This window comes from Castellaniella sp. WN (assembly GCF_054457555.1).
This window is the reverse complement of sequence record NZ_JBTKZC010000002.1, coordinates 669221-724531: the sequence shown is the minus strand read 5'-3', so window position 1 is coordinate 724531 and position 55311 is coordinate 669221. Positions and strand designations below refer to the sequence as shown.

Here is a 55311-nt window from a genome sequence, read left to right as displayed (position 1 = left end):
TTCGGTTCGCCGGGCCTGGAGCGCCTGCGCTGGATGCACCCGGTGCGTCCGGGCGACCGGCTGCGTCTGGAGGCTACGGTGGATTCCAAGCGCGTGTCGTCCACGCGCGACGACTTGGGCATCGTTCGCTGGACGTGGCGCCTGTTCAACCAGGACGGCGCCCAGGTGCTGGATGTCGAGGCGACCAGCCTGTTCGAGCTGGAAGTTCCGTCTGGAAAGGCCTGAGCCGGGCCGGACGCGCAAGGTCGGGCGGACGCCTTCGGGGCGCCCGCCCGGCGTGATTCAGCGGAACACCACCGTGCGCCGGTCGTTCAGCAGGATGCGGTGCTCGACGTGCCAGCGCACGGCGCGCGACAGTACCACCGATTCGATGTCGCTGCCGATGCGCGTCAGATCGCCGGGGCCCATGGCGTGGTCCACGCGCTCGATGTCCTGCTCGATGATGGGACCTTCGTCCAGATCCTCTGTCACGTAGTGCGCTGTCGCGCCGATCAGTTTCACTCCGCGCGCATGCGCCTGGTAGTAGGGCCGCGCGCCCTTGAAGCCGGGCAGGAAGCTGTGGTGGATGTTGATGGCGCGGCCTTCCAGGGCGCGGCACAGTTCCGGCGACAGGATCTGCATGTAGCGCGCCAGCACCACCAAGTCGACCCGCTCGCGCTCGACCAGTTCCAGGATCCGCGCTTCCTGCGCGGCGCGGGTATCGGCCGTCACGGGCAGATGGTGGAAGGGCAGGCCGTGGGATTCGGCCAGCGCGCGGAAATCCGCGTGGTTCGACACCACGCCGGCCACCTCGGCGGGCATCTGCCCGCCGCTCACCCGGAACAGCAGGTCGTTCAGGCAATGGCCCTGGCGGCTGACCAGCACCAGCAGCCGGGCCTTGCGGGCCGCGTCGTGGAATTGGCATTGCATTCCGAAGCGTTCGGCGATGGCGGTGAAGTCGTCCGCCAGGGACTCGACCGGTTCGGCGGCGGGCAGGGCGAAGTGGACGCGCAGGAAGAAGCGCGACGAGTCGGGGTCGCCGAACTGCTGGGCGTGGACGATGTTGCCGTGGTGCTTCAGAAGCCAGCCGCTGACGGTATGGACAATGCCCATGCGGTCGGGGCAGGAAAGGGTCAGGATGTAGTCGTGCATGGCGTGTGTCGAAGGCGGCGCGGGGCCGTCCCGCCGGAAAGAGGGTGGCGTGTCGTCCGGCTAGTTGCGGGAAAGGGGCTCGCTGCCGGGGGTCAGCTCGAAGTCGCCCGCATGATAGATCAGCGGCGACAGCAGCTGGCGGTGGCAGTGCTCCACCTGGCCGACGAAGATCGTGTGATCGCCGGCTTCGTGGCGCTGGGTGTTGTGGCATTCGAACCAGGCGGCGCAGCGGGTGTCGGCCAGCATCAGGGTGCCGTTGGGCGCGCGTTCCAGTTCCAGACTGGCGAAGCGCGCGGCCTGCGGGCCTTTGGCGAAGCGCCGGGCCAGGTCGACCTGGCCCGCCGACAGCACGTGGATGACGTAGCGGTCCAGCGCCTTGAAGGCCGCCAGCGAGGCGGCCGTGTGCGTCAGCGTCCACAGCACCATCGGCGGTTCCAGCGAGACCGAACTGAAGGAGCTGATCGTCAGCCCCAGCGGGGCGCCGGTGTCGGGGTGTTCCGCCGTGATCACGGTGACGCCGGTGGGGAACCGGCCCAGGGCCGAGCGGAAGAACAGGGCTGGGAAATCGGCGGGGGTGGGCTGAGGTCGCATGGAGGAGTCAGGGCGCGATGCGGACGAGCGCCCAGTCGCCTTCGGCGTCGCGCGCGTAGACCAGCCGGTCATGCAGTCGGGAAGGCCGGCCCTGCCAGAATTCGACGCGGGTCGCTTCCAGCCGGTAGCCGCCCCAGTGGGGCGGGCGGGCCGGATCGTCGCCCAGTTCCCGAGTCAGTTCGGCTACGCGCTCTGCCAGGGCTTCGTGGGTGATGGGCCGGCTCTGGGGCGAAGCCCAGGCGCCGATGCGTGACCCCAGGGGGCGGCTGGCGTAGTAGATGTCCGATTCTGCCGCCGACACGGGGCTGACGGGGCCTTCGATGCGCACCTGCCGTTCCAGTTCAGGCCAGAAGAACAGCAGCGCGGCCTGGGGGTTGGCGGCCAGTTCCAGGCCTTTGCGTGACTGGTAATTGGTATAGAACACGAAGCCCCTGGCGTCGAAGTCCTTGAGCAGCACGATGCGCGCCGAGGGGCGGCCGGCCGTGTCCGTCGTCGCCAGGGTCATGGCGGTCGGCTCGTGGACCTCGCTGTGCAGGGCCTGCTGGAACCACTGGTCGAACTGGGCGTAGGGGTCGGCGGCCGCGGCGGATTCGAGCAGTTCGAATTTCTGGTAGGTCTGGCGGATATCGGCGATGGACATGGTGTCTGGGTCGGAAGAGGGGGTCAGGGAGCGCGCCGCAGAGCCCGCGCGATGGTGCGCAGGCGGCGGTCGGTGATGCCGGCGGCCTCCAGGGCGTCGGCGGTTTGCAGCACATAGTCCGTACAGGGGCCGTAGCGTCCGTGCCCCTGGCGCACGATGGTAACGATCCGTTCGAGGGACAGGCCCGCCACGTAGCCCGCGTCACGGCGGTCCATGGTGAAGACCAGGCCTGGGATCGGGCCGGATTCCGTGTGGCAGTTCAACCAGCGCGGGATGTAGGATGCGCTGGGCATTTCCCGTTGCCACAGCGGTCTCAGGACGTCCAGCGCCCGGGAACCGGCGATGCGGTAGGCGGTGCCTTCGCAGGAGCCGCCCAGGTCCAGGCCGAACACCAGGCCGGGCCGTTCCGGCGTGCCGCGATTGATGCGCGACCACAGGCACAGGGCGCGGTGGTAGCCGTGGATGCGGGCTCGGCGGGCTTCCAGGTGATCGAATTCCGGCCGCCAGACGAGGGAGCCGTAGCCGAACACCCACAGGTCGGAACGGCCGTCCCAGTGCCGCAGGGTCTGTTCGATGGACGCCTGATGCCAGGCCGCGTCGCGCAGGTGGAAAGCTTCCGGCGGGGGCGGAAGCTGGCTGGCGCGGGCGGCGGGCGTATTCACGGGGTGCGGGCGGTGGTGGAGTGGGAACAGCCCGTATTGTAGAGGACTTGCGCGGCGGGGCGGCGTGGAGACTCGTTCGGGGGTTCCCTGGCTAAAATGAAAGATTCCCCCCTTTCCTTCACCGTCGCGATGCCCGATCCCCTGCCCGCCGATTCTTTCAGTGCCGATGCGGACGCCGCACGCCGTTTCGGCGGCCTGGACCGTTTGTACGGCGATGGTGCCAGGCGGGCGCTGGCGGGGTTGCGCGTCGTGGTGGCCGGGATCGGCGGCGTGGGCGCCTGGTGCGCGGAGGCCCTGGCCCGCTCGGGCGTGGGGGCGCTGACGCTGGTGGATCTGGACCACGTGGCCGAATCCAACATCAACCGCCAGGTCCACGCCCTGGGCAGCACGCTGGGGAGGGCCAAGGTCGCCGCCATGGCCGACCGCGTCCGCGACATCAACCCCGGCTGCCGTGTCGAGTGCGTGGACGACTTCATCGGCCCGGACAATGTGGGGACGATCCTGTCGGGGCCGCCCGGCGTGCTGTTGGACTGCACCGATCAGGTGGCGGCCAAGATCGCCATGATCCTGCGCGCCCGCGCCGTGGGCTGGCCGGTGCTGGTGTGCGGCGGGGCGGGTGGCAAGACCGACCCGCTGGTCCTGCGGGCCGGGGATCTGTCGATCGTCACGCACGATGCCCTGCTGGGCCGGGTACGCCAGGTGTTGCGTCAGCACCACGGTTATCCCAAGGGCGGGGCGGCGGGCGGCAAACCGCGTCGCCGGGTGCCGCGGATGGGGGTGCATTGCCTGTGGTTCGACCAGCCGGTCGTGCTGCCCGCGGCCTGGAAGCGGGCGGCAGCCGGACCGGCAGGCGCCGAGGGCGCCGATGCGCCGGCTGACGAACCGGAGATCGCATCCGCTTCCGCGCCGGTCGCGGCGCCGCAGGGCCTGTCCTGCGCGGGCTACGGTTCCGCCGTGGCGATCACGGCCACCATGGGCATGGCGGCGGCCGACTGGGCCGTGCGCCGGGGCCTGGCGGACGCGGGGCTTTAGCGTACTGTCTGGCTAATTGCGGCATCTCTCCACCTTGCGCCTTGCAAGGCGCCCGGATTCGTCAGGCACCGATCAATCCGCGGGGACTGATCGGGGGCCGGACTCGTCCAGCCGGGCGTCCAGCCAGCCGCGCAGGGCGTTCGACACCCGCAGCGCCGGGGCCTGGCGCAGGTCGGCGAGGCTCAGCCGGGCTTCGCGCGCGCGGCCTTCGTCCAGCAGGGACTGGCGGCGCACGCCGGGCAGCAGGCCGCTGGCCAGGGGCGGAGTCAGCCATCGTCCGTCCGTGTCCCGGACGTAGATGTTGGAGCGGCTGCCTTCGCACAGATCACCGGCCGCGTTGCCGAAAATCAGGTCGAAATGATCGGGGTGGGCCTGCAGCCAGCGTTGTGCTGCGGCGAACCAGGGGCGGTGGGTGGTCTTGTGCCGCAGCCAGGGATCGCTTGCGTCCAGTGTCGTGTCCGGCCCCAGGGCGTCCGCCGCCAGGGCGATGCGTACCGGTTCGGGCGTCGGCGGCAGCGGCGCGGATTCCAGTGACGGCCGGCCGTCGGCCGCCAGCAGCAGGCGCAGGCGCCGCGGCGTGTGGTCCGCGAGTTCCCGGACCCGTTCCGCCAGCCAGCCGTCCAGCGCCGCCGCGTCCAGCGGGTAGCCCAGGCTGCGGGCGGAGGCCAGCAGCCGCGCCCTGTGGCCGGGCCAGAGCGCGATGCGGCCCTGTTCCAGGCGCAGGGTCTCGATCAGATCGGGAGCGATCCGCCGGATCCCGGCGGCGGGAGGAGTCGGCAGATCCGGGCCGGACCGGCTCAGTCCGGATTCAGGATGCGGGCTTTCCACAGGCATTCCTCCCATTCGTCGGCAGCCCGGGAATCGTACACGATGCCGCCGCCCACGCCGAACTGAGCCTCGTCCTGGCGCAGTTCGATGGTGCGGATGGCGACGTTGAGGGAAAAATCCCCGTCCGGCGACAGCCAGCCCACGCTGCCGCAATAGATGCCGCGCCGGCGCGCTTCCAGCGAGCGGATGGCCCGCATGGCGGCGATCTTCGGCGCCCCGGTCACGGAGCCGCAGGGGAACAGGGCGCGCAGCACCTCGGCCAGCGGCACGTCCGGCGCATCGGCTTCCACGGTGGAGGTCAGCGTCCAGACCGAGGGATAGGCCTCCAGGCTGAACAGGGCCGGCACGCGCACGCTGCCGGGCACGGCGATGCGGCCCAGGTCATTGCGCAGCAGGTCCACGATCATCAGGTTCTCCGCGCGGTTCTTGGCGCTGCGCTGCAGGGCTTCTGCGGCCTGCCGGTCCCAAGCCGGGTCGGCGTGGCGCGGGGCGGTGCCCTTCATCGGCCGCACGCGCAGGCGCATGCCCTCGCGGGCCGCGAACAGTTCGGGCGACAGCGACAGCACCCAGCGGTCGCCGTCGCGCACACAGGCGGCGTGGGCCACGGGATGCCGCTTGGCCAGATAGGCGTAGGCCCGCGCGGGGTCCAGGCCCCGCGGCCAGTCCAGCCATAGCGGCAGGGTGTAGTTGATCTGGTAGTAGTCGCCTCGGGCGATGCCGGCGCGGATCGACTCGATGGCCTGCGCGTAGCGTTCGCGGGACACGCCCGGCCGCGGATCCGGCCGCCAGGGCGGGCCGTGGGCATCGGTCAGGCCGTCCGGCACCGGCGTGCCGGTGCCGGCGCCGTCGGGATGGCGCGGTCCGTCCGTGGCGTCCGCCGTGTCCGGCATGGCGCGGGTCTCCCATGCGGCGCGGGCGTGGACCAGCGCCGTCAGGCGGGGCCGGGCGTCGTGCGCGTCCTCGTCCGCCGCGTCGGCGGCTTCCGGTACCAGCCAGGCGCCCAGTTCGTAGTCCAGCAGCAGGGCGACCCAATGGCCCGCCCGTCTGGCCGCCTCGATGGCGGCCCAGGCGGCGGGCAACTCGGCGCGGCGGTGGACGGCGATGCGCGCCACCGGGTCGAGCAGCCGCAGCGACCGGCCAGCCAACCGGTCCTCGAACAGGCAGGTCACTGGATCCTCCGGGCGCCGCGCGCTTCCCCGGACGCCAGGAATTCCGCGAGAATCCGTCCGGTGTGGGTGTCGCCCGCGCAAAGCCGCTCGGGGCTGCCCTGGGCGACCACGCGGCCACCCTGGTCGCCGCCCTCGGGGCCCAGATCCACGATCCAGTCGGCCTCGGCGATGACGTCCAGGTTGTGCTCGATGACCACCACGGTGTGGCCGGCGTCCACCAGCCGGTGCAGCACGCGGATCAGCTTTTCCACGTCCGCCGTGGACAGGCCCACGGTGGGCTCGTCCAGCACGTACAGGGTGTGCGGGACGCGCGAGGCGCGGCCGGTGCGCAGCACGCCTTCGTCTAGGTGCGCCTTGGTGAGTTCAGTGACCAGCTTGATGCGCTGGGCCTCGCCGCCGGAGAGCGTGGGCGAGGGCTGGCCCAGCGTCAGGTAGCCCAGGCCCACGTCCTGCATCAGTTGCAGCGCGCGGGCGATGCGGCGGTGGGCGGAGAAGTGGCCGATGGCGTCGTCCACTTCCATGCGCAGCACGTCCCCCGCGCTGCGGCCGTTCCATTGCACGCCCAGGGTCTCCTGGTTGAAACGCGCGCCGTGGCAGGCGTCGCACGGCACCTTCACGTCCGGCAGGAAGCTCATCTCGATGGTGCGCATGCCCTGGCCTTCGCATTCCGGGCAGCGGCCGTCGCCGGTGTTGAAGGAAAAGCGCGAGCCCGTCCAGCCGCGCAGCCGCGATTCGCGCGTGCCGGCGTAGAGCTTGCGGATGTCGTCCCAGAAGCCCACATAGGTGGCCGGGCAGGACCGGGGCGTCTTGCCGATGGGAGTCTGGTCGACCTCCAGCACCCGGTCGATGGCTTCCCAGCCGCGGATCGTCCGGCAGCCCTGCCAGGGACCGGTCAGGCGCTGGCCGACCCGGCGCGCCAGGTTGTCCAGCAGCACGTCGCGCGCCAGGGTGGACTTGCCCGAGCCCGACACACCGGTGACGACGCTCAGGCGCCCCAGCGGAATGCGGGCGTTTGCCTGGCGCAGATTGTGCAGCGTGGCGTCCTCGATGTCCAGGCTGGGCGTGGCGGCGTCGACGGCGCGTCGGCCGTTCATGGGGTGGACCAGGGGCTCGCGCAGGTAGCGCCCGGTGATCGAAGCCGGGTTGCGGATGATTTCCTCGACCGTGCCCTGGGCGACCACCATGCCGCCGCGCACGCCGGCGCCCGGGCCGATGTCGATCACGTGGCCGGCGCGGCGGATGGTGTCCTCGTCGTGCTCGACCACCACCAGGGTATTGCCGTTGCCTTCCAGGCGGGTCAGCGCGTCCAGCAGGATGCGGTTGTCGCGCGGGTGCAGGCCGATGGTGGGCTCGTCCAGCACGTAGCACACGCCCTGCAGGTTCGAGCCCAGCTGCGCGGCCAGGCGGATGCGCTGGGCCTCGCCGCCCGACAGGGTGGGAGCGGCGCGGTCCAGGGCCAGGTAGCCCAGGCCCACGTCCATCATGAAGTCCAGGCGGCCGCGGATCTCGGTGAGGATGTCGCGGGCGATCTCGGCTTCGCGGCCCCGGGCGCCCAGGCCCAGGAAGAAGCGCTGGGCGTCGCTGACGGGCATAGAGGCCAGTTCGGCGATCGAGCGGTCGCGCCAGCGGAAGGCCCGCGCCACGCGGTTCAGCCGCTGACCCTGGCATTGGGCGCAGGGCTGCGGCAGGCCGGTGGCCTCGTCGAGCCAGACGGATTCCTCGCCGGTCTGGTCTTCGGTGAAGCCGGTCAGCTGCAGGCCGGTGCCGTAGCAGCCCGGGCACCAGCCGTGGCGCGAGTTGTAGGAAAACAGGCGCGGGTCGGGTTCCGGGAAGCTGGTGCCGCAGTTCGGGCAGGCGCGCTTGATGGAGAAGGTCAGCAGGCGCGGGTCGGGCGCCAGGCCGGCGGCGCGGCGGGCCTCGATCGTGGCCGGTCCGGGCGCGGTCAGGCCGGCCAGCGCGCGGAAGCTGCCGTGGCCCAGCGCCAGGGCGGCGCGCACGGCCTCGCGCAGGCCGGCCTCGTCGCGCACGTCCACGATCAGGTCGCTCACCGGCAGTTCGATAGTGTGCTCCTGGTAGCGGTCCAGGCGCGGCCAGGGGCTGACCGGGATGAATCGGCCGTCCACGCGCAAGTGGGTGTGGCCGTGCGAGGCCGCCCATTTCGCCAGATCGGTGTAGTACCCCTTTCGAGCCACCACCAGTGGCGCCAGCAGGCCGATGTGCTCGCCCGTGTGGTCGCGCAGCAGCTGCGCGACGATCTGCTCCGGCGTCTGCGGTGCCACGGGGACGTCGCAGTCCGGGCACATCTGGGTGCCCAGGTGCACGTACAGCAGGCGCAGGAAGTGGTGGATCTCCGTCATGGTGGCGACGGTGGACTTGCGCCCGCCCCGGCTGGTGCGCTGCTCGATGGCGACGGTGGGCGGGATGCCGTAGATGGCGTCCACGTCCGGTTTGCCGGCCGGCTGCACGATGGCGCGCGCGTAGGCGTTCAGGGATTCCAGGTAGCGCCGCTGGCCCTCGTTGAAGAGGATGTCGAAGGCCAGGGTGGACTTGCCCGAGCCCGACACGCCGGTGATGACCGTGAAGGCGTCGCGCGGGATGTGCACGTCGATGCCCTTCAGATTGTGCTCGCGGGCGTTCAGGATGTGGATGTCGGGGCTGGCCGACGCCGCCGCTTGCAGGCGCGGGGCCGGCTCGTTCAGGACCAGCGCGGGGTTGTCGATTTGTCTTGCGTAATCGGCCAGCGCCCGGCCGGTATGGGAATCCGGGTGGCGCATCAGCTCGTCCGGCGTGCCTTCGGCCACGATGCGGCCGCCCTGGTCGCCGCCTTCCGGCCCCAGGTCCACGATCCAGTCGGCGGCACGGACCACGTCCAGGTTGTGCTCGATGATCAGCAGCGAATGGCCGGCGGCCAGCAGCTTGCGGAAGGCCCGCATCAGGCGGGCGATGTCGTCGAAGTGCAGGCCGGTGGTGGGCTCGTCGAACAGCAGCAGGCTGCCCTTGAGCGCCCCCCGGGGCGCCCGCGAGCGCGCGGCCTCGGCCAGGTGGCCTGCCAGCTTCAGGCGCTGGGCCTCGCCGCCGGAGAGCGTGGGCACCGGCTGGCCCAGGCGCACATACTCCAGGCCCACGTCGGCCAGGGGCGCCAGGCCCCACTGCACGTCGCGCAGGCCCTTGAAGAAGTCCAGCGCCTCGCTGACGGTCATGTCCAGGACCTCGTCGATCGAGGCGCTGCGGCCCAGGTGCTCGATGCGCACCTCCAGCACCTGGGGGCGGAAGCGGTGGCCGTCGCAATCCGGGCAGCGCAGGTATACGTCCGACAGGAACTGCATTTCCACGTGCTCGAAGCCGGTGCCGCCGCAGCCGGGGCAGCGGCCGTCGCCAGTGTTGAAGCTGAAGGTGCCGGCCGTGTAGCCGCGTTCCTGAGACAGGGGAGCGGCGGCGAACAGCTTGCGGATGGCGTCGAAGGCGCCGACGTAGCTGGCGGGGTTGGAGCGCGCCGTCTTGCCGATGGGCGTCTGGTCCACCATCACCACGTCGGCGATGCGCTCCGCGCCCAGCAGGGCGGCGTATTCGCCGGGCGCCTCGGTGGCGCGGCCCAGGCGCTTCAGCAGGGCGGGGTAGAGCACGTCCTGCACCAGGGTGGACTTGCCCGACCCGGATACGCCGGTCAGGCACACCAGCCGGCCCAGCGGCAGGGAGAAATCGACGCCTTGCAGGTTGTTGGCGCGGGCGCCCTGCAGCAGCAGGCGCGGGGTGTCGTCCCGCACCGGCAGGGGGCGCGGCGATTCGATGCGCATCCGGCCGCCGAAGTAGCGGCCCGTCAGCGTGTCGGCCGCGGCCAGCTCGGCCGGCGTGCCGTCGAAGACGATGTGCCCGCCGCGCTCGCCCGGTCCCGGGCCGATGTCGAGGACGCGGTCTGCGGCGATCATGACCTGCGGATCGTGCTCCACCACGACCAGGGTGTTGCCGTGGTCGCGCAGGCGGTGCATGACCTGGACAATGCGGTGGATGTCGCGCGGGTGCAGGCCGATGGACGGCTCGTCCAGCACGAACAGCGTGTTCACCAGGGACGTGCCCAGCGCGGTGGTCAGGTTGATGCGCTGGACCTCGCCGCCCGACAGGGTGCGGCTCTGCCGGTCCAGCGACAGGTAGCCCAGGCCGACGTCGCACAGGAAACGCAGGCGGGCGCGGACTTCGTCCAGCAGCTCGGTCAGGGCGTCGTCCAGCGAACGGCCCAGCTCGACGCGGTCGAACCAGTCGCGCACCCGCTCGATGGGCAGGCGCATCAGGTCGTGCAGGCCCAGGCCTGGCAGGGCTGCCAGCTGTTCGGGCGTCCAGCGCGCGTGCGCCGGCAGGAAGCGGCACGCACCGGGGATCGGGTCATGGTCCCGTCCCAGGCGCCACAGCGTGGCGTCGGGCTTGAGCCGCGCGCCTTTGCAATGCGGGCAGGGCGTGTAGCTGCGATATTTGGACAACAGCACCCGCACGTGCATCTTGTAGGCGCGGGATTCCAGCCAGTCGAAGAAGCGCTGCGCGCCGTACCACTGGTGCTTCCAGGCGGATGGTCCGCCCTTCCAGTCGGGCGCGCCGCCAATCACCCAGCCGCGCTCCTCGTCCGTCAGGTCGCGCCAGGGCACGTCCAGGCGCACGCCCGCCTTGGGGGCGTAGCGTTCCATCTCGACCTGACATTCCTTGTAGCTGGCGGTCTGCCAGGGTTTGATCGCCCCGTCGCGCAGGCTGCGGGTTTCGTCCGGCACGACCAGGCCGTAATCAATGCCCATCACCCGGCCGAAACCCCGGCAGTGCTCGCAGGCGCCCAGCGGGGAGTTGAAGGAGAAGGTGCTGGGCAGCGGCGTGCCGTAGTCGATGTCGCACTGCGCACAGTGCAGGCCGGCGCTGAAGCGCCATTCCTCCTCTCCCTCGTCGAACAGGGCGTGGACGCTGAGCCGGCCGTTGCCCTGGCGCAGGGCCGTTTCCAGGGCCTCGTCCACGCGCGCCGATTCCGCGTTGCCCAGGCGGAAGCGATCCTGTACGACGTGCAGCACGCGGCGGCCGGCGTCGCCCGCCTTGCGCCGCGCGCCGGCCGGCTTGCCGCCGGCCCCGGGTGTCGGAGCCGGTTCGTCCTGGCGGTGGATGCGCGTGTAGCCCTGCTGCTCCAGGAAGCCGCGCACCTCGTCCTCGGTGAAGTTGGCGGGCACCGAGACCGGGAAGGTGATCACCAGACGGGGATCGTGGGCGGCGCACAGGCCGTCCATCTGGCGCCGGATGCCGGCGGGGTCGTCGCTCGTCACCTGCCGGGCGCAGTCGCGGCAATGCAGATGGCCGGCGCGCGCGTAGAGCAGCTTCAGGTGGTCGTTCAGTTCCGTCATGGTGCCCACGGTGCTGCGTGAATTGCGCACCGGGTTGACCTGGTCGATGGCGATGGCCGGCAGGATGCCTTCGATGCGGTCGACCTGAGGCTTGTCCATGCGGTCCAGGAACTGGCGCGCATAGGGCGAGAAAGTCTCGACGTAGCGGCGCTGGCCTTCGGCGTACAGGGTGTCGAAGGCCAGTGAGCTCTTGCCGGATCCGGATACGCCGGTCACCACCAGGAGTTCCCCGGTGCGGATCGTCAGATCCAGGTTCTTCAGGTTGTTCTGGCGGGCGCCGAAGATGCGGATGGGTGCGTTCATCCCGCCATCATAATCCGGCGCGAAGCGCCGTTGCGATGCGCGCGGCGGGGTCATGTTTCCGGGGCTGCGCCATGACAGGTGGAAGCCGCACGGCTTGATCCGCGTCAGAGATCGGGGCGGCGGGGAGGCCCGCCGGCGCTGACTCGTCCTTACAATCGACTGAATGCGGCCGGGCTCGTCCCGGCTTTTCTGGAAAACCGGAGAATCGCCATGAAACGCCTGCTTGCTCTGTCCCTGCTGTGCGCCGCCCCCGCTCTGGTCCAGGCGGCTGATTACAAGACCGACGCGGACCACACCTTCGTTTATTTCGAAGTCCTGCACAATGGCACGTCCACGGTGCGCGGACGTTTCGACGCGGTCGAGGGCGACGTCGCCTTCGACCGCGAGGCCAGGACGGGCCAGGCGAAGATCCGCATCGACATGAAGTCGATCAGCACGGGTTCCAAAGGCTTCGACGAGCACCTGCTGGGCGGCGACTTTTTCCAGGCAGGGCAGCACCCCGAGGCCCGTTTCGAGTCCACCGCCTTCCGCTTCGAGGGCGACCTGGTGCGTGCCGTCGAGGGCAACCTGACTCTGCTGGGACGGACGCATCCGGTCAAGCTGAACGCCGTCCGCTTCAACTGCTACCAGAACAAGCGCCTGGGTCGCGAGGTCTGCGGTGGAGATTTTCGGACCGAAATTCAGCGCAGCCAGTGGGGCATGGGTTTCGGCCTGCCGGGCATTCCCGACACGGTGCGCCTGCAGATCGAGATCGAAGGCGTGCGCCAATGATCTCGTGGCAGCCGGCGCGTGCGCCGGCTGCTGGTGAAACTTTGCTAGAATAGCGTGTTTTGCTTTCAAGCCCGCCTTACACCAGGAGATCCACATGGCAGAAATCAAACGCACGCGGCGCAACACGCTGGAGCGCCGTTGCCTTGGCAAGGCCTTCAAGCGCCTGTTCGTGCGCGCGCCCAAGGGTGTCTTCAAGATGCTCGAAAAGGTCAAGCGCGTCTGATCATCCGGCGCCGGCCTGCCGTATTGTTTATATACAATTCGGCATCAGGGAAACCACGGACCCGGCGGTCCGTGGTTTTTTTTGCGGCTATCATGAGTTGATCGGAACAAGGAGGAGCCTTCCGGCATGGCTTGCTGGCGTCATCTGTTTTCCGTCGTCACACCCACTTACAATCGCGCCCACACGCTGGAACGCGTGTACCGTTCGCTGCGGGAGCAGTCCTTCCAGGACTTCGAATGGGTCGTCGTGGACGATGGGTCGACGGATGCCACCCGGACCCTGGTCCAGGGCTGGCAGCAGGAAGCCAGTTTTCCGATCCGTTACGTCTGGCAACCTAATCAACATAAGAAAACAGCTTTCAACAACGGGGTGCGCCACGCTCAGGGCGAATGGCTGGTGGCCATCGACAGCGACGACGAACTCGATCCCAACGCCCTGTACCACATGGCCGGCGTCTGGGAGCAGATTCCGCCCGCCCAGCGCGGGCGCACCGTGGCGATCACCGGCCTGTGCGCGCGGCCCGACGGCCGCGTGGTGGGCGACATGTATCCCCGGGACGTGATGGACGTGTCCTCGCTGGACATGACCTTCCGCTACCATGTCCGCGGCGAAAAGTTCGGCTGCCTGCGCACGGACGTGCTGCGCCAGTTCCCCTTCCCCGAAGACATCCCCGGTTTCGTGCCGGAAAGCCTGGTCTGGCGCGCGATCGCCCGGGCCGGCTACCTGACCCGCTTCGTCAACCAGGTGTTTCGCGTGTATCACGACGACGCGGGCGGCCTGTCGCACGAGGGGCGTTCGGCCGACAGCGGCCGCCATGCGCTGGGCCTGTGGCTGCTGGCGCACGATACGGTGGAGCATTGCCTGGGCTGGTTCCGCTACCAGCCGGCCTCGTTCTTCGGCGCGGCGATCCGCTATACCCGCTTCGGCCTGCACCTGCGCGCGCAGCATGTGGCCCGTCCGGCCGGGCGCTGTCTGAGCCGCTGGGCGTCGCGCCTGCTGGTGGCCGCCATGTGGCCGGCCGGGGCGGTGCTGTACGTGCGCGATCGCCTGCGCGCCGCGGCGGCGCGCTCCAAGCACCCGGTGACGACCTAGGGTCCTGTTTGGTTAGTTCGTGTATTCGGATTCGGATGCATGGGGCTTGTCAGGCAAGGCGCAAGCCGCGGCGAGGTGGACAAGCAACGCGGCGGGGCGAGTCCGGGCGCCGAAGATGCGTATTTGAATTGGCCAAACAGGACACTGGCTCCAATCCACGGCACCAGGGCCTATTCGTCGTCTTCGTCCGAGGGGGCTTCGGTTTCTTGCAGGTCGAAGGGCAGCAGATCCGTCAGCGTGTCGGTCCAGGCGACTTCCTCGCCCTCGGCGTCCACCTTGATGTAGCGCACGCCTTCCAGGTCGGATAATTGGACGGCCCAGAGGAATTCGCAATCCACCGCCTGGCCGTCGCTCAGGTCCAGGCCGCCGCAATTGCCCAGGAAGCGCGCCCCCGGTCCGCCCGCCTGGACGCGGGGCCGATCCCCGTCCTCGTCCTTGGGGCCCAGCGGCAGGGCGAACAGCGCCCATTCATAGTCTTCGTCGGGCTCGGACACGATTTCGGCGAGCACGGGTTTGCCCAGATAGGCGCACAGCGCGTCGGCCGTGCGGCCCAGCAGGTCGGCTTCGGCCGGGGTGAATGCGAGGGGATGGGTCATGATGGTGTGAGGGCTTACAGGGCGAGTTTGGCGCTGATCAGGCGATTCATGCTGATGCCTTCCTCAGCCGCCTCCAGGGCGAGTCTTCGGTGGATCATGGGCGGGACGCGGACGGCGAAGCGGCCGCTGAAGCGGCGTTCGGCAAACGGTTCGGGGACCGGTTCGCCGTTGTTTCGCATATCGGCCACGGTTTCCGCGACGGCATCCATGATACCGCGCAGCGCCTGGGTCGGGTCCGCATCCAGCCAGGACAGGCTGGGAAATTCGGCGCACAGGCCGACGTGTTCCCGGTCGTCTTCAGACCAGGTCACGCGGTAGGTGTAGTGCTGGGGGTTCATGGTGGGCCTGCTATGCAACGATTTTATTTAATCTGAATGATATCAATAGTAGTGCTAAATCACTATGGCTTAAAACTAACACAATCTCGGCGTGCACACTGCAAGACGCACGCGTCAGCCGGGACAGATACCCCCGCCTCTGCCGGAGGGCCGGGCGGCCCTTCGGGCTCTCCGGGTCTGCCTCGTCCGAGCGGGCGGCGGACGAACTCGTCGCGCGACGCGCTCCTCAGACACGTCCGCCGAAGGCTCCCGCTCTCCCTTCGTCAGCACCCGGCGCCTGACAACACCGGCAGAGGCGGGGGTATCTGTCCCGGCCATAGATGAAGCAGAACAGCATGCAGCGTATCGTTCCGATACGGCGTTGACTGAGACGATCATCCCCCGCCCACCGCCCTCCCGTCCGGCCTACAATCGAAACTTTGCGCGGCCGAATCCTTCGGCCCGCCTTTTCACGGTTGCGACATGGCACAGTACGTCTATTCCATGAACCGGGTCGGCAAGATCGTGCCGCCCAAACGTCAGATCCTGCGGGACATCTCCCTGTTCTTCTTTCCCGGCGCCAAGATCGGGGTCCTGGGCCTGAACGGCTCGGGCAAGTCCACCCTCCTGAAGATCATGGCCGGGGTGGACAAGGACATCGAGGGCGAAGCCGTCCCCATGGCGGGGCTGCGCATCGGCTATCTGCCGCAGGAGCCGCAGCTCGACTCCGACCACACCGTCCGCCAGGCCGTCGAGGCCGGCCTGGGCGAGGTCTTCGAGGCCCGCAAGCGCCTGGACGAGGTCTATGCCGCCTACGCCGAGCCCGACGCCGATTTCGACGCCCTGGCCGCCGAGCAGGCCGAGCTGGAGGCCGTCATCGCGGCGGCCGCCACCAGCGGCAGCGACGACATCGAGACCCAGATGGAAATCGCCGCCGACGCCCTGCGCCTGCCTCCCTGGGACGCCGTGGTCGGCCGGCTGTCGGGCGGCGAAAAACGCCGCGTGGCCTTGTGCCGCCTGCTGCTGTCCAAGCCCGACATGCTGCTGCTGGACGAACCCACCAACCACCTGGACGCCGAGTCGGTCGAATGGCTGGAAGTCTTCCTGCGCCAGTTCCCCGGCACCGTCGTGGCCGTCACCCACGACCGCTACTTCCTGGACAACGCGGCCGAATGGATCCTGGAGCTGGACCGGGGCCATGGCATTCCGTGGAAGGGTAACTACAGTTCCTGGCTGGAGCAGAAGGAAGACCGCCTCAAGCAGGAAGAGGCCGCCGAATCCGCCCGCCAGCGCACCATCAAGAAAGAGTTGGAATGGGTGCGGCAGAACCCCAAGGGCCGCCAGGCCAAGGCCAAGGCCCGCCTGGCGCGCTTCGAGGAACTGTCCTCGCACGAATACCAGAAGCGCAACGAGACCCAGGAAATCTTCATCCCCGTGGCCGAGCGCCTGGGCAACGAGGTCATCGAGTTCCGCAACGTGTCCAAGTCCTTCGGCGACCGGCTGCTGATCGACGATCTCAGCTTCAAGATTCCCGCCGGGGCCATCGTCGGCATCATCGGTCCCAACGGCGCCGGCAAATCGACGCTGTTCCGCATGATCGCGGGCCAGGAAACCCCGGATTCCGGTGAGGTTGCGCTGGGCCAGACGGTCAAGCTGGCCTACGTGGACCAGTCGCGCGATTCCCTGCCCGACGGCAAGACTGTATTCGACGCCATCTCCGACGGCGCCGACCTGCTGACCGTGGGCCGTTTCGAGATGCCGGCGCGCGCCTATCTGGGACGCTTCAATTTCAAGGGAGCGGATCAGGGCAAGCAGGTCGGCAAGCTGTCGGGCGGCGAGCGCGGGCGGCTGCATCTGGCCAAGACCCTGATCGCGGGCGGCAACGTGCTGCTGCTGGACGAGCCATCCAACGACCTGGACGTGGAAACCCTGCGCGCCCTGGAGGACGCCCTGCTGGAATTCGCCGGCTCCGTGCTGGTGATCAGCCACGACCGCTGGTTCCTGGACCGGATCGCCACGCACATCCTGGCCTTCGAAGGCGATTCCCGGGTGGTGTTCTTCGACGGCAACTACCAGGAATACGAGGCCGACAAGAAGGTCCGGCTGGGCGAGGAGGCCGCCCGTCCGCATCGCCTGCGCTACAAGGCCCTGAAATAGGAGACCCGCCATGGTCATCAAGGCATCCCCCGTGCTGGCCGCCCACAACAGCCTGCTGCTGGTGGTGGACATGCAGGAAAAGCTGCTGCCCGTCATCCGCGATACCGATGCCCTGCGCGGCCGGGTCGCGCGCCTGGTCCAGGCCGCGCGGCTGCTGTCGGTGCCGGTCTGGGCGACCGAGCACTGGCCCGGCAAGATCGGCGCCACCCATCCCGATCTGCTGGCGCACGTCGACCGGGTGGTGGCCAAGACCCATTTCGACGCTTGCCGCGAGGCCGATTTCCTGGCGGACTGGCCGGCGGGCCGCACGCGGGTGTTGTTGACGGGCACCGAAGCCCACATCTGCGTGTTACAAACCGGCCTGGGCCTGGCCCGGGCCGGTTTCCAGCCCATGCTGGTGGCCGATGGCATCGGCTCCCGGCGCGAGTCCGACTGGTCGGCCGCCCGCGAACGCTGGCGTGACCATGGGCTGGAAACCGTCACGTCCGAAATGGCGATCTATGAATGGCTCGAAACGCCGGCGCATCCCGCCTTCCGGGACGTGCTGGCCCTGGTGAAATGAGGCGCGGCCCGTCCGCGGCCGCCGCTGTTACAAGTTACAAGGTTCGACATCTTGGCTCACAGCTTTTTCGGGGTTCGGCGCTTATAAAGAAGCCAGGATGCCCGACCGGGCACGGATCATCACGCGGTACGCGAGAAGGAGAATCACTATGACGATCAGGACATTCGGAAAAATCGGCGCGGCCCTGATGCTGGCGACGGCCATGGCCGGCTGCTCGTCCTGGGACAACATGAGCCACCGCCAGAAATCGGCCGTCACGGGCGCGGGCCTGGGCGGCGTGGCGGGCGCCGTCGTCACGGGCGGCGGGATCCTGGGCACGGTCGGCGGCGCGGCCATCGGCGGCGTCATTGGCGACCAGATCGGCAAGAACCGCTAGTGTCCTGTCTGGTGAGTTTGGTCACTTGAATTCGGATGCATGGCCAGCCCAGGCGCCGAAGGTAAGGATCGGAATTAGCCAGACAGGAAACCAGGGAGCCTCTGAACGAGTCGAGCGGCAAGCGGGCACGGACAGCCCGCGGGGACCGCATGCCCGGGCCTGGACGCGCGATGCGCCGCGCCGGCTGTCGCCGCGATTCGCGCCTGGGGCCTGTCAGTGCGACGTGCCTTCGGCGAACTCGATCTTGTTGCCGACGTTGTACTTCCCGGAGGGTTTGTTCATCGGGATTCTCTTGATTTCTTCGAGCGTCTTGCTGTCATAGACGATCAGGGCCCCCTCGGTATCCCAGACGCTCAGGAGCAGATGTCGCCCATCATGGGTGAATTCCACATGGGCGGCGTTTTTTCCGGGCATGGGACGCAGGGTGCGGGCGATTTCCAGGCTTTTCTTGTCGATCACGTGCACGGCGTCGTTGTTCGGCCCGAAAAAGACATCCGTCCAGGCGTAGGGCGAATTGGCATGGCTGCGCATGAAGAAACCCGGGCCCAGCGTTTTGATTTCGCGAATGGGCTCCCAGGTTTGCGCATCCAGGACGGATATCAGTCCGGTGCTGATATTGGGCGTGGCAAAGATCAGGCGGCCATCGCGTTTCCAGAAGATCCCGGACCCCAGGTGCGGCATGCCCGGCAGGGGAATGCGCTTGATCAGCCTGCCCGAATCCAGGTCGATGACTTCCATTCCTTTGGCCTGGCGCGAGGAGGCGATCAACTGGCGATAGTCCGGAGAGAAAGAAAAGTCGTCCAGCAGATTTTCCGCGGCCAGGCGGCGCGCCTCGAAGCCGGGCCGGTCGCCATCGTAGGGGATTTCCCAGATCTCGGGGACGTCCTTGAGGGCCACGATGAAACTCTTGCGGGGCGGGGCTGTGTAGACGGCGCTCACGCGGGAAGGTTCGGGGTGGGCTTCGGTGGCGGTGTCGATGCGCCGGATCAGGGACAGGTCGCGGGCGTCGAGCATCACCAGCCCGGCGGGCAGGGTGTTGCCCACCAGCACCCAGCGGCCATCGTTGCTGACCGCGATGTTGCGGGTGTTCAGGCCGGCCCGGACCTCGCTGATCATGACCAGGTTGTGCAGGTCGTATTTGCTGACCCAGCCGTCACGCGAGGCGAAGTAGACGTAGCGGCCGTCGGGCGAGAACTTTGGGCCTCCATGCAGCGCGAAATGCGAGGGAAAGTGCGCCAGGATCTTGTAGCGGTCGCCGTCCAGGATGTCCACGGTATGGTTGCCGGCTTCGACCACGACGAAGAGGTTGTCGGGGTCGGCGCCATGGCGAGGCGTATCGGACAGGGTGGCGGAGGTGGTGATCTGGTGCCGGCTGGCGCGGATGTCCTCTTCGGTCCAGCGGGGCGGGATGGCGGACGGAGCATACAGATATTTCACCAGGGCATCGATCTCCTGTTCCGTCAGGATCGATGCAAAGCCCGTCATCTGGCTGGCGGGGCGGCCGTGCAGGATCACGTCGCGCGCTTCGGCGGTCCGGAGGCGGGACAGGCTCTCGGGCAGCAGGGCCGGCCCTGTCCCGCCCAGGCGCTGTTCGCCGTGGCAGATCACGCAGTGGCTCTGGTACAGCCGCCCGGCGGCCTCCACGCCGGGGCCGGCGTCCGTGGCGAACGCCGCGCAGGCGGCCAGGGCGAGGGGCAGGGCCGACAGAATCGAATGCTTCAGGCGCATGAGGCTTCCAGATGGGCTTGCGGGAAACAGGCGGGATGATGAGGTTCGCGATCGGCGAACAGCGCGACCACCGCGCCGATCACGATCAGGGTCGGCGGCGCGAACATGCCATCCTGCGCCGAGGCCGGCAGCGCGGCCAGCGTGGTGCGGCAAACGCGCTGCCGGGGCGTGCTGCCCTGATGGATCAGGGCGACCGGGGTTTCGCGATCCATGCCGGCGGCCATCAGGTGGCGGCTGATTTCCGGCGCCGCCCCCAGTCCCATGTAGAACACCAGGGTCTGCCCGGGCGCGGTCAGCGAGTCCCAGGGCAGATCCAGCCGGCCGTCGTTTTGCAGATGGCCGGTGATGAAGTGGCAGGATTGCGCCACGCCCCGGTGAGTCAGGGGAATGCCGGCGTAGGTGGTGCATGCCGATGCGGCCGTGATGCCCGGTACGATGCGACAGGCGATGCCCTGGCGCAGCAGGGCGTCCAGTTCTTCGCCTCCCCGGCCGAAGATCAGCGGATCGCCGCCCTTCAGGCGCACGACCCGCAGGCCCTGTCGCGCCAGATCGCCCAGCAGGGTATTGATGGAGGATTGCGGCATGCTGTGGCTGCCGGGGGTCTTCCCCGTGTCGTACCGGCGGGCCCGGGCGGGCAATAGCGCCATCAGTTCGCGGCTGACCAGCCGGTCATGGACGATGGCGTCCGCCTGCTGGATGCAGCGCCAGGCGTGCAGGGTCAGCAGGCCGGGATCGCCCGGTCCGGCGCCGACCAGGGCGACTTCTCCGGGCAGCAGGCGGGCATGCGGCATGTCGGGAAGGGATGTGTCGGAGAGCGGGATGGCGTTCATGCGAGGCTCCTTTCGGCGAGGGCGCCGGTTTCCTGATCCGTCAGCGGGCAGCCGGGGTCTTCTCCCCACAGGTCGCCCTGGGCCCAGGCGCGGGTCCGGGTGTTGCCATTGCAGATTTCGAGCCAGCGGCATCCGCCGCAACGGCCCCCGATCCGGCGGGGGTGCTCCCGGAGCCGCAGCAGGAGCGGGTCGGGATGCTCGATCCAGATGTCGCGGAACGACCGCTCGCGGACATTGCCGACCGTGTGGTGCCACCAGTAGGTGTCCGGATGGACGTTGCCGAGATTGTCGATGTTGGCGATGCCCGCGCCCGAGGCGTTGCCGCCCCAGGCGCGCAGCATGGCTTCCAGGGAATCCGCCGATTGCGGGATGTGCTCCCGCGCCCATTGCAGCAGCAGGACGGCATCGGCGTCGTTGTTGCCGCTGACGAATTCAGTGTCGCGGCCGGCCTGGACGTCTTCCCATGCGCGGCTGAAGATCAGGCGCATGGCATGGCGCGCCATGGCGTGGTCGGCGTCCGCGCCCCGGGTGCTGCGCGCCCGGCCACGGCCGCTGTAGTTCATGTGCGACAGATAGTATTTCTGGATGTCGTGGGCGCGCATCAGTTCGAGCAAGGCCGGCAGCTGATGGTGGTTGTGCTGGGTCAGGGTGGTGCGCAGGCCGACGCGGATGTCGTGCTCCCGGCACAGCCGGGCGGCCGCGATCGAGCGGTCGAAGGCGCCTTGCATGCGCCGGAACGTGTCGTGCAGGTCGGCCAGCCCGTCGATGCTGATGCCGACATAGTCGAAGCCGATCGCGGCAATGGCTTCGATGTTGCCCCGATCGATCAGGGTGCCATTGGTGGACAGGGCGACGTAGAAGCCCAGGTCCCGGGCATGCCGGGCCAGTCTGAAAAGATCCGGGCGCATCAGCGGCTCGCCGCCGCTGAGCACGAGCACGCGCACGCCGGCCGCCCGCAGGTCGTCGAGCACGCGCAGGGCTTCCGTGGTGTCGAGTTCCCCCTTGAAGTCGGTATCTGCCGAGGTGGCGTAGCAGTGCCGGCAGGTCAGGTTGCAGCGCCGCAGCACGTTCCAGATCACCACCGGAGGGCGGGTCGAGCCGGGCGGGGCGCCGCGGGGCGCGGGCGCCTGCCCGGCGAGCACGCGCAGGTACTGGCTGATTCTCAGCATCGGGGTTCTCCTGAATGGGGAAGCCGCAGTCCGGTCTTTTTCAGGATGCGGCTGCTGACCAGCATGTCTTCGGCCAGCCGGGCGGTTCCCAGCAGCGCGCGGATCCGGGCGCGTTGCGGTTCCAGTTCGTCGGCGGAACGGGCATGGATCATGGCAAAGAGGTTATAAGGCCAGCCTTCCTGGCGGGGTCGGCGGTAGCAGTGGCTGACGAAGGGCAGCGCGCCGACCCGCGGGCCGAGGCGCGCGAGGGCTTCGTCCTCGATGTCCCAGACGGTCATGCCGTTGTGCCGGTAGCCCAGGCGGTAATGATCGGGGACGGCGGCGATGCGGCGGATGATGCCGGCCTCCTGGAGCCGGCGCAGCAATGCCAGGGCCTCTTCGGCGCCGCAGCCCAGGGATGATCCGACCCAGGCCCAGGGGTCTTCGACCAGGGGCAGGCCGGCCTGGCACAGTTCGATCAGGCGGCGGGCGAGCCGGGCGTCAGAGGGGGAGATGCAGGCCGACATGGTAGGTCTCCTCCTTGGGCAGATTCAGGACCGCCAGCCCGGTGACCGATTCAATGGCGGTCAGCGTGCGGTCCAGATGGCCGGGGCTTTCGCAGGCCAGCACGAACCACATGTTCCAGAAGTGTTCGCGGCGGTAGTTGTGCGCGACCTCGGGCATTGCCCGGAGCTGACCGGCCACGGCGTCGAAGCGGTCTTCGGGGGCGGACAGGGCCGCCAGGGTGAAGGCGCCGCCCAGGGGCTCGATGTCGAACATCGGCCCGAACCGGGTCAGGGTTCCGTCGGCCAGCCAGTCTTCGAGGCGGGCGCGGATACGGTCGGGATCCAGGCCGAGTTCGGCCCCCAGCGCCTCCCAGGGGTGCCGCACCAGTGGCAGGCCCCGCTGCAGGCGATTGAGGATGAGGCGGTCCATCGTATCCAGCGATGTCTCCTGTTCAGGTGCGCCGGGCGGGAATTCCGGGGGAACTTCCCGGTCCGGCATGCCGGTCTCCTTGTCCGGGCCCGGAGGGGCATAGCGCCCGCCGCGCTGCTTGAAGGCGCGCAGGCTGAACAGGCAGGCATGGGGCCGGTCCGCCAGGCCATGGCGCTGGAGGATGGCGTCGGCCTGGGCCTGCACCGCGGTCCGCGACGTGCCGTGAATCATGCAAAACAGGTTATAGGGCCACTGCGGCAGGCTGCGCCGGCGCCGATAGCACAAGGTGATGGCGGGCTCCCGCGTCAGCGCCAATCCGGCGGCGTCGACCTGCGAGTCCGGAATATCGAGCACCAGCATCAAGTTGGCGTTGATTCCCAGCGCCCGGTGGTGGACGATCAGGCCGAAGCGCCGGAACAGCCCCTCGGCCTTCCAGGCGCGGACCTGGGCCAGCACCAGATCCTCTCTGGTTCCCAGCGCTTCGGCCAGGGTGGCATAGGGCCGTGCGCATCGCGGCAGTCCGCGTTCGAGCCGCCGGGCCAGCCGATTGCGCAGTTCGGGGGAAAGCGGGCTGCTCATGAGGACTCCGGCAAGAAGGGAGTCAGACTGAAACCCAGGTCGATGTGATAGCCGCGCAGCATGGGGAGGGAGATGGGTTCCATCCCGGTGGCGGCGGCGATCTCGTCGAGTGCGCGATCCAGAGATTCCCGGGTGTCGGCCGTGAGCACGAACCACAGATTCCAGGCGTGGTCGCGCTGATAGTTGTGATTGACGGCCGGATGGGCGCTGACGCGTGCGGCGATGGCTTCCAGCCGGCCCGGCGGCACGGACAGGGCCGCCAGGGTGCTGGCGCCGGCGCGTCCGTGCTCGAATACGGGACCGATCCGGGACAGGATGCCGCGCCGCTCCAGGGCGTCCAGGCGGTCGAGTACTTCTTGTTCGGAACAGCCCAGGGTCCGGGCCATGGCGGCATAGGGCCGTGCGCAGACCGGCAGGTCGTGCTGGAAGCCTTCGAGCAATGCCAGGTCGATCGGGTCCAGATCCTTCATAGGCCCATCCTGGTGGCGCGGCTGCTCATGAAGATGCCGCTGGGGGCTCGCGATGGCAGCGTGTCGAGGCGCTCCAGGGCGTAGGGATCCCAGACCTGAACCTGGTCTCGGTCCCGCACGGAAATCCAGAGTTGTTCGCCGCGCGGCGTGAATTCCATGTGCAGCACGCCCGGGCCGATGTCCAGGGTGCGGATGACCCGCATCGATTCCGTATCGATGACCTGGACCTTGCCATTGTCGGGAAAGGCGAAATTCACCCAGGCCTGGCGATTGTCCGGGCGCATCACGATGAAGACCGGCTGGCCCAGCACCTGGATGCGGTCCGTCAGCCGCCAGCGGGCATTGTCCAGCACGTGAACGACGTGTTCTCCCACGCCCGGGATGAACGTCCGGCCGCTCGTGGCGCTCCAGCCTTCCAGGTGCGGCATCTTGTAGACGGGGAGCGGCTTTCCATGGCGACCGTAGTCCGGCAGGATGCGTCGCACGCCGAGTTCCGGGTGCCACAGGTCGAGGAGCGCCAGCCCGTCTTCGCCGAACAGGCCGGCGATGTAGTGGCGGCCATCCCCGGTGATCATGCCATCGTAGGGTTCCTTGCCGATGCCCGCATGTTTGTCCAGGACGGGATGGCGGGGATCCCGCGCGTCGACCCGCCAGATCTCGCCGGTGTCGAACAGGCTGAAGACGAATTGCCGGTCCGGAGCGTCCACCACGCCGACGGCGCGCGCATTCCGGCCGCCTCCGGTCATGGGAGTGGCCGGAATGTCTGCCAGCCGCTCCAGTGTGTCCGCGTCGAACAGCCGGACGCCGCCGGGCTCGTAGTTGCCTACGGCGATGACCTGGCCGTCCTGGCTGATGGCGCCGCCGATGCTGTTGCCGCCCTGGATCACGCGGGCGGCGATCCGGTGAGTCAGCATGTCCACTTTCGTCAGGCCGCCGTCGCGGCCGAAGACATAGGCGTAGCGTTGGTCGCGTGAGAAGACGGCCGCGGCGTGCGACAGGTCGCCGAGCCCTTCGACCCGGGCCACGACGGCCGGTTGCGGGCCGTTGCGGATGATCTGGACGCTGCCGGTGGCGCGTTCGATGACCAGGCCCAGGTCCCCGCCGCCTTGCGGCGTGTGGGCGCAGGCGCTCAACAGGAGGCAGAGCAGGGCGGCAAGGAAACCTCGCATCATGGCAGATGTCCTTCAGTGAGACGATCGATGATCCAGCCGGCTTCGGCCGGACTGAGGAAAGGGTTCCAGGGCGGCATGGGCGTTCCGGGCCGGCCCTGAAGAATGGTGGCGATGAGGGCATCGCGGGGTTTGCCCCGCAGGGCTTCCGGGGTCAGGGCGGGGCCCAGCCCCCCGGTCATGCGCAGGCCGTGGCAGGAGCCGCAGTCCTGTACCAGCAGGTGCGAGACGCGCTGCGCCTGCTCGGCGGATAGACTGGATGCGGCGGGGCCGGCCGCCAGCGCAGCCGGCCCCGCCGCGCAGGCCAAGGCGGCCGCCAGGCCCACCGCCCCGGTCCGCCCCCAGGCAAAAAGCGCCTCCTTGGCGGACGATGAGCCGAAGGCGCGGCGCGACGGCCTCTCCCTGCCGTCAATAGATGTCGTGCTGGGTGTTGTTGACATTGAACTTGCCCGTGGGGGTGATCAGGCGCGGGTCCTTGATGACCTTTTTGAGCTTCAGCGTGCGGTCATCCACGATCACGATGGCGGATTCCTTGTCCTTCATGTTCCAGACCGAGAACCAGACTTCGGTGCCGGCGGCATTGAATTCCGGCTGGACGATCCGCAGCGAGCCGTCCTTGATGCCGGCCCATTCGATGATCGGCAGCACGGTGTAGCCCTTGTCCAGGTTCTTGATGTCGAAGGCCGCGACGGTCGAACTGATCTTCGGGTCCGGGTTGAAGGTCGTGTCCGCGTACAGGTGCTGGGACTTCGGGTGGGTCTTCACGAACAGCGAGCCGCCGCCCTGGCCTTTGAGAGTCTGGACGACTTTCCAGGCGTTTTTCGGGTGCTGCTGCGGATCCGTGCCGATCAGGGCGATGGTTTCGTCGCCCAGGTGGCTGGTGGCCCAGACCGGACCGTATTTCGGATGGACGAAGTTCGCGCCCCGGCCCGGGTGCGGGGTCTTGCCGACCTCGATCAGGGCCTCGAGCTTGCGGTTCTTGGAATCGATCACGGCGATCTTGTTGGAGTTGTTCGCCGCCGTGATGAAGTATCGGTGCGAACGATCCCAGCCGCCGTCGTGCAGGAAGGGAGCGGCGCCGATCGAAGTAATCGTCGGGTTCTTGATGTCCTTGTAGTTGAACAGCTGGACCCAGCCCGTCTCCTTCACGTTGATGATGAACTCGGGGTGCTGGTGCGAGGCGATGATGGCGGCCACGCGCGGCTCGGGGTGGTATTCCTGGGTATCGACCGTCATGCCTCGGGTGGAGATGATTTCCCGCGGTTCCAGGGTCTCGCCGTCCATGATGGTGTATTGGGGCGGCCAGTACGAACCGGCGATGACGTATTTGTCCTCGTAGCCCTTGTATTTCGAGGTTTCCACCGAGCGGGCCTCGATGCCGACCTTCAGTTCCGCGACCGTGGTGGGCTCCTTCATCCACAGGTCGATCATGTCGATCTTGGCATCGCGCCCGATCACCAGCAGATAGCGGCCCGAGGCCGACATGCGCGAGATGTGGACGGCGTAGCCGGTCGGAATGATCTTGACGATTTCCTTGGTGTCGCCGTCGATCAGGGCGATCTTGCCGTCATCGCGCAGCGTGACGGAGAACAGGTTCCCCAGGTTCAGGTTGTTCATCTGCTTCCTGGGCCGGTCCTCGGGCTTGACCAGGACCTTCCATGAATTCTTCATCTCGGCCATGCCCCATTCCGGCGGGACCGGTGGAGTGTGCTGGATGTACTTCACCATCAGGTCGATGTCCTCGGGAGAGAGTTCCCCCGACGTTCCCCAGTTCGGCATGCCGAGGGGAGAGCCGTAGGTGATGAAGGTTTTCAGGTATTCGGGGCCGCGCTTCTGGGTGATGTCGGGCGTCAGGGGTTTGCCTGTCGCCCCCTTGCGCAGGACGCCATGGCAGCCGGCGCAGCGCTGGAAGTAGATTTCCTTGCCCCGGGTGAACTCGGCGTCGCTCAGGTCGGGGGCGCCCGCCGTGCGGTGCACGGCGGCGCTGGCCGGGTCCACGGTCGAGGCCGCGCCCTGGTATTCGGCAGCGGGATCCGGTTTTGCCTGGGCCAGGCCCAGCGTACTCATTGCCGCCAGGGCGGCGAGCACCAAACGTCCGGTCTTTCTTGTATCCATCAGGCTTCTCCTGTGACTACTGTGGTGTGAAATTTTGAGCGTCCGGGGTGGCGCGATGCGAAGGGTTCCGCCGGAGGGGCTTTGCGGCCGGCCGGTTCCCTGGATACGCCGGGGATGATGAAATATTCGATGCCGTGGCTGGAGAAGAAGGCGGCCTGGTCCCCGTAATCCGGGGATGTCGCCGCGGGCAGCAGGACGACGAGCGTCTGGCCTAGCCGGGCGGCCTCCAGCATGGCCCGCAGCGTGTCATGATCGGGAGTCCGCGACGGACCCTGGCCGTGAAAGGGAATCCGGGCGGCGTCGCGGCGGGCGAGTTCGAGGACCCCTGGCTGACAGCATGCTTCGTAGTACAGGACATCGGCCAGGTTCAGTGCGCGCAGACCGTTGAGGGTCAGATCCCCCGGATCGTCGTCCGGTGCGGCCACGAGATAGACCTGGCCGCGTGGCGACCGTTTGCCGCGGGCCACCGTGTCCAGGAAAGCCTGTTCGGCGTCGGCGTTCCGGCCTTGCCGCAGCAGCGTCTGTACCGGGCCGCGCAGCAGATCCTCGTACAGGGCCCGCCGTTTTGCCAGATCGGGAAACTGGCGCGCAATGCGCGGCCGGTGGCGCTGGGCCATGTGTGTCAGGGGGCCGAGGGCCGGATCGGCCATCGTCTCGATCCGTTCGCGCACGGCGCGGGCGAACATCGGGGCACAGCCGGCCGAGGAGATGGCGATCATCAAGGGGGATCGATCGACAATGGCGGGTATATGGGCGGTGGACAGCCGGGCGTCGTCCACCACGTTGACGTACAGGTGGCGGTCCGCGCAGGCATCGGCGACGAGCCGGTTGGCCTGAGGATCGTTGGTGGCCGCGATGACCAGCCAGGCACCGTCCAGCAGCGCAGGTTCGAACCGCCCGTGCAGCAGCGCGATGCTTCCTTCGTCGCCGAGCTGCGCCAGCGTGGGCGTGAAGGTTTCCGCAATGGCCGTGATCCGGGCTCCGGATCGCATGAGCAGGCGGATCTTGCGTTCCGCGATGTCACCGCCGCCGATGACCAGTATGCCTCGGCCTTCGAGGCGGATGAACAAGGGGAAGACGTAGTCGGACATATCCCGCTTCGTTGACCGCGAACCACCTTAGGTTAGATAGGGTCTGACCTTATATACTTGATGGGTATTAGGATTGGCGGAAGGAATTCCGGATAATGGCCGGAATTTTTCCCGGGATTGATCTCGCGCAAAGTGCCGGGGGCGGCCGGCCGGACGAAAGAGGAGGCAACCCGCCCGAAAGTTGACCGTCGGCTTGACTTCAAACAGGCTTTCCTCTTAAATTCAAACGATCGTTTGAATTTCGATTCGACGGCTCGAAGATCCCGAAGAGCCGGCCGGCGTCCGGACCGGCTCCCGTTCGGGGCCGCCGCGATCGCCCTCGACAATCCACCCTGGAGACCGGAGATGCCCGACTACAAAGCCCCCCTGCGCGACATCCGTTTCGTGCGCGACGAGGTCCTGAACTACCCCGCCCACTACCAGTCCCTGCCGGGCTGCGAGGAGGCCACCGCCGACATGGTCGGCGCCATCCTGGAAGAGGGTGCGAAATTCTGCGAGCAGGTCATCGCGCCGCTGAACGCCGTGGGGGATCGCGAGGGTTGCGCCTGGTCGCCCGAAGGCGTCAAGACTCCGGCGGGCTTCAAGGAAGCCTACGCCCAGTACGTCGAAGGCGGCTGGCCGGCGCTGTCGCACGACGCCGCCCACGGCGGCCAGGGCCTGCCCGAATCCCTGGGCATGGCCATCAGTGAATTGATGGGCGAGGCCAATTGGGCCTGGGGCATGTATCCCGGCCTGTCGCACGGCGCCATGAACACCCTGCAGGCGCACGGCACGCCGGAACAGCAGAAGACCTACCTGGAGCCGCTGGTCTCGGGCAAATGGACGGGCACCATGTGCCTGACCGAGCCTCACTGCGGCACCGACCTGGGCATGTTGCGCACCAAGGCCGAACCGCAGGCCGACGGCAGCCACAAGGTCACCGGCACCAAGATCTTCATTTCCGCCGGCGAGCACGACATGGCGGAGAACATCGTCCATATCGTCCTGGCCCGCCTGCCGGACGCGCCCGCCGGCACCAAGGGAATTTCCCTCTTCATCGTGCCCAAGTTCCTGCCCGACGGCCAGGGCGGCCCGGGCGCGCGCAATGGCGTGTCCTGCGGCTCGATCGAGCACAAGATGGGCATCCACGGCAACGCCACCTGCGTGATGAACTTCGACGGCGCCACCGGCTTCCTGATCGGACCGGCCAACAAGGGCCTGAACTGCATGTTCACCTTCATGAACACGGCCCGCCTGGGCACCGCCATCCAGGGCCTGGCGCACGCCGAGGTCGCCCTCCAGGGCGCTTCGGCCTACGCCCGTGAGCGTCTGCAGATGCGCGCCCTGAGCGGCCCGAAATTCCCCGACCAGCCGGCCGACCCCATCATCGTGCACCCCGATGTGCGCCGCATGCTGCTGACGATCAAATCCTATGCCGAAGGCAACCGCGCGCTGCTGTACTACGCCGCGCAGCAGGTGGACATCATGCAGCACAGCCAGGACGCGGACGCTCGCGAGCAGGCCGACAAGCTGCTGGGCTTCCTGACTCCGATCGCCAAGGCCTTCATGACCGAGACCGGTTTCGAGGCGGCCAACCTGGGCGTTCAGGTCTTCGGCGGCCACGGCTACATTTCCGAGCACGGCATGGAGCAGAACGTGCGCGACAGCCGTATCTCGATGCTGTACGAAGGCACGACCGGCGTCCAGGCGCTGGACCTGCTGGGCCGCAAAGTGCTGATGACCCAGGGCGAGCCGCTGCGCATCTTCACCAAGATCGTGCACAAGTTCTGCAAGGCCAACGGCGGCAACCGCGCGATCTCCGAACTGGTGAAGCCCCTGGCCGAGTTGAACAAGGAATGGGGCGACCTGACCCTGAAGATCGGCATGAAGGCCATGACCAACCGCGAGGCGGTGGGCGCCGCGTCCGTGGATTACCTGATGTATTCGGGCTATGTGACGCTGGCCTATTTCTGGGCCGACATGGCGCGCGTCGCGGCCGATAAGCTGGCGGCGGGCGAGGGCGACAAGGCCTTCTACCAGGCCAAGCTGCACACCGCGCGCTTCTACTTCGCCCGCATCCTGCCGCGCACCCGCGCGCATGTGGAGGCCATCAAGGCCGGCCCGGACGTGCTGATGGACCTGCCGGCCGAGGATTTCGCGCTGGGATACTGAGCGGGCGCGGCCTTCCGGGGATGCGCGCGGCGCGCTCCAGAGGGGACGGATCGGTGAACGGGGCGGGCCCTTCGCGCGGAGGGCCCGCCCCGTTCGCTTGAGTGCGGCGCTGTACACTCTGGGCAGCCCGCCGCCAATTCCGCCGGTCCATCCCTTCGCCTTTCCCCATGCTGCCCACCCTGCTGAACATCGTCCTGCCCGTCTTCGCCGTGGCGGCCCTGGGTTTCGCTTTCGGCCGTCGCCAGGCGCGTGCGCCGGACATGGCGTTCATCAATCATGCCAACGTGATGGTGTTCTGTCCGGCGCTGGTGTTCTCCGCGCTGCTGGACAATCCGGTCGACCTGGTGCGCGGCTGGCCGCTGGTGGCGGCCGGGGTGCTGATCATCATTGTGCCGGGGCTGCTGCTGGCCCTGGTGCGCCGCCCGGGCGTGTCCCGCCCGGCTTTCCTGGTGCCGGGGATGTTCCGCAACACGGGCAATATCGGCATTCCTCTGATGATGCTGGCCTACGGCAAGGATTTGCTGGGCGACATCGTGGTGCTGTTCGTGCTGTCGAACCTGCTGCATTTCTCCCTGGGCCTGTGCCTGCTGTCGCGCGGCGGCAGCCGCTGGATGTGGCTGCGCAATCCGAACATCTGGGCTGCCCTGTTGGGCGTGGCTCTGGCGCCGCACCGGGAATGGATCCCGCCCTTCGTGACGACCACGCTGGACCTGACCGGGCAGATCGCCATTCCGCTGATGCTGTTCGGGCTGGGCGTGCGTCTGTCCCTGGATCGGGTCGAGCAGCCGGGCCTGGCGCTGCGCATCAATGCGCTGTACTTGCTGGCTGGCCTGCTGACGTTGCCCGTCGTGCTGTGGCTGCTGCCCCTGACGCCGGAATGGTCGCGCATGGTCGTGCTGTCGGTGATGCTGCCGCCGGCGGTGTTGAACTACTTGCTGTGCGAGCAGTATCGCGTGGAGCCCGAGGTCGTGGCCGGCGTGGTGCTGCTGGGCAACGTCCTGTCCCTGGCGATCATCCCGCTGGTGGTGTGGGCGACGCTGGCCTGGATTTGACAGGGCATGGGGACAGTCCACTGCGACTGCCCCATGCCCGGCAAATCGGGGCGCCTTGCAAGGCGCGAGGTGGAGGGATGCTTCAGTTGCGCGCTTCGGCCTGCGGCATCTCGATCTTGACCTCGAGCACTTCCAGAGAATCCTGGCGATCCAGGTTGACCTTGATGTCCTCCGGGTTGATCTGGACGTATTTCGAGATCACCGCGATCAGTTCCTTCTGCATCTGCGGCAGGAAATCGGGCGCGTTGCGGCCGCTGCCGCGTTCGTTGATCAGAATGAGCTGCAGGCGGTCCTTGGCGATGCTGGCCGAGGTCTTCTTCTGTCCGCGCAGGAAATCCAGGAACGACATGCTTATTTACCCCCGAACAGGCGCTTGAACAGGCCGGGTTTCTCGTAGTCCACGAAGCGCAGGGGCTTTTCCTCGCCCAGGTAGCGGGCCACCACGTCCAGGTAGGCCTGGGAGACGTCGGAATCGCGGATGTGGATGGCGGGGATCCCCTGGTTGGACGCCTGCAGCACGGTTTCCGATTCAGGGATCACGCCGATCAGGCGGATGCGCAGGATGTCCTCGATGTCGCCCAGGGACAGCATTTCGCCGTCGGCCACGCGCTTGGGGTTGTAGCGGGTCAGCAGCAGGTGCTCCTTGATCGGCTCTTCGCCCTTTTCGGCGCGGCGGGACTTGGCCGACAGGATGCCCAGGATGCGGTCGGAGTCGCGCACCGAGGAGACTTCCGGATTGGTGACCACCAGCGCGTCGTCGGCGAAGTAGGACGCCATCACCGCGCCGGTCTCGATCCCGGCGGGAGAGTCGCAGACGATGTATTCGAAGTCCATGGCGGCCAGGTCGGTCAGGACCTTTTCCACGCCTTCGCGCGTCAGGGCATCCTTGTCGCGCGTCTGGGAGGCCGGCAGGATGTACAGGTTTTCCAGCTGCTTGTCGCGGATCAGCGCCTGGTTCAGGGTGGCCTCGCCCTGGATGACGTTGACGAAATCGTAGACTACGCGGCGTTCGCAACCCATGATCAGGTCCAGGTTGCGCAGGCCGACGTCGAAGTCGATCACGACCGTCTTGTGGCCGTGCATGGCCAGGCCGGCCGAGAAGCTCGCGCTGGTGGTGGTCTTGCCCACTCCTCCCTTGCCGGAGGTGACTACAACGATGCGCGCCATGGTGACTGTGTTCCCCTGTTCGAAAAATTCATGACATCGTAAAGCAAAAAGCCCTGGACAGGCCGATGCGCCGGCCAGGGAGCGTGTCCGGATGTGACCGCGCGCCCGGGCACGGGCTCCGTGCCTGCGGGACGAGGGCCGTCGAGGCGGCCGTCCATCGGGCGCCGCCCGTTCAATGGCCGCCCTGCAACGCCCGGATGCGCAACGTGTCGCCGTCCAGTTCGACCTGGGCGGCGTGATTGTGCAGCGAATCGGGCAGGCGGGTTTCGATCACCCGGTAGACCCCCGCGATGGCCAGCAGTTCCGGGTCGAGCTGGGTGGTCAGGATCATGGCGCGCGGGTTGCCGCGCGCCCCGGCCATGGCCTTGCCACGCAGCGGGCCGTAGACGTGGATGTGGCCGTCGGCGATGACTTCGGCGCCCTGGCTGACCATGCCCATGACGATCAGGTCGCCGCCGCGCGCGTAGATGCGCTGGCCCGAGCGCAGCGGGTGGCGGATCACCAGGGTCTCGGCGGCGGACGTTTCGGCGTCGGCGGGCGGGGAGGGCTCGTCGGCGCCGGAGGCCGTGCCGGCCGGCGCCGCGGGCGCGTCCGGCGCGGGCGGCGTCCGGGTGGCCTTGGACGGTGCGACGGCGCGGCTTTCCGCTTGCCGGCCCGTGGAGATGTCCAGGGGCGCCAGACCGGCCTGGTCGGCCGAGGCCAGCAGGGCCTTGGGCGCCCGCACGCCGATCGGATGCAGCCGGTGGCGGCGCAGGGCGTCGGCCAGCGCCCGCCAGTCGGGCGCCTGGTCCAGTCCCTGGGCGTCGAGCACCACGGGTTCGTTTTCGTAGAAGGCGCCGGCCTCTTGCATGCGCTGGTCCAGCGCCCGGGTCAGCTCGGCGGTGTCGGCCGTATGCAGCACGGCCCGCAGGACGTGCAGGGACGCACTCTTGAAATCCAGGGCGGCGGCGGTTTTGGGCATGATGGGTTCAGACCCGGGTGTCGCGCAGGGTGACGGCGCGGTTGATCACCGGACGTCCGGGCGTGGAGTCCTCCCGGTCGGCGACGAAATAGCCCAGGCGTTCGAACTGCCAGGTCGCACCGGGCTCGGCGCGTGTGCCCGGCTCCAGCCAGGCGCTGACGACCCGGCAGGAGTCGGGATTGATCGCCCGCAGGAAATCGCGGTCGCCGCCGTCGGGGTGCGGTTCGGTGAACAGCCGGTCGTACAGGCGGATCTCGGCGGGCACGGCGTGGGCCGCGCTGACCCAGGTGACGGTGCCCTTGACCTTGACGGCGTCCGCGCCCGGTGTGCCGCTGCGCGTGTCGGGGAGGTATTCGGCGTGGACCTCGACGACCTCGCCCCGGGCGTCCTTGACGCAGCCGGTGCAGCGCACGACGTAGCCGTATTTCAGGCGCACCAGGTTGCCCGGGAACAGGCGGAAGTATTTCTTCGGCGGTTCTTCGCGGAAGTCGTCGCGCTCGATCCAGAGTTCGCGCGTGAAGGGAAAGGCGCGCCGGGCGCCGTCCGGTTCGTGGGGATTGAGCGGGGCGGAGCAGGGTTCGGCGTGGTTTTCCGGGAAATTGGTGATGACGAGCCTGAGCGGGTCGAGTACGGCGACGGCGCGGGCCGCCACGGGGTCCAGGTCGTCGCGCAGGGCCTGTTCCAGGATGCCGTAGTCGATGCGCGAATCGGCCTTGGACACCCCCAGCCGTTCGCAGAACAGGCGGATGGAGCCGGGCGTGTAGCCCCGGCGGCGCAGGCCGGCCAGGGTCGGCAGGCGGGGATCGTCCCAGCCGGAGACGTGGTTTTCCAGGACCAGCTGACGCAGCTTGCGCTTGCTGGTGACGACGTAGCTGAGGTTCAGGCGCGCGAATTCGTACTGGCGCGGCAGCGGCCCCGCCAGTTCGCCCTGTTCGGCCAGGCGCTCCAGGATCCAGTCGTAGAAGGGACGCTGGTCCTCGAACTCGAGCGTGCAGATGCTGTGCGTGATGCCTTCCAGAGCGTCCTCGACCGGGTGCGCCCAGGCGTACATGGGATAGATGCACCAGGCGTCGCCGGTGCGGTGATGGGTCGCGTGGCGGATGCGGTAGAGGACCGGGTCGCGCAGGTTGATGTTGGGCGAGGCCATGTCGATGCGCGCGCGCAGGGCCATGCGGCCGTCCGGGAACTTGCCGGCGCGCATGTCGCGCAGCAGCGCCAGGGATTCCGCGGCGGGGCGGTCACGCCAGGGCGAGGCCGTGCCCGGTTCGGTCAGCGTGCCGCGGGTGGCGCGCATCTCGTCGGCCGACTGCTCGTCCACGTAGGCGTGGCCAGCCCGCACCAGGGCCTCGGCGAAGCGGTACAGGGTCTCGAAATAGTCGCTGGCATAGTAGCAGTGCTCCGTGCCGCCCTGCGTCCAGTCGAAGCCCAGCCAGTGCACCATGTCGATGATGGCGTGGACGTACTCGTCCTCTTCTTTTTCAGGGTTGGTGTCGTCGAAGCGCAGGTGGCAGATGCCTTGGTAGTCGCGCGCCAGGCCGAAGTTCAGGCAGATGCTCTTGGCGTGGCCGATGTGCAGGTAGCCGTTGGGTTCGGGCGGGAAGCGGGTGCGGATGCGGGCGGTGTCGGGCGCGCCGGCGCGGCGGACTTCGGCCGGGCTGGGCGGGGGCGCCCATTGCCTGTCCTGGTAGCGACCGGATTTCAGGTCGTTGTCGATGATGGTGCGCAGGAAATTCGAGGCAGGCGCTGAATCGGTGGTCATGGTGCGGGGATGGACTGGCCTCTGGGGCGGAAAGGGGCGGAAGGATGAAACATGAAACGAGCATTTTGCCATGTTCGCGGGGGGGGGCGGCCGGCGAGGGGCGCGAAAGGCGTACAGGCTCGAAGGGGGTTCATATAAACTAGCGCACATTATGACGCAAACCGCATGGGTTCTGTCGCTGTCCCAGTTTTATCTGAGCCTCGGGTTCGTGCTGTTCTTCCTGGCGCTGGAACTGGGCCTGGCCTGGGTCTTGTTCGGCTTCCGGCTGCGCGCCCGGCGCAGTCAGGCGGCGCTGCTCGCCTATCGTTTCTGGGCGCGCGTGTTCGCCCTGTCCCTGATCCTCGGCTTCGCCGCCAGCCTGCCGCTGCTGCTGCAGCTGGGCACGCTGTGGCCGGGCTTCATGGACCGGGCCGGCGAGGTCGCGGGTCCGCTGGTGGGCATGGCGGTGCTGACGTCCTTCATCTTCAAGTCCTGCTTCCTGGGGGCCATGCTGTACGGACAGCGGTCCCTGTCCGACCGGGCTCATACGCTGGTGGTGGGCATGGTGGCGGTGGGCACGTCCCTGACAGCCTGGTGGATCGCCGTGCTGCTGGCCTGGCTGCAATGGCCGGCGGGCGCGGTCCTGTCCGAGGGCCGCTATCAGGTGGCGGACTGGCCGGAATTGCTGGGCGGGATCGCGCCCGTGCTGTTCGGCGTGCTGCTGGCTGGCGGCCTGCTGCTGGCCGCCGCCCTGATGCTGGCCGTGACCGCCTGGCGCACGGAGGTTCGTCCCAGCGATGGGGGGGATCGCAGCGTCTACGTCTGGGGCCTGTGGCTGGTGCTGCTGGCGCTGGCGCTGCAGGCGCTGCTGGCGGCGGCCCTGGGGCGCGAACTGCTGCCGCTGCAGCCGGCCCGCGTGGCGGCCGTGGTGCCGCAATGGACCAGCGGTCCGCCGGAACGCCTGTCCCTGGCCGCCTGGCCCGATGAATCCTTGGGGGGCGATGCCTGGCGCCTGTCGGGTCCCGCCGACTGGCCCTCCTGGGCGCGGCTGCCGGCCGATGGGCCACTGCGGGGGTTGAACGATCTGGCCGGCATCCGGCCGCCCCTGGCGGCTACTTACCTGTCGGCGCGGCTGGCCGTGCTGTTGACCGGTGCGCTGGCCGTGCTGGCGGCGTGGGCGCTGTGGCGGGGCCGCCGCCTCGGCTATGAGCCCGACAATCTGTCGCGAGCCGGCCGCATCGGTCTGCGGGCCATGGCATGGCTGGCCGTGGCTCTGCAGGCGGCGGGCTGGGGGCATCTGCTGGTCGGCAGCCTGCCCTATGCCGTCCAGGGCACGGTGTCGCTGCGCGAGATCGGCACGGCCGCGAGCGAGGGCGCCCTCTGGATCGTCCTGTGCCTGCAGGTCGCGGTCTATGGCGCGCTGGCCGCGGGCTTTCATCAATTGCTGCGGCACGCCACCCGTTATGGCGTGGTGCCGGTGGCCCGTCACCGGGGACGCGCATGATCGATTCGCTGGCGGCCTTGCTGGGCCTGGGCGCCCAGGACCCGGCCTTCTGGATTCCCCTGGCGCTGATCGCCGTGTTCTTCGCCACCGTCGTGGCGGGTGTGCTGCTGGACGGCTTCGACATCGGCGTGGGGTGCGTGTCCCTGGTGGCGCCGCCCGCCCTGCGGCCGCGCATGTTGTCGCTGCTGGGTCCCTGGCGCGACGCCAATGAATTCTGGGTGTTCCTGGGCGTCGGGCTGTTCGCGGTGGCGTTTCCCTACGCCTGGCCCCAGACCCTGGGGCGCCTGTATTTGCCGCTGTCGTTGCTCGCCCTGGGCACGATGCTGCGCTCGGTGTGCTTCGAATGGCGCCTGCGGGCGCCGGCCGAGCACCAGGACCGCTGGCAGTTCGGCTTCGGCGCGGGGGCCGTGCTGGTCGCGTTTTCCCATGGCTACATCCTGGCGCGGGTGGCGGTGGCGTATCAGCCGGGCGGGGGCAATACCGGCTTCGCGATCCTGATGGGGGGCTGCGCCGTGGCGGTCTACAGCCTGCTGGGGGCCGCCTGGCTGATGATGCGCGAGGCGGGCGAACTGCGTGTGCGCGCCGTGGGCTGGGCGCGCCGCACCCTGCGCTGGGGCGCCGTGGGCGCCGTGGGCGTGTCGGTGGTACTGGACTTTTCCAACGCCGGGGTGTTCCTGAAATGGGGCGACGGCTCGCACTGGCTGGCGGTCGGCCTGGTCTGGAGTACCCTGCTGGCGTGCTTCGTCCTGACGGAAATGACGCTGCAGCGCATGATCAGCCACAGCTACCGCGCCTCGGCCCTGCCCTATGCCCTGGTGCTGGTGATTGTGCTGATCGTGCTGGGCGGCCTGGCCTACAGCTTCTTCCCCTACCTGGTGCTGGATGAAATCACCTTGTGGGATGCCGCCGCGCCCGTGGCGACCCTGCGACTGGCCCTGTCGGCCGTGGTGATCGCGCTGCCGGTGGCGCTGATCTTCAACCTCCGGGTGTACTGGCGCATGCTGGGCCGGTCGCGGCCCCCCAGCCCGCCGGACTTCAGGCCATGAGCGCGCCGGGCCGCTCCAGGCGCGAATTCCCCTCTGGGGGGATGGGCCCGGACACGGGACGGCCCTTGTGGACTGTCCCGTGTCTGACGAATCCGAGCGGCATGCGGGCCGCGAGGTGGACGACGCGCAGCGTCAGGGGAGCATCGTAATCATGCGTGGGCCGGACCTGGGCCTGCGGGCCGACGGCGCGGTCGCCATGCTGTGCTGGGCGGCCCTGGCCGGCGTCGGCGGCGCCCTGGTCACGATCGCCTTCCATGCCGGCATTCATGGAGTCCAGTGGCTGTTCGCGGGGCACTCGGGGGCCATCACCCAGGTGATGCGCGACCTGCCCTGGTGGCTGCGCCTGCTGGTGCCGGCCGTGGGCGGCCTGTGCGCCGGAGGGCTGCTGGTGGCGGCCCGGCGCGTGTCGCGCGACGCGCATTCCGACTATATGGAGGCCGTCGCCATCGGCGACGGACGGATGTCCGTCCGCCAGGGCCTGCTGCGGTCCCTGTCGTCGCTGTGCACGGTCGCCACGGGCGGCTCGATCGGCCGCGAGGGCGCCATGGTGCACCTGGCCGCCTTGTGGGGGTCGGTGCTCGGGCGGCTGCTGCGCTCGGGCACGGCCCACCTGCGCCTGCTGGTGGCCTGCGGCGCGGCTGCCGGGGTGTCCGCCGCTTACGGCGCGCCCATCGCGGGAGCCGTGTTCGTGGGCGAGATCATCCTCGGTTCCATGTCTTTCCAGAATTTCGGTCCGCTGCTGGTCGCGGCCGCCGTATCGAACCTGGTCATGCGGCTGAGCGGCCACTACGTGGCGCTGTACGCCATGCCCGGGCTGGAGGCCGTTCCGGCGGACCTGCTGCTGCCCAGCCTGGCCCTGGGCATCCTGGCCGGGGTGGGGGCGCCGCAGTTCCTGCGTTGCATCCATGGAGTGAAATCGCTCTTCGGACGCACCGGCCTGCCGCTGCCCCTGAGCCTGGCCCTGGGCGGCCTGCTGCTGGGGGGTGTGCTGATCGGCATGCCGCAGATGGCGGGCAACGGCTACAGCGTGGTCGTGTCCCTGCTGCACCAGCCCCAGGCCTGGCAGGCCGTGCTGTGGATCCTGCTGTGCAAGGTGCTGGCGACCTCGCTGACGGCGGGTTCGGGTGCGGTGGGAGGCGTGTTCACCCCGACGTTGTTCGTCGGGGCGGCTCTGGGGACGCTGTTCGCCCAGGGGCTGGGGGAAGTCTGGCCCGTGCTCGCCGGTCATGGGACGGTCCTGACCCTGGTCGGCATGGGCGCCTTCCTGGCGGCCGCGACCAGCGCGCCCTTCATGGCGATCCTGATGATTTTCGAGATGACGCTCAGCTACCAGATGGTGCTGCCGCTGGTGCTGGCCTGCGTGGCGGCGTATTTCGTGTCGCGCGGCCTGGCCCAGGCGGTGATGTATCAGGTCACCCTGCATCACGAGGACAACCAGGCGCTGCGCCGGCAGCTGTGCCACGCCCGGCTGGACAGCCTGATGCGGCCGGCCGAGACCGTGGTCCGCACCGATGCGCCGGTGCGCCGCGCCCAGGAGATGTTCCTGGACTATCCGGTGAAGTACCTGTACGTGACCGATGCCGAGGGCGCCTGGCAGGGCGTCATCGCCCAGCAGGACCTGACCCGCATGATGCTGGCCGAGACCGACGTGCAGTCCAAGACCTGCGGCGAGGTGCTGCGCCTGGATTTCGTCAAGCCCTTGTACCCCGACCTGAGCCTGGACGAGGCTCAGGCGCAGTTCAGCGCCTTCCAGGGGGAACGGCTGCCGGTGGTCAGCCGCGACCGGCCCGCCCGGCTGCTGGGAGTGGTCTACAAATCCGACCTGCTGGAACGCTATTCGCAGTTGAAACGGGCGCTGGACGGAGAGGCCGATTTCGTGCTGTCGCCGCGCCGGGGGCGCCCGTGACCACAGGCTTAAGCCCAAGCCTCGCCCTTGCAGGGCGAGGTCCGGCGGGGCCATTTTCGTGCGGTGCCGAAGGCACTCCCGCAAGGCGGCGGAGACATCCGGCCCTCGGGCCGGAGTGCTTCACAGCCGGCCGCGCCGCGCTGATGGCATAATCCCGATACTGGATATCAACACAGTCTTTTCATGGCCATCCAAGCAGATTCCCTCTCGGCCCGCCCGCCCGAACCCCGTCTGGTGACGCCGGACGTGGCTTCGCGCGCCGAGGACTCCGTCGAGCGCGCCTTGCGGCCCAAGTCCCTGGGGGACTACGTCGGCCAGCGGCGGGTGCGCGAACAGCTGGACATCTTCATCGCGGCGGCCCGCCAGCGCGGCGAATCGCTGGACCACGTGCTGCTGTTCGGTCCGCCCGGCCTGGGCAAGACGACCCTGGCGCACATCGTGGCCCACGAAATGGGCGTACAGCTGCGCCAGACCTCCGGCCCGGTGCTGGAACGCCCGGGCGACCTGGCCGCCATGCTGACCAACCTGGAGCGCAACGACGTCCTGTTCATCGACGAGATCCACCGCCTGTCGCCGGTGGTCGAGGAAATCCTCTATCCCGCGCTGGAGGACTTCCAGATCGACATCCTGATCGGCGAAGGCCCCGCCGCCCGCAGCGTCAAGATCGATCTGCAGCCTTTCACCCTGGTGGGGGCGACCACGCGCGCCGGCATGCTCACCAATCCGCTGCGCGACCGCTTCGGCATCGTCTCGCGGCTGGAATTCTATTCGGCCGACGAACTGGCCCACATCGTGCGGCGCAGCGCCGGCCTGCTGGGCGCGGACGCGACGGACGACGGCGCCGCCGAGATCGCCCGCCGCTCGCGCGGGACGCCGCGCATCGCCAACCGCCTGCTGCGCCGGGTGCGCGATTATGCCGACGTGCGGGCGGGCGGGCGCATCGACACCCCGACCGCCCAGGCGGCGCTGGCGATGCTGGAAGTCGATCCCCAGGGCCTGGACCTGATGGACCGCAAGCTGCTGGAAGCCATCGTGCACAAGTTCGATGGCGGCCCCGTCGGGGTGGACAGCCTGGCCGCCGCCATCGGCGAGGAACGCGACACCATCGAGGACGTCATCGAGCCCTATCTGATCCAGCATGGCTATCTGCAGCGCACCCCGCGCGGCCGCATGGCCACGCGCCGCTGCTGGGAGCACCTGGGCTTGAAGGCCCCGGCCGCCGGAGGCGGGGGGGAACGGTTTTAGTGTTTGGCGTGCTGGCTGCGCCCGAAGGGCGGCAGATCCGCTGCGTTCAAAGGGTGGCAAGCCGTTCGACGGTGTCCGGGTAACGTTCCACCAGGCGGATCAGCAGCGCGGCCTGGGCGTTGGGCTTTGCGCGCCCCTGTTCCCAGTTTTCCAGCGTGCGCGGATTGGTGCGCAAGTAACGCGCGAATACGCCACGCGACAGGTTCAGGCGCTGACGCAGCTTGGTCAGTTCGTCCGCGGTGATTTCAAGTACAGGACCCACGTCGACGACGTGGCGGCGCAAGGTGATTTTCCCTGCGCGCTCGGCCGTCAGGGCCTCGAATCCTTCCGTCAGTTCGGCAAACAGGTTGCGCTTGTTTGTCATAGGGCGCGTGCCTTCAGTTCGTTGTGCAACAGAGTGGCCAAGAGCGCACGTTCTTGAGTGGACAGATCGTCCATTTCATCTTTGTCATACACAGTGAACAACCAGAACTGATGGCCTGCGGTCCAGGAGTAGCAGATTACGCGCAACCCACCTCGTTTGCCCTTGCCGCGACGTGCGTCGAGGAATCGGACTTTGCGCAGCCCGCCAGTCCCTGGAATCACATCACCCGCGTACGGCTGTTGGAGCAGAATGGATTGCAGAGTACGAAAGGCAGAGTCGTCCAGGTATCGTTCACGGTGCCGCTGGAACGCCGGCAGCTCGATGAAAATGGCCTTCATCGCTATTTTATCCGTTAATTGCGTATAGATAAAGAAAAGCTGCTGTGCCGCGTATCACTAGGCAGGTTGCACGGTTTGGGTAGGCGCGTGCAGGCATGACCGGGATCCAGTGGAGATGGGCGGCCATTGTGAGTCAGGCGTATCGACCTCGCCAGCCTGGAAAATCCGGACGGATAAAAATGTCCTGGCGGGTCTTGGGTGCGCAACGGGCCTTGCTTCGAGACTCCGGCTTCAAGGTTCGCCTAGAACTCCAATGCCTCGAAACGAACGGCCTTCAGGCGGTCTTTTTCGAACTGGAACAGGGGCATGACGGCGCCGTTGGCATCGCCGCACAGGGGGATGACCAGTTGCGGGGCGGTCTCGACCGAGCCGCCGTCGGTGTCGTCGGGGTCATAGGGTGTGCCGTAGCGCCGCAATGCCGTCACGGTCTCGGCCCGGGAGGCGCCGATCTTGAGGCCCGCGGGCAGATAACGGGCGGGATCGGCCGCTTTGGCCAGGAAGTCCATGTCGCCGAACAGAGGGACGTTTTTCAGGGGCATGCAGGTGTCCAGGTTCTGCAGCGTCCCCAAGGAAAAGCTGTACAGGACGGCGTGATCGGCCGGCGGGGGGTCGTCCGGCTGGTTTTCGGGGGCCAGCGCGTCAGGCAGCACACCGTCGTAGCGCAGCACCAGCCCGCCATCGCTGAGGTACAGCCCGTGGTCCTTGGGGTTGTTGCTTTTTGGGACGGCCCCGTCGCTGGTACCCAGGTCGATCAGGGTCGACTCGTCCTGGTCGAAGTCGGCGAGCAGGTAGCCGATCACGCCGTAATGGGGCGGCTGCAGGTAGCGTTCCAGCACGACGTAGCCGCCGCGCTGGCCAGCCACCGAAGGGCAGCCCAGGTTGCGGTCGATGATGCCGTCCTTCAGCAAGTCGGTTTCTTCGGGATCGCCCGGACCGTGGGGCTGGCGGTACAGTTCCTGGCCGTTGAGCTTCAGCACCTGGCGGTTGTTGGTTTCCATGCTGTTTTCGCACTCGAACACGCCTTTCGGGGTGTCGACGCGCATGGATTCGGCCATGGCCGGCCCGGGCAGGGCGGCGAGCCAGCCGGCGGTCAGCAGGCCGGCCAGGGCGGGGATCAGGGGGCGAGGCCGCTTGCGCGACGATGGCGCGATCTGCAGCGGTGATGGTTCGGTCCGCAGCGTCGGCGTTTCGACTCGCAGGACTGCGTCCAAAAGACGATCACAGTTCATTCAGGATCTCTTGCTTGCGGGATTCATAGTCCTGCGCGCTGATCAGGCCCTGATCGCGCAGCGCTTTCAATTGTCGCAGGCGGGCGGCCGCGTCGCCACCGGTGGGTGCTGAGGTGCCGCCTGACGAGGTGGTGGTGAAGCTGCGCAGATCGAAGGTCACGGGTGAGCCGGCGCCTTTTTTCATCTTTTGGGTAAAAGCGGTGATGAGATCGTCTGCCGAGACGCGTCCGCCGAATCCTGAGCTGAGCCCTGCGCCCAGCCCTCCGGTCGGGTGCTCGGCCTGTTGGCGCCTGGACCACAGGACCAGCAGCGTCAGCAGGACCCAGGCGCCCGCGCCGTAGATCAGAGTGGAGACGCCGATGGCCCGGAGCGTCACTTCCTGGACGTGGCCCTCGCGTGTGCAACGGATCGTATGGGCCGTGCCGCTTTGCCCTGGCTTGTAGGAATAGTTCCGGGATGAAATGTCCATGTCGCCGTCGCACAGCACCGGGGCCGCCACGGTCAGCAGCGGCGGATGCAGCGCCCCGCCGGCCGTGGCGATCATCAGGCCGATGAACAGACCGATGGGGATCCGGAGCCATTGATAGCCGAGCAGCCGGGACAGAAATTGGTTGCGGATGGAAAAGAGCGCCGACAGGCCGGGGAGGCGGCGGCGCAGGAAGAACAGGATCACGATCGGGAGGGCAATGGGCAGGACGATGCCCAGGATCGTGATGCCGGCGGCGATACTGCTTTCGTCGTTCATGGGGCGTGCCTTGGTCCGCCGGTCTGCCGGACCGGCTCTGTCGGCAGCTTAGCCGAGGCGGGTACGCCGCCGCATCCTTCAAATGAATGAAGTTTTGATGGGGCGGGGTGTTCCCTGGCGTGGAGCCGGCCGGACCTGAGGCACGTTCAAAACGCGTACTTCACCGCCGCCGCGCCGCCGAAGCCCTGGCGGCGGCCGACATAGCCCTGCAGGCCGATGTCGATGCTCAGCGCCTGGCGGCTGTTGGGCGTCAGGGTCAGGCCCAGTTCGAAGACGCCGGTGTCGCCCTTGAGGCTGGGGCTGGGGGTGTCGAAGCCGTAGACGGTGGCGCGAGCGACGCCGTCGAACTCATGTTCCCAGGCGGCGCCGGCCCAGACGCGGGTCTGGTCGCCGTAGGCGTGGATGAAGCGCGCGCCCAGGCGGGTGCGGCTGGAGTCGACGGCCTTGAAGTCGTAGGGGGCGCCGGCGATGTCGGCGCTGTCGCTGTCCAGATGAGACCAGAAATACTGGGCGTACAGGTCGGCGCTGGAGCGCTCGCCCAGGGGCAGGCGGTAGCCCGCGCCCAGGTGGGCGCCGACGTAGGCGGCCTTGCTGTCGTAGGACGCCGATTGTCCGTTGGCGCCTGTCAGATCCTTGCTGCGCCAGTCGCTGTCCAGGCGCCCGGCGCGCAGGGAGGCTTCGACGTAGGCGCCCAGGTCGGGCGTGGCGCGGTCGAAGTCGTAGTGCGCCAGCACCCCGGCGCCGACGTAGTGGCTGTTGCCGCTGCCGCGTACGGACTGGCCGGCGAAATCGTTGTCGCTGTCGTGGCTGCCGTAGCCGGCTTCGATGAAGGGGCCGACCGTCAGTTCGCCCACGCCGGGGGCGAAGCGCCGCGCGACGCCGGCCATCAGCGACACGCCATCGACTGTGACGTGCGAACCCGATTCGTAGCGCGAATGCCCGCCCGCGACCGCACCGAAGGCGGTCCAGTCGCCCGAAGCGGCGGCGTTACGGGCGCGGTGCATGCCCAGGCCTGCGGCCAGGTCGCCGCCCTGATTGGCCAGGGCCAGCATGCTGGCGCGGCCTTCGACGGGGGCCTTGCTGGCCTCGCTGGCGCTGACATCCTGCACGGTGGCGGTCAGGGCCGTGCCGTCGTTGACCACGTCGAACTGGTAATCCAGGGCGAAACCCTGGTGGCTGGTGACCCGGGTGGGCGTGGCGGAGTAGGTGCTGGAGCTCAGGCCCGCCGCGTTGCTGAGCAGCGTCGCCTGGGTGCCCGTCGGCAGGACACCCGCGTCGCCTGCGACGCCGATCAGGGCGCCGGCGCTGCCGAGGTCCGTGGCGGCCCCGCCACCGATCGTCAGCATGGGTGTGGCCGCCGACACGCCCTTGGGCAGCAGGAACTGGTAGGTGTCGAAGGCGGAGACGCTCTTGGCGGTGAGCCCGGCGGAGCGGACCTCCAGGGTGTTGTCGCGGATGAGAACGTTGGGATCGGCAACAAGGCTATAGCCGCCGAAGAGTTCGACGTTGTTGAGAATGGGCGTGCCGGCCAGGATGATGCGGTTGCCTTGGACGGTGCCGTGTTGGGACTGGCCGGCATAGACCTTGCCGGAGGCAATCCATGCCTTGTCCAGGATGGAGACCGTATTGCCGATGGCATCGCCGGTGTTACCCGCCGAACCGGCCGTGATGATGGTGCCGGCAACAAATATGCTGTTGCCGCTGAGGATGATGTGGTTACCGATGGCGTTGCCGTTCAGCACAGCACTGCCGCCGGTCAGATCCGAAGCGACATTTGCGTGGCCTGTGATCAGGATGGTATTGCCGTTGGCGTCGCCGTTTCCGCTCGCTCTGCCGCCCGTCAGAAATCCAAGGGTTCTTGCCTGATCCGTGACCAGGATGGTGTTGCCGTTGGCATTGCCGGCCGTGCTGTAACCGCCAAAGCCGCCGGGGTTGGTGAGTGTGATGTCGCTGTTGCCGCCGAAGACGAGTTGATTGCCCGATGCGTCGCCCTTGCTGTAACCGCCGTAGATACTGCCGTTGATCCGAGCGCGATCCTGGATGGAAACAATGTTGCCAGTGGCCTTGCCAGCGGGTGCGTGGCCGCCGTAGAGGGGGCTATTGTTGATGACTTGTGCATCATCCAGGATAGAAATGAGGTTACCGATGGCGTCGCCGTTTTGCGCGTATCCCCCCCGGATGTAGATGGCGGAAATCGTGCTGTTACCGCTCAGGATGATGCGATTTTCAACAGCATGGCCGTTGACGCTGGCCTCGGTAGAGCCGCCTGCCAAGGTCGCGTTGAGTCCTGCGCTGTCCGTGACAAGCAGGGTGTTGCCGCTGACGCTGCCGTGCGCGCTGTAACCGCCGTGGACGTAGAAGGTGGATGGGATGCCTGAGCCGTTTATGGTGACTTGGTTGTTGAGCGCGTTACCTTGCAGGCTGTAGCCTCCCCTGACGTAGAGGACGCCCGGATCGGTATCGATGAATACGCGACCACCGCTGGCGTCGCCCGTCGTGGCGCAGACGCCGATGTAGTCGGCGCCGCACGCGGTGCCCGTGCTGCCTCCGCTGTTGGCCGCCCACGCGGGGACGGAAAACGCGGCCAGGCAGGCCAGGGTGGCGGCGCAGGGCCGCAAGCGGATGGATTTCATGGATGCTCCCGGGGTTCTTGTTCTTGGGCGGGATGAAGCGCCGCCTCCCAGCCTGAAGGCTAGGCAAGACCGGCCTTTCGCGCATCCTTCAAATGCATGAAAATGCGTGCGGATTCGGGGTTTTCCCCGGGGCGGGCGGGCGGCGTGGCGCAGGCCCGCCGACCGGATCGGCATGACCGGGCGCGCACCCGGCCCGCGCGTCAATCCCGGATCTGCCCCACGCAGGCCACCACGTCGGGGCCGTAGGTTTCCAGCTTGCGCGCGCCCACGCCGCTGACGCCGGCCAGGGCGTCCAGGCTGTCGGGGTTGCGCAGGGCGATCTCGCGCAGCGTGGCGTCGTGGAAGATCACATAGGCCGGCACATTGTGCTCGCGCGCGGTGCGCGCGCGCCAGGCGCGCAGATGTTCGAAGCGCGCCAGGGCGTCGGGCGGCAGGGCGTCTAGTTGCGCAGTCGTGGTGGTGCGTTGGCGGCTGGCTTTGGCGCGTTTGACGGCCACGGGGCGCAGCATCAGGGTGCGTTCGCCCTTCAGCACGGCGCGGCTGGCCTCGGTCAGCGCCAGAGTGCCGTAGCCTTCCAGGTCCACCGTCAGCAGACCCAGGGCCAGGGCCTGGCGCAGAATGCCGCGCCAGGCGTCCACCGACAGGTTCTCGCCCACGCCGAAGACGCTGAGCGTGTCGTGTCCCTGCTGTTTGACGCGGTCGGTCATCTGGCCGCGCAGGATGTCGATCAGGTGGCCGCCGCCGAAACGCTGGCCGCGCTCGCGCATCAGGCGGTAGACGGTCGACAGCAGCTTCTGCACAGCCACGGTGCCGTCCCAGGCGGCGGGCGGTTCCAGGCAGGTGTCGCAGTTGCCGCAGGGCTGGATGGTCTGGCCGAAATAGGCCAGCAGGTCCTGGCGCCGGCAGGTGACGGTCTCGCACAGGGCCAGCATGGCGTCCAGTTGGCGCATCTGGCGGCGCTGGTGCAGGGCGTCGCCGTCCGAATCATCGATCATGCGCCGCTGCTGCACCACGTCCTGCAGGCCGTAGGCCAGCCAGGCGTCGGCGGGCAGGCCGTCGCGTCCCGCGCGCCCGGTCTCCTGGTAGTAGCCTTCGACGGATTTGGGCAGGTCGATGTGGGCGACGAAGCGCACGTCGGGCTTGTTGACCCCCATGCCGAAGGCGATGGTGGCGACCATGACGATGCCGTCCTCGCGCAGGAAGCGCGCCTGGTTGTCGGCGCGGGTGCGGGCGTCCAGACCGGCGTGGTAGGGCAGGGCATCGATGCCGTTGCGCGACAGGAATTCGGCCGTCTGCTCGACGCGCGAGCGCGACAAGGCATAGACGATGCCGCATTCCCCGGCGTGCTCGGCGCGGATGAAGTCCAGCAACTGGCGCCGGACTTCGTGCTTTTCGATGATGCTGTAGCGGATATTGGGTCGGTCGAAGCTGGCGACGAACTGGGGCGCTTCGTTCAGCGACAGGCAGGCGACGATGTCGGCGCGCGTGGCCGCCGTCGCGGTGGCGGTCAGGGCCACACGCGGCACGTCGGGCCAGCGTTCGGCCAGCCGCTTCAGGTCCTGGTATTCGGGGCGGAAATCATGCCCCCATTGGGACACGCAGTGGGCCTCGTCAATGGCGAACAGGGCGACGTGCCCGCGGTCCAGCAGATCCAGGCAGCGCGGGGTCAGCAGGCGTTCCGGGGCGACGTACAGCAGGTCCAGTTCGCCGCGCACGAAGGCCTGTTCGACCTCTCGGGCCTGGGCGGACGTCTGCGAAGAATTCAAAAAGGCGGCGCGCACGCCCAGTTCCAGCAGCGCGTCGACCTGATCCTGCATCAGGGCGATCAAGGGCGAGATGACGACGCCCGTGCCCGAACGCACCAGGGCCGGGATCTGGTAGCACAGGGACTTGCCGCCCCCGGTGGGCATCAGCACCAACGCGTCGCCGCCGCCGATGATGTGTTCGATGACGGCCTGCTGTTCTCCCCGGAAGGCGTCGTAGCCGAAGACTTCGCGCAGCGCGTCCAGGGCGTCGGCGTAGCGCGGCGGCTGCGCGGGCGCCGCGCCGCGCGGTCCGGCCGCCCGGCCGCCGTCCCGAAAGTCCATGGGCTGACCGTCTTCGTCCCAGAAGGGGATCAGATCGTCGTCGTGCATGACCGTCCTGCTCAGGTTCGCGACAAGGCTTTCAAGGCCTGGCGGATGCCTTCGGACACGCTCAGGCCTTCGGGCAGGGTGCCCATGGCGCGGCGCGCCTCGGCGGCGGAATAGCCCAGGGCCTGCAGGGCGTTGAGCACGTCGCCGCCGCTTGTCGCCGGCACCGTCGCGCCGTCGGGCCGTGTCAGTCCGGCGACGGCGCCGAGTTTGTCGCGCAGTTCCAGCAGCAGGCGCTCGGCGGTTTTCTTGCCGATGCCGGGCACCTTGATCAGGCGGCCGGATTCCTGCTGTTCGACCGCGTCGGCCAGATCCTCCACGCTCAGGCCCGACAGCACGGACAGGGCGGTGCGCGCGCCGATGCCGCTGACCTTGATCAGCGCCCGGAAGGCGGCGCGTTCGGCGGGTGTGGCAAAACCGTACAGCACATGGGCGTCCTCGCGGATCGCCAGATGGGTGTGCAGGGTCACGGTCTGGCCCACGGGGGGCAGCTTGTAGAGCGTGCTCATGGGCACGTCGATCTCGTAGCCCAGACCGCCGGCCTGGACGCAGACCGTGGGGGGGGACGATTCGATCAAGGTGCCGGTGATGCGGCCGATCATGGCTGACTCCGTGGTTTGGGGTGAATGCGGGGTGTGAACAGGCCTCAGGACACCAGGCGGCCGGTGCGCAGGCGGCGCCGGCCCATGCCCAGGGTCTCGGGCGCCAGCGCCTGCAGGCGTCCGGCCAGCGGCGCGCAATGGGCGTGGCAGATGGCGCAGGCCAGGGCGTCGGCGGCGTCGGGGGCGGGTTCGCCGTCCAGCGACAGCAGGTGGCGCACCATGGTCTGGATCTGTTCCTTGCTGGCGCGGCCGGTGCCGACCACGGCCTTCTTGATCTGCAAGGCAGTGTATTCCTCGACGTCCAGGCCGCAGTCGGCCAGGGCGCACAGGGCGGCGCCGCGCGCCTGGCCCAGCAGCAGAGTCGAGGCCGGGTTGGCGTTCAGAAAGACTTTTTCCAGCGCCGCCTGGTCGGGCCGGGCGTCGCGGGCGACCTCGCGCAGATTGTCCAGGATGACCTTGAGGCGTCCGTGCAGCGGCAGGGCGGGCGGCACGACGATGGTGCCGCTGGCCACGTAGCGCAGCCGTGCGCCCTGGACTTCGATCACGCCGAAGCCCGTGCGCCGCAAGCCCGGATCGACCCCCAGGATGATCATCGATGCCCGGACGTCAATGGCGGAAGTGGCGGGTGCCGGTGAAGACCATGGCGATGCCGCGTTCGTCGGCGGCCGCGATGACCTCGTCGTCGCGGATGCTGCCGCCCGGCTGGATGACGCAGGTCGCGCCCGCGTCGGCGACCACGTCCAGACCATCGCGGAACGGGAAGAAGGCGTCGGACGCGACCGCCGAACCCGCCAGCGTCAGCCCGGCTTTTTCGGCCTTGATCGAGGCGATGCGGGCCGAGTCGATGCGGCTCATCTGGCCGGCGCCGACGCCCAGGGTCATGCCCTGGCCGCAGAAGACGATGGCGTTGGACTTGACGTACTGGGCGACGTTCCAGGCGAACAGCAGGTCGCGCATCTGTACGGCGCTGGGCGCCAGGCGGGTGACGACGCGCACGTCGGCCTCGGTGGCCGACAGATTGTCCGGGTCCTGGACCAGCCAGCCACCGCCGACGCGCTTGACGTCGTAGGGGTTGTGGGTCGTGCCCAGGGGGACTTCCAGCACGCGCACGTTCTTCTTGGCGGCCAGCAGGGCCAGGGCGGCACCGGTGTAGGCCGGGGCGATCAGGACTTCCAGGAACTGTTCGGAGACGGCCTGCGCGGCGGCTTCGTCCACGGGGGTGTTGAAGGCGATGATGCCGCCGAAGGCCGAGGTCGGGTCGGTCTTGAAGGCCTGCTGGTAGGCGGCCAGGGCGTTGGCGCCCAGGGCCACGCCGCAGGGGTTGGCGTGCTTGACGATGACGCAGGCGCCGGTCTGGAAGCTGCGCACGCATTCCCAGGCGGCATCGGCGTCGGCGATGTTGTTGTAGGACAGTTCCTTGCCCTGGATCTGGCGGTAGCCGGCCAGCAGGCCCGCGCCGACCAGGGCGTCGCGGTAGAAGGCGGCGCCCTGATGCGGGTTCTCGCCGTAGCGCAGGGCCTGTTCGCGGCGCATCTGCACGGTCAGCACGCGCGGCCAGGTCTCGCGTTCGGGGACTTGGGCGGGTTCGGGTTCGCGGGCCGCCAGGCTGCTGAGATAGGCGGCGATGGCGCCGTCATAGGCGGCGGTGTGGGCGTAGACCTTGGCGGCCAGTTCCAGGCGCAGGCCGTAGGAGGGCTGGCGGGCCGGGCCGTCCAGGTCGGCCAGCACGCGCGGGTAGTCGGTCGGGTCGATCACCACGGTGACGCCGCCGCCGGCCGGGGAGCCGTGGTTCTTGGCCGCCGAGCGCAGCATGGCCGGGCCGCCGATGTCGATGTTTTCGATGGCGTCGGCCAGGATGCAGTCCGGCTTGGCGACGGTCCGCTGGAAGGGGTACAGATTGACCACCAGCAGATCGATGGGAGGGATGTTCTGGTCCTTCAGCGTTTGCAGGTGCGCGGGATCGTCGCGGCGTGCCAGCAGGCCGCCGTGGATGCGCGGGTGCAGGGTCTTGACCCGGCCGTCCAGGATTTCCGGCGAGCCGGTGTGGGCGGCGACCTCGGTGACGTTCAGGCCGGCCTCGGCCAGCAGGCGGGCGGTGCCGCCGGTCGAGAGGAGGGAGACCCCGCGCTGGGCGAGGGCCTGGGCGAATTCGACGATGCCCGATTTATCGGACACGGAGATCAGGGCGGTCTGGATGGTCATGGTGGCGGCAGGGAAGGAAAAGAAAACGGGAGCCTCAGGCCTTCAGGCCTGGATCTGGTGCGTCTGCAGTTTTTTACGCAGGGTGCCGCGCGTGATGCCGAGCATGTCGGCCGCGCGCGTCTGGTTGCCCCCGGTGCGTTCCAGCGCGACTTCCAGGACGGTGCGCTCGACGCACAGGCCGACCATGGACAGCATGTCGTGCGGAGTCGAGTCGCCCAGGTCCTCGAAATAGCGTTCGAGCTGTTCGCGGACGGCGTGTTCCAGGGGGGTGGTGGTGCTCATGTCGGATCGATCGGAGAATCAGTGAAAGGAAGGCGCGGGTTCCAGGACAGTGTCGGCGGACCGCTCGTCGAACCATCGCCGCAGGGCGTCGGACTGCAGCGCCGTGCTGTCCAGCGCCATGATGCGCGGCAGCAGCGTGTCCGCGCCCGGCAGATCGGCCAGGTACCAGCCGATGTGCTTGCGGGCGCTGCGCACGCCGGTGCGCTCGCCGTAGAAGGTGTAGTGGTCGTCCAGGTGGCCCAGCAGATGTTCGCGCAACTCGCCGTAGGTGGGCGGCGGCAGGTGGGTGCCGTGCGCCAGGTAGTGGGCGATCTCGCGGAAGATCCAGGGCCGTCCCTGGGCGGCGCGGCCGACCATGATGGCGTCGGCTCCAGTGTAATCCAGGACGCGGCGGGCTTTTTCCGGCGAGTCGATGTCGCCGTTGGCGATCAGCGGGATGCGGATTTCCCGGCGGACTTCGCGCAGGGTGTCGTATTCGGCCTGCCCGTCGTACAGGTCGCAGCGGGTGCGGCCGTGCAGCGTCAGGGCGGCGATGCCGCAGTCCTCCGCCAGGCGGGCGATGCGCACGGCGTTGCGGCTGCCGCGGTCCCAGCCGGTGCGGGTCTTCAGGGTGACCGGCACGCCCAGCGGGGCGCAGGCGGACACCACGCGGTCCAGGATGCGGGCGACCAGGGCTTCGTCGCGCAGCAGCGCCGAGCCCGAGGCGACGTTGCAGACTTTCTTCGCGGGGCAGCCCATGTTGATGTCGATGATGCGCGCGCCCTTGCGGATGTTGAACACGGCCGCCTCGGCCAGCATGTCGGGATCGGCCCCGGCGATTTGCACCGCCACGGGGTCGGGCTCGCCGTCGTGGTTCAGGCGGCGCGCGGTCTTGACGCTGTCCCACAGGCGCGGGTTGCAGGCCGCCATTTCCGAGACCGCGTAGGCTGCTCCCAGGGCCTTGCACAGGCGCCGGTAGGGGCGGTCGGTGACCCCCGCCATGGGGGCCACGCAGACGGGATGGGGCAGGGTCCAGGATCCGATGCGCATGGCGGGCATTGTAGGCTGTCCTTGGGACGGGCAGGCCTACAGCCGCTGGCCCTGCAGCAGGTGGCGGGCCAGAGGCTTGCGCAGCGCCGGCAGCAAGTCCAGGGCGGCCAGCCCCAGGCCGCAGGCGTGGCGCGCCAGCGGGTTGGCCGTGGCGAACAGGCGCGGCAGGGCGTCGGTGACGCCCAGGGTCAGGGCGCGGTCCATGCGGCGCCGCCGGGCATGATGTTCCAGCAGGGGCCGGGCCGGGGCGTCCGGCGCCGCCAGCCAGGGCCGCAGCGTCTGGGCCAGCTGGGCCGCGTCGCGCAGGCCCAGATTCAGGCCCTGCCCCGCGACTGGATGCAGGGTCTGGGCGGCGTTGCCCACCGCCACCAGGCCCTGGCCCGGCAGGCTGGGGCCGGCGTGCAGCGACAGAGGAAAGGCGTGGGCTTCGCCCTCCCGTCGCAGACGGCCTAGGCGTTGGCCGAAGGCCGCCTGCAGCGCTGCGTCGAATTCAGTATCCGGCAGGCCGATCAGGGACCGGGCGCGTTCCGGCGGGACGCACCAGACCAGGCTGTAGAGTGCGTCGCCGGCCGGATGCGGCAGCAGGGCCAGCGGGCCGGTGCGGGTGAAGCGCTCGAAGGCGCGGCCCGGCAGCGGGGCTGTGGCCCGCACGGTCGCCAGAACGGCGTGCTGGCCATATTCCCGGTGCAGGCCCCGGGGGCGGGCGCCGTCGGACAGCAGCGCCAGGCGCGCGGTGCGCGGTCCGTCCGCCAGATGCAGCCGCACGGGCGAGCCCGCCAGGGGCCGGGGCGGCCGTTCCGTCACCAGCGCGACGCCGGCGCGGCGCACGGCGGCGTACAGCGTGTCGAGCAGGTCGTCATAAGCGACCACGCAGCCCAGCCGGGGAACCCCCAGCTCGGCCTGGTCGATCAGCGTACGGCCCAGGTGGCCGGCCTGGGATACGTGCACAGTCAGGATGTCGGCGCCGCGTTCCGGCCAGGCGCCCAGGATTTCCAGGAAGCGGCGGCTGCCATGGTTCAGGGCCAGAGCGCGCGGGTCGATGGCCTGTCCGGCCGGGCGCGGCGCGGGCTCCGGGCCCATCAGGGCGATGCGCGCGGGGTCCGGGGCCGCGTCCGCCAAGCTCAGGGCCAGTGCGCAGCCGACCGGGCCGGATCCCAGGATGGCAATGTCGTAGGTCGGAGGGGCCATGGGTGCTCGAATGGCGAAAAGACCCATTTTAGAATGCTTCGAGGAATGCTTTAAACTAGCCCGATTAGTCTTGTCATGGATGAATCGGCCCGTCATGGATGTGCTCGACTGGTTGCGGCCTTGGGAATTCTCTCCCGCCCTGGTGCTGGTTTTCGTGGCTTCGGCGTGGATGTTCCTGCGCGGCCGCCGCGTCCATCGCGTCGGGGTCGTGCGCCAGTCCTTGTTCTGGATCGGGTGGGTCATGCTGTACTTGTCCATGCACACCCAGCTGGACTACTACGCCGAGCGCATGTTCTTCATCCATCGCCTGCAGCACCTGGTCTTGCACCATCTGGGGCCGTTGCTGATCATGGGCGCCTATCCCGGGCAGGTCATGCGGGCCGGCCTGCCTCTGGCCTGGCGGGCGAGACTGGCGGCGGCCCGCCGCGCCGGCCCCGTGCGCGTCCTGGAGGCCCTGGCGACGCACCGTTTTCTGGTGCCGCTGCTGTTCCTGCTGATGGTGCTGGTCTGGCTGGAACCCACCGTGCAGTTCTATTCCATGCTCGACTGGCGGCTGTACAGGCTCATGAACTGGGCGGTGGTGATCACCGGCCTGATGTACTGGAACCTGATCCTGGACCGGCGGCCCCATCCGCCGGCCGCGATGTCGCCCGGAGGGCGGATCTTCTCGCCCGTTTTCACCATGGCGCCACAGATGGTCGCCGGGGCCGTCATCGTCTTTTCCGAGCACGACCTCTATCCGGTGTTCGACCTGTGCGGCCGCGCGCTGCCCGGTTTCAGCGCGCTGGATGACCAGGTGATCGGCGGGTTGATCATGTGGGTGCCGGCGGGCCTGATCGAGACCTTCGGGCTGCTGGTGGCGCTGGGCGCCCTGATGCGGCTGTCGGCCCGCAATCGCCTGCCGCAGCCCCGGCGGCGCCCGGTCAGCCGGCCCGTGCGCGCGGCTTGATGCGGCGCTGGTCGTGGATAAAGGATTGGCCATGAAGATCTGGATGCGGCGCGCGGGCGCGGGCCTGAGTCTGGCCGGCGCCCTGGCGGCCAGCGTGCCGCCCGCCTGGGGACAGCCCATGGGGTTGCCCTCGATGGGGGCGGTCTCGTCGGCGGAACTGTCTCCCGTGCTGGAACGCACCCTGGGCCAGGCCATCATGGAACAGGGCCGCCAGGATCCCACCTATATCGGCGATCTGGACGTCAACCAGTACCTGACCGCGCTCGGCCGGCGACTGGCCGCCCATGCGCCGCAGGCCCTGGCCCAGGACATCACCGTGTTCGCCGTGCGCGATCCCTCGATCAATGCCTTCGCCCTGCCGGGCGGCTACATCGGCGTCCACAGTGGCCTGGTGGTCGGTGCGCAGAGCGAATCCGAGCTGGCCGGCGTGCTGGCGCACGAAATCGGCCACGTCATGCAGCGCCACATCGCCCGGGGCATCGCGCAGCAGTCCCAGGGCACGGGCATCATGGTGGCCAGCCTGATCGGCGCCCTTCTGGCGGCCCTGGCCGGCCAGGGCGACCTCGCCATGGGAGTCGCCACCTTCGGCCAGGCCGCGGCCATCGACCGGCAGCTTGGCTTCTCCCGGGGCGCCGAACAGGAGGCCGACCGGGCGGGGCTGCAGATGATGCGCCAGGCCGGCTTCGATCCCGGGGGCATGCTGGCCATGTTCCGCCGCCTGATGAATGCCTCGCGCCTGAACGAAGGAACGGGCGGCGGCTACGCCTCGACCCACCCGCTGTCCATCCAGCGCCTGTCGGACATCGAGAACCGCATCGAGGGCCAGCCGGCCGTCGCCGCCACGCCCGACTCCGAATTCTGGTTCGTGCGCGCGCGCCTGGCCCTGATCCAGGCGCGCGACCATGCCGACCGCCAGCGCCTGCGGCAGACATTGCGCGGTGAGGCGCGCGATCTCCGGGGCGTGCG

General features: G+C 68.5%; 51 protein-coding genes (2 of these 51 only partly in view). 16 read left to right on the top strand and 35 right to left on the bottom strand.

Annotated features, from left to right (window positions below; genetic code table 11):
- Positions 1-225: the 3' portion of a MaoC family dehydratase gene (locus ACTPOE_RS17395; RefSeq protein WP_458873464.1), read on the top strand. The gene continues 228 nt to the left of window position 1, outside the view; the window shows 225 of its 453 coding nt (coding positions 229-453); its start codon lies beyond the left edge, outside the window; its stop codon occupies positions 223-225.
- A gap of 57 nt (positions 226-282) precedes the next feature.
- On the opposite strand, the gene purU is transcribed toward ACTPOE_RS17395, so the two are convergent.
- Genes purU through ACTPOE_RS17375 form a run of 4 tightly spaced genes read right to left on the bottom strand, consistent with a single transcriptional unit; the run spans position 283 to position 3024 of the window.
- Entirely contained in the window at positions 283-1131 is an 849-nt protein-coding gene (purU, locus tag ACTPOE_RS17390; RefSeq protein WP_458873463.1) for a formyltetrahydrofolate deformylase, read from the bottom strand.
- 60 nt (positions 1132-1191) lie between these two features.
- Positions 1192-1722 (bottom strand): flavin reductase family protein, encoded by a 531-nt coding sequence (locus tag ACTPOE_RS17385; protein ID WP_458873462.1) that lies wholly within the window; start codon positions 1720-1722, stop codon positions 1192-1194.
- Between the two features lie 7 nt (positions 1723-1729).
- The gene (gene pdxH / locus ACTPOE_RS17380) at positions 1730-2362 is read right to left on the bottom strand and encodes a pyridoxamine 5'-phosphate oxidase (RefSeq protein WP_458873461.1); all 633 of its coding nucleotides are present in this window, start codon (positions 2360-2362) and stop codon (positions 1730-1732) included.
- A 23-nt stretch (positions 2363-2385) separates the two neighbouring features.
- The gene (locus tag ACTPOE_RS17375) at positions 2386-3024 is read right to left on the bottom strand and encodes a gamma-glutamylcyclotransferase (protein WP_458873460.1); all 639 of its coding nucleotides are present in this window, start codon (positions 3022-3024) and stop codon (positions 2386-2388) included.
- A gap of 129 nt (positions 3025-3153) precedes the next feature.
- On the opposite strand from ACTPOE_RS17375, the gene ACTPOE_RS17370 reads away from it, so the two are divergent.
- Positions 3154-4056: a tRNA threonylcarbamoyladenosine dehydratase gene (locus tag ACTPOE_RS17370; protein ID WP_458873526.1), complete on the top strand. Its 903-nt coding sequence runs from the start codon at positions 3154-3156 to the stop codon at positions 4054-4056.
- Between the two features lie 72 nt (positions 4057-4128).
- Here the strand turns inward: ACTPOE_RS17370 and ACTPOE_RS17365 are convergent, their stop codons facing one another.
- Genes ACTPOE_RS17365 through uvrA form a run of 3 tightly spaced genes read right to left on the bottom strand, consistent with a single transcriptional unit; the run spans position 4129 to position 11722 of the window.
- Positions 4129-4890, bottom strand: coding sequence for an aminotransferase class IV (locus ACTPOE_RS17365; protein ID WP_458873459.1), 762 nt, complete (start codon positions 4888-4890; stop codon positions 4129-4131).
- The gene (pabB, locus tag ACTPOE_RS17360; RefSeq protein ID WP_458873458.1) at positions 4854-6053 is read right to left on the bottom strand and encodes an aminodeoxychorismate synthase component I; all 1200 of its coding nucleotides are present in this window, start codon (positions 6051-6053) and stop codon (positions 4854-4856) included. Before pabB ends, ACTPOE_RS17365 begins: the two co-directional genes overlap by 37 nt.
- Entirely contained in the window at positions 6050-11722 is a 5673-nt protein-coding gene (uvrA, locus tag ACTPOE_RS17355) for an excinuclease ABC subunit UvrA (RefSeq protein WP_458873457.1), read from the bottom strand. Before uvrA ends, pabB begins: the two co-directional genes overlap by 4 nt.
- Positions 11723-11932: 210 nt before the next feature.
- Here uvrA and ACTPOE_RS17350 point away from each other — a divergent pair, with 210 nt between their 5' ends.
- The 3 genes from ACTPOE_RS17350 (at position 11933) to ACTPOE_RS17340 (ending at position 13808) form a co-directional block, all read left to right on the top strand.
- Complete coding sequence (locus ACTPOE_RS17350) at positions 11933-12493, top strand: YceI family protein (protein ID WP_458873456.1); 561 nt, start codon at positions 11933-11935, stop codon at positions 12491-12493.
- 94 nt (positions 12494-12587) lie between these two features.
- Complete coding sequence (locus ACTPOE_RS17345) at positions 12588-12716, top strand: hypothetical protein (protein WP_003803595.1); 129 nt, start codon at positions 12588-12590, stop codon at positions 12714-12716.
- A gap of 126 nt (positions 12717-12842) precedes the next feature.
- On the top strand, positions 12843-13808 hold the full coding sequence (locus ACTPOE_RS17340; RefSeq protein WP_458873455.1) for a glycosyltransferase family 2 protein: 966 nt from the start codon (positions 12843-12845) through the stop codon (positions 13806-13808).
- A gap of 170 nt (positions 13809-13978) precedes the next feature.
- Here the strand turns inward: ACTPOE_RS17340 and ACTPOE_RS17335 are convergent, their stop codons facing one another.
- Together ACTPOE_RS17335 and ACTPOE_RS17330 are read right to left on the bottom strand one after the other, a co-directional pair.
- Positions 13979-14404: a hypothetical protein gene (locus tag ACTPOE_RS17335; protein WP_458873454.1), complete on the bottom strand. Its 426-nt coding sequence runs from the start codon at positions 14402-14404 to the stop codon at positions 13979-13981.
- Positions 14405-14418: 14 nt separating this feature from the next.
- Positions 14419-14742 (bottom strand): type II toxin-antitoxin system HicB family antitoxin, encoded by a 324-nt coding sequence (locus ACTPOE_RS17330; protein WP_458873453.1) that lies wholly within the window; start codon positions 14740-14742, stop codon positions 14419-14421.
- Between the two features lie 462 nt (positions 14743-15204).
- Between ACTPOE_RS17330 and ettA the strand changes: the two genes are divergently transcribed.
- The 3 genes from ettA to ACTPOE_RS17315 all read left to right on the top strand — a co-directional run bounded on the left by ettA (position 15205) and on the right by ACTPOE_RS17315 (position 17816).
- The gene (gene ettA / locus ACTPOE_RS17325; protein WP_458873452.1) at positions 15205-16878 is read left to right on the top strand and encodes an energy-dependent translational throttle protein EttA; all 1674 of its coding nucleotides are present in this window, start codon (positions 15205-15207) and stop codon (positions 16876-16878) included.
- A 10-nt stretch (positions 16879-16888) separates the two neighbouring features.
- Positions 16889-17440, top strand: coding sequence for an isochorismatase family protein (locus ACTPOE_RS17320; RefSeq protein WP_458873451.1), 552 nt, complete (start codon positions 16889-16891; stop codon positions 17438-17440).
- Between the two features lie 148 nt (positions 17441-17588).
- Positions 17589-17816, top strand: coding sequence for a glycine zipper 2TM domain-containing protein (locus tag ACTPOE_RS17315; protein WP_458873450.1), 228 nt, complete (start codon positions 17589-17591; stop codon positions 17814-17816).
- 213 nt (positions 17817-18029) lie between these two features.
- Here the strand turns inward: ACTPOE_RS17315 and ACTPOE_RS17310 are convergent, their stop codons facing one another.
- The 10 genes from ACTPOE_RS17310 to ACTPOE_RS17265 are packed head-to-tail and all read right to left on the bottom strand — an operon-like array spanning position 18030 to position 27882.
- Positions 18030-19544, bottom strand: a complete 1515-nt coding sequence (locus ACTPOE_RS17310; protein WP_458873449.1) for a cytochrome D1 domain-containing protein — start codon at positions 19542-19544, stop codon at positions 18030-18032.
- Positions 19535-20374 carry a uroporphyrinogen-III C-methyltransferase gene (gene cobA / locus ACTPOE_RS17305; RefSeq protein ID WP_458873448.1) on the bottom strand — a complete coding sequence of 280 codons (840 nt, stop codon included), beginning with the start codon at positions 20372-20374 and terminating at the stop codon, positions 19535-19537. The genes ACTPOE_RS17310 and cobA overlap by 10 nt, the downstream gene beginning before the upstream one ends.
- Positions 20371-21543, bottom strand: coding sequence for a heme d1 biosynthesis radical SAM protein NirJ (gene nirJ, locus ACTPOE_RS17300; RefSeq protein WP_458873447.1), 1173 nt, complete (start codon positions 21541-21543; stop codon positions 20371-20373). Before nirJ ends, cobA begins: the two co-directional genes overlap by 4 nt.
- On the bottom strand, positions 21537-22049 hold the full coding sequence (gene ahbB, locus ACTPOE_RS17295) for a siroheme decarboxylase subunit beta (RefSeq protein WP_458873446.1): 513 nt from the start codon (positions 22047-22049) through the stop codon (positions 21537-21539). The genes nirJ and ahbB (ACTPOE_RS17295) overlap by 7 nt, the downstream gene beginning before the upstream one ends.
- A complete protein-coding gene (gene ahbB / locus ACTPOE_RS17290) occupies positions 22024-23037 on the bottom strand; it encodes a siroheme decarboxylase subunit beta (RefSeq protein WP_458873445.1) in 1014 nt (337 codons plus the stop codon). The genes ahbB (ACTPOE_RS17295) and ahbB (ACTPOE_RS17290) overlap by 26 nt, the downstream gene beginning before the upstream one ends.
- Complete coding sequence (locus ACTPOE_RS17285; RefSeq protein ID WP_458873444.1) at positions 23034-23507, bottom strand: AsnC family transcriptional regulator; 474 nt, start codon at positions 23505-23507, stop codon at positions 23034-23036. Before ACTPOE_RS17285 ends, ahbB (ACTPOE_RS17290) begins: the two co-directional genes overlap by 4 nt.
- Positions 23504-24679: a cytochrome D1 domain-containing protein gene (locus ACTPOE_RS17280; protein ID WP_458873443.1), complete on the bottom strand. Its 1176-nt coding sequence runs from the start codon at positions 24677-24679 to the stop codon at positions 23504-23506. Before ACTPOE_RS17280 ends, ACTPOE_RS17285 begins: the two co-directional genes overlap by 4 nt.
- A complete protein-coding gene (locus tag ACTPOE_RS17275; RefSeq protein ID WP_458873442.1) occupies positions 24676-25116 on the bottom strand; it encodes a c-type cytochrome in 441 nt (146 codons plus the stop codon). The genes ACTPOE_RS17280 and ACTPOE_RS17275 overlap by 4 nt, the downstream gene beginning before the upstream one ends.
- Positions 25085-26791 (bottom strand): cytochrome D1 domain-containing protein, encoded by a 1707-nt coding sequence (locus ACTPOE_RS17270; RefSeq protein WP_458873441.1) that lies wholly within the window; start codon positions 26789-26791, stop codon positions 25085-25087. The genes ACTPOE_RS17275 and ACTPOE_RS17270 overlap by 32 nt, the downstream gene beginning before the upstream one ends.
- Positions 26791-27882, bottom strand: a complete 1092-nt coding sequence (locus tag ACTPOE_RS17265; RefSeq protein WP_458873440.1) for an NAD(P)-dependent oxidoreductase — start codon at positions 27880-27882, stop codon at positions 26791-26793. The genes ACTPOE_RS17270 and ACTPOE_RS17265 overlap by 1 nt, the downstream gene beginning before the upstream one ends.
- Positions 27883-28227: 345 nt before the next feature.
- On the opposite strand from ACTPOE_RS17265, the gene ACTPOE_RS17260 reads away from it, so the two are divergent.
- Positions 28228-30033, top strand: coding sequence for an acyl-CoA dehydrogenase C-terminal domain-containing protein (locus ACTPOE_RS17260; protein ID WP_458873439.1), 1806 nt, complete (start codon positions 28228-28230; stop codon positions 30031-30033).
- Between the two features lie 167 nt (positions 30034-30200).
- A complete protein-coding gene (locus ACTPOE_RS17255; RefSeq protein WP_458873438.1) occupies positions 30201-31085 on the top strand; it encodes an AEC family transporter in 885 nt (294 codons plus the stop codon).
- An 82-nt stretch (positions 31086-31167) separates the two neighbouring features.
- On the opposite strand, the gene minE is transcribed toward ACTPOE_RS17255, so the two are convergent.
- From minE to ACTPOE_RS17235, 4 genes are all read right to left on the bottom strand, one after another.
- Complete coding sequence (gene minE / locus ACTPOE_RS17250) at positions 31168-31434, bottom strand: cell division topological specificity factor MinE (protein ID WP_269359288.1); 267 nt, start codon at positions 31432-31434, stop codon at positions 31168-31170.
- 2 nt (positions 31435-31436) lie between these two features.
- A complete protein-coding gene (gene minD, locus ACTPOE_RS17245) occupies positions 31437-32252 on the bottom strand; it encodes a septum site-determining protein MinD (RefSeq protein WP_458873437.1) in 816 nt (271 codons plus the stop codon).
- Positions 32253-32424: 172 nt separating this feature from the next.
- On the bottom strand, positions 32425-33213 hold the full coding sequence (gene minC, locus ACTPOE_RS17240; RefSeq protein ID WP_458873436.1) for a septum site-determining protein MinC: 789 nt from the start codon (positions 33211-33213) through the stop codon (positions 32425-32427).
- Positions 33214-33220: 7 nt separating this feature from the next.
- Positions 33221-34972 carry a glutamine--tRNA ligase/YqeY domain fusion protein gene (locus tag ACTPOE_RS17235; protein WP_458873435.1) on the bottom strand — a complete coding sequence of 584 codons (1752 nt, stop codon included), beginning with the start codon at positions 34970-34972 and terminating at the stop codon, positions 33221-33223.
- Positions 34973-35123: 151 nt separating this feature from the next.
- Here ACTPOE_RS17235 and ACTPOE_RS17230 point away from each other — a divergent pair, with 151 nt between their 5' ends.
- From ACTPOE_RS17230 to ruvB, 4 genes are all read left to right on the top strand, one after another.
- Complete coding sequence (locus tag ACTPOE_RS17230) at positions 35124-36455, top strand: cytochrome ubiquinol oxidase subunit I (RefSeq protein ID WP_458873434.1); 1332 nt, start codon at positions 35124-35126, stop codon at positions 36453-36455.
- Complete coding sequence (locus ACTPOE_RS17225; RefSeq protein WP_458873433.1) at positions 36452-37501, top strand: cytochrome d ubiquinol oxidase subunit II; 1050 nt, start codon at positions 36452-36454, stop codon at positions 37499-37501. The genes ACTPOE_RS17230 and ACTPOE_RS17225 overlap by 4 nt, the downstream gene beginning before the upstream one ends.
- Positions 37502-37580: 79 nt before the next feature.
- Entirely contained in the window at positions 37581-39407 is a 1827-nt protein-coding gene (locus tag ACTPOE_RS17220) for a ClcB-like voltage-gated chloride channel protein (protein WP_458873432.1), read from the top strand.
- Positions 39408-39590: 183 nt separating this feature from the next.
- A complete protein-coding gene (gene ruvB / locus ACTPOE_RS17215) occupies positions 39591-40652 on the top strand; it encodes a Holliday junction branch migration DNA helicase RuvB (protein WP_458873431.1) in 1062 nt (353 codons plus the stop codon).
- 46 nt (positions 40653-40698) lie between these two features.
- On the opposite strand, the gene ACTPOE_RS17210 is transcribed toward ruvB, so the two are convergent.
- The 12 genes from ACTPOE_RS17210 to ACTPOE_RS17155 all read right to left on the bottom strand — a co-directional run bounded on the left by ACTPOE_RS17210 (position 40699) and on the right by ACTPOE_RS17155 (position 53396).
- Positions 40699-41016, bottom strand: coding sequence for a helix-turn-helix domain-containing protein (locus ACTPOE_RS17210; RefSeq protein WP_458873430.1), 318 nt, complete (start codon positions 41014-41016; stop codon positions 40699-40701).
- Complete coding sequence (locus ACTPOE_RS17205) at positions 41013-41354, bottom strand: type II toxin-antitoxin system RelE/ParE family toxin (RefSeq protein WP_458873429.1); 342 nt, start codon at positions 41352-41354, stop codon at positions 41013-41015. Before ACTPOE_RS17205 ends, ACTPOE_RS17210 begins: the two co-directional genes overlap by 4 nt.
- 242 nt (positions 41355-41596) lie before the next feature.
- Positions 41597-42583 carry a hypothetical protein gene (locus ACTPOE_RS17200; RefSeq protein ID WP_458873428.1) on the bottom strand — a complete coding sequence of 329 codons (987 nt, stop codon included), beginning with the start codon at positions 42581-42583 and terminating at the stop codon, positions 41597-41599.
- A complete protein-coding gene (locus tag ACTPOE_RS17195) occupies positions 42573-43328 on the bottom strand; it encodes an SHOCT domain-containing protein (RefSeq protein WP_458873427.1) in 756 nt (251 codons plus the stop codon). The genes ACTPOE_RS17200 and ACTPOE_RS17195 overlap by 11 nt, the downstream gene beginning before the upstream one ends.
- Positions 43329-43474: 146 nt before the next feature.
- Complete coding sequence (locus ACTPOE_RS17190; protein ID WP_458873426.1) at positions 43475-45961, bottom strand: autotransporter domain-containing protein; 2487 nt, start codon at positions 45959-45961, stop codon at positions 43475-43477.
- 200 nt (positions 45962-46161) lie between these two features.
- A complete protein-coding gene (gene recQ / locus ACTPOE_RS17185; protein WP_458873425.1) occupies positions 46162-48096 on the bottom strand; it encodes a DNA helicase RecQ in 1935 nt (644 codons plus the stop codon).
- An 11-nt stretch (positions 48097-48107) separates the two neighbouring features.
- On the bottom strand, positions 48108-48695 hold the full coding sequence (gene ruvA / locus ACTPOE_RS17180) for a Holliday junction branch migration protein RuvA (protein ID WP_458873424.1): 588 nt from the start codon (positions 48693-48695) through the stop codon (positions 48108-48110).
- Between the two features lie 44 nt (positions 48696-48739).
- Positions 48740-49288, bottom strand: a complete 549-nt coding sequence (gene ruvC, locus ACTPOE_RS17175; RefSeq protein ID WP_458873423.1) for a crossover junction endodeoxyribonuclease RuvC — start codon at positions 49286-49288, stop codon at positions 48740-48742.
- A gap of 13 nt (positions 49289-49301) precedes the next feature.
- A complete protein-coding gene (purH, locus tag ACTPOE_RS17170) occupies positions 49302-50897 on the bottom strand; it encodes a bifunctional phosphoribosylaminoimidazolecarboxamide formyltransferase/IMP cyclohydrolase (RefSeq protein ID WP_458873422.1) in 1596 nt (531 codons plus the stop codon).
- A gap of 42 nt (positions 50898-50939) precedes the next feature.
- Positions 50940-51179: a helix-turn-helix domain-containing protein gene (locus ACTPOE_RS17165; RefSeq protein ID WP_269359276.1), complete on the bottom strand. Its 240-nt coding sequence runs from the start codon at positions 51177-51179 to the stop codon at positions 50940-50942.
- An 18-nt stretch (positions 51180-51197) separates the two neighbouring features.
- On the bottom strand, positions 51198-52208 hold the full coding sequence (gene dusB / locus ACTPOE_RS17160; protein WP_458873525.1) for a tRNA dihydrouridine synthase DusB: 1011 nt from the start codon (positions 52206-52208) through the stop codon (positions 51198-51200).
- A gap of 36 nt (positions 52209-52244) precedes the next feature.
- Positions 52245-53396: an FAD-dependent monooxygenase gene (locus ACTPOE_RS17155; protein WP_458873421.1), complete on the bottom strand. Its 1152-nt coding sequence runs from the start codon at positions 53394-53396 to the stop codon at positions 52245-52247.
- A gap of 94 nt (positions 53397-53490) precedes the next feature.
- Here ACTPOE_RS17155 and ACTPOE_RS17150 point away from each other — a divergent pair, with 94 nt between their 5' ends.
- Positions 53491-54345, top strand: coding sequence for a cytochrome c oxidase assembly protein (locus ACTPOE_RS17150; RefSeq protein WP_458873420.1), 855 nt, complete (start codon positions 53491-53493; stop codon positions 54343-54345).
- A 31-nt stretch (positions 54346-54376) separates the two neighbouring features.
- Positions 54377-55311, top strand: partial view of a M48 family metalloprotease gene (locus ACTPOE_RS17145; protein ID WP_458873419.1) — the 5' portion only. The gene runs 550 nt beyond the window's last position; only the first 935 of its 1485 coding nucleotides appear in the window; the start codon lies at positions 54377-54379; its stop codon lies beyond the right edge, outside the window.

Bases quoted from the DNA above. Each gene is read 5' to 3' on its own strand.
- ACTPOE_RS17335 (WP_458873454.1), bottom strand. From the start codon at position 14,404: ATGACCCATCCCCTCGCATTCACCCCGGCCGAAGCCGACCTGCTGGGC.
- pdxH (WP_458873461.1), bottom strand. From the start codon at position 2,362: ATGTCCATCGCCGATATCCGCCAGACCTACCAGAAATTCGAACTGCTC.
- ACTPOE_RS17225 (WP_458873433.1), top strand. From the start codon at position 36,452: ATGATCGATTCGCTGGCGGCCTTGCTGGGCCTGGGCGCCCAGGACCCG.
- ACTPOE_RS17310 (WP_458873449.1), bottom strand. From the start codon at position 19,544: ATGCGCCTGAAGCATTCGATTCTGTCGGCCCTGCCCCTCGCCCTGGCC.
- ACTPOE_RS17255 (WP_458873438.1), top strand. From the start codon at position 30,201: ATGCTGCCCACCCTGCTGAACATCGTCCTGCCCGTCTTCGCCGTGGCG.
- ACTPOE_RS17210 (WP_458873430.1), bottom strand. From the start codon at position 41,016: ATGACAAACAAGCGCAACCTGTTTGCCGAACTGACGGAAGGATTCGAG.
- ACTPOE_RS17365 (WP_458873459.1), bottom strand. From the start codon at position 4,890: ATGCCTGTGGAAAGCCCGCATCCTGAATCCGGACTGAGCCGGTCCGGC.
- ACTPOE_RS17340 (WP_458873455.1), top strand. From the start codon at position 12,843: ATGGCTTGCTGGCGTCATCTGTTTTCCGTCGTCACACCCACTTACAAT.
- nirJ (WP_458873447.1), bottom strand. From the start codon at position 21,543: ATGCTGAGAATCAGCCAGTACCTGCGCGTGCTCGCCGGGCAGGCGCCC.
- ACTPOE_RS17280 (WP_458873443.1), bottom strand. From the start codon at position 24,679: ATGATGCGAGGTTTCCTTGCCGCCCTGCTCTGCCTCCTGTTGAGCGCC.
- ACTPOE_RS17330 (WP_458873453.1), bottom strand. From the start codon at position 14,742: ATGAACCCCCAGCACTACACCTACCGCGTGACCTGGTCTGAAGACGAC.
- ettA (WP_458873452.1), top strand. From the start codon at position 15,205: ATGGCACAGTACGTCTATTCCATGAACCGGGTCGGCAAGATCGTGCCG.
- ACTPOE_RS17165 (WP_269359276.1), bottom strand. From the start codon at position 51,179: ATGAGCACCACCACCCCCCTGGAACACGCCGTCCGCGAACAGCTCGAA.
- ACTPOE_RS17205 (WP_458873429.1), bottom strand. From the start codon at position 41,354: ATGAAGGCCATTTTCATCGAGCTGCCGGCGTTCCAGCGGCACCGTGAA.
- ACTPOE_RS17155 (WP_458873421.1), bottom strand. From the start codon at position 53,396: ATGGCCCCTCCGACCTACGACATTGCCATCCTGGGATCCGGCCCGGTC.
- cobA (WP_458873448.1), bottom strand. From the start codon at position 20,374: ATGAACGCCATCCCGCTCTCCGACACATCCCTTCCCGACATGCCGCAT.
- ACTPOE_RS17200 (WP_458873428.1), bottom strand. From the start codon at position 42,583: ATGAACTGTGATCGTCTTTTGGACGCAGTCCTGCGAGTCGAAACGCCG.
- purU (WP_458873463.1), bottom strand. From the start codon at position 1,131: ATGCACGACTACATCCTGACCCTTTCCTGCCCCGACCGCATGGGCATT.
- ACTPOE_RS17285 (WP_458873444.1), bottom strand. From the start codon at position 23,507: ATGAAGGATCTGGACCCGATCGACCTGGCATTGCTCGAAGGCTTCCAG.
- ACTPOE_RS17370 (WP_458873526.1), top strand. From the start codon at position 3,154: ATGCCCGATCCCCTGCCCGCCGATTCTTTCAGTGCCGATGCGGACGCC.
- ACTPOE_RS17150 (WP_458873420.1), top strand. From the start codon at position 53,491: ATGGATGTGCTCGACTGGTTGCGGCCTTGGGAATTCTCTCCCGCCCTG.
- minC (WP_458873436.1), bottom strand. From the start codon at position 33,213: ATGCCCAAAACCGCCGCCGCCCTGGATTTCAAGAGTGCGTCCCTGCAC.
- ACTPOE_RS17345 (WP_003803595.1), top strand. From the start codon at position 12,588: ATGGCAGAAATCAAACGCACGCGGCGCAACACGCTGGAGCGCCGTTGC.
- minE (WP_269359288.1), bottom strand. From the start codon at position 31,434: ATGTCGTTCCTGGATTTCCTGCGCGGACAGAAGAAGACCTCGGCCAGC.
- dusB (WP_458873525.1), bottom strand. From the start codon at position 52,208: ATGCGCATCGGATCCTGGACCCTGCCCCATCCCGTCTGCGTGGCCCCC.
- ACTPOE_RS17235 (WP_458873435.1), bottom strand. From the start codon at position 34,972: ATGACCACCGATTCAGCGCCTGCCTCGAATTTCCTGCGCACCATCATC.
- recQ (WP_458873425.1), bottom strand. From the start codon at position 48,096: ATGCACGACGACGATCTGATCCCCTTCTGGGACGAAGACGGTCAGCCC.
- ACTPOE_RS17320 (WP_458873451.1), top strand. From the start codon at position 16,889: ATGGTCATCAAGGCATCCCCCGTGCTGGCCGCCCACAACAGCCTGCTG.
- ACTPOE_RS17195 (WP_458873427.1), bottom strand. From the start codon at position 43,328: ATGAACGACGAAAGCAGTATCGCCGCCGGCATCACGATCCTGGGCATC.
- ACTPOE_RS17190 (WP_458873426.1), bottom strand. From the start codon at position 45,961: ATGAAATCCATCCGCTTGCGGCCCTGCGCCGCCACCCTGGCCTGCCTG.
- ACTPOE_RS17260 (WP_458873439.1), top strand. From the start codon at position 28,228: ATGCCCGACTACAAAGCCCCCCTGCGCGACATCCGTTTCGTGCGCGAC.
- minD (WP_458873437.1), bottom strand. From the start codon at position 32,252: ATGGCGCGCATCGTTGTAGTCACCTCCGGCAAGGGAGGAGTGGGCAAG.
- ruvC (WP_458873423.1), bottom strand. From the start codon at position 49,288: ATGATCATCCTGGGGGTCGATCCGGGCTTGCGGCGCACGGGCTTCGGC.
- ACTPOE_RS17270 (WP_458873441.1), bottom strand. From the start codon at position 26,791: ATGGATACAAGAAAGACCGGACGTTTGGTGCTCGCCGCCCTGGCGGCA.
- ruvA (WP_458873424.1), bottom strand. From the start codon at position 48,695: ATGATCGGCCGCATCACCGGCACCTTGATCGAATCGTCCCCCCCCACG.
- ACTPOE_RS17230 (WP_458873434.1), top strand. From the start codon at position 35,124: ATGACGCAAACCGCATGGGTTCTGTCGCTGTCCCAGTTTTATCTGAGC.
- ahbB (WP_458873446.1), bottom strand. From the start codon at position 22,049: ATGTCGGCCTGCATCTCCCCCTCTGACGCCCGGCTCGCCCGCCGCCTG.
- ACTPOE_RS17275 (WP_458873442.1), bottom strand. From the start codon at position 25,116: ATGTCAACAACACCCAGCACGACATCTATTGACGGCAGGGAGAGGCCG.
- ruvB (WP_458873431.1), top strand. From the start codon at position 39,591: ATGGCCATCCAAGCAGATTCCCTCTCGGCCCGCCCGCCCGAACCCCGT.
- ACTPOE_RS17350 (WP_458873456.1), top strand. From the start codon at position 11,933: ATGAAACGCCTGCTTGCTCTGTCCCTGCTGTGCGCCGCCCCCGCTCTG.
- ahbB (WP_458873445.1), bottom strand. From the start codon at position 23,037: ATGAGCAGCCCGCTTTCCCCCGAACTGCGCAATCGGCTGGCCCGGCGG.
- purH (WP_458873422.1), bottom strand. From the start codon at position 50,897: ATGACCATCCAGACCGCCCTGATCTCCGTGTCCGATAAATCGGGCATC.
- ACTPOE_RS17315 (WP_458873450.1), top strand. From the start codon at position 17,589: ATGACGATCAGGACATTCGGAAAAATCGGCGCGGCCCTGATGCTGGCG.
- uvrA (WP_458873457.1), bottom strand. From the start codon at position 11,722: ATGAACGCACCCATCCGCATCTTCGGCGCCCGCCAGAACAACCTGAAG.
- ACTPOE_RS17265 (WP_458873440.1), bottom strand. From the start codon at position 27,882: ATGTCCGACTACGTCTTCCCCTTGTTCATCCGCCTCGAAGGCCGAGGC.
- ACTPOE_RS17385 (WP_458873462.1), bottom strand. From the start codon at position 1,722: ATGCGACCTCAGCCCACCCCCGCCGATTTCCCAGCCCTGTTCTTCCGC.